This is a genomic window from Brachybacterium sillae (assembly GCF_025028335.1).
GTDB classification, from domain to species: Bacteria; Actinomycetota; Actinomycetes; order Actinomycetales; family Dermabacteraceae; genus Brachybacterium; species Brachybacterium sillae.
In genome coordinates this window covers 1,488,666-1,545,690 of record NZ_JAFEUW010000001.1, presented here as the reverse complement: position 1 = coordinate 1,545,690, position 57,025 = coordinate 1,488,666, and the positions used below count along the sequence as shown (strand labels likewise).

52 protein-coding genes and 2 pseudogenes (2 of these 54 only partly in view) are annotated in these 57,025 nt (G+C 71.5%); 29 read left to right on the top strand and 25 right to left on the bottom strand.

The window, feature by feature from the left end; all coding sequences use genetic code 11:
• From JSY14_RS07080 to JSY14_RS07065, 4 genes are all read left to right on the top strand, one after another.
• A protein-coding gene (locus JSY14_RS07080) for an Hsp20/alpha crystallin family protein (protein ID WP_259558066.1) crosses the window boundary here: on the top strand, positions 1–326 show its 3' portion. 178 nt of this gene lie to the left of the window's left edge; the window shows 326 of its 504 coding nt (coding positions 179–504); its start codon lies beyond the left edge, outside the window; its stop codon occupies positions 324–326.
• Between the two features lie 58 nt (positions 327–384).
• A complete protein-coding gene (locus JSY14_RS07075; protein ID WP_259558065.1) occupies positions 385–1,770 on the top strand; it encodes a 6-phospho-beta-glucosidase in 1,386 nt (461 codons plus the stop codon).
• 29 nt (positions 1,771–1,799) lie between these two features.
• The gene (locus JSY14_RS07070) at positions 1,800–2,537 is read left to right on the top strand and encodes a glutamine amidotransferase (protein WP_259558064.1); all 738 of its coding nucleotides are present in this window, start codon (positions 1,800–1,802) and stop codon (positions 2,535–2,537) included.
• A gap of 79 nt (positions 2,538–2,616) precedes the next feature.
• The gene (locus tag JSY14_RS07065) at positions 2,617–3,507 is read left to right on the top strand and encodes a GH25 family lysozyme (protein WP_259558063.1); all 891 of its coding nucleotides are present in this window, start codon (positions 2,617–2,619) and stop codon (positions 3,505–3,507) included.
• Here the strand turns inward: JSY14_RS07065 and JSY14_RS07060 are convergent.
• Positions 3,483–3,872: an SRPBCC family protein gene (locus JSY14_RS07060; RefSeq protein WP_259558062.1), complete on the bottom strand. Its 390-nt coding sequence runs from the start codon at positions 3,870–3,872 to the stop codon at positions 3,483–3,485. The two genes, JSY14_RS07065 and JSY14_RS07060, sit on opposite strands and share 25 nt — an antisense overlap.
• A 221-nt stretch (positions 3,873–4,093) precedes the next feature.
• On the opposite strand from JSY14_RS07060, the gene JSY14_RS07055 reads away from it, so the two are divergent.
• Positions 4,094–4,885: an SDR family NAD(P)-dependent oxidoreductase gene (locus JSY14_RS07055; RefSeq protein ID WP_259558061.1), complete on the top strand. Its 792-nt coding sequence runs from the start codon at positions 4,094–4,096 to the stop codon at positions 4,883–4,885.
• Here JSY14_RS07055 and JSY14_RS07050 read toward each other — a convergent pair.
• Positions 4,839–7,277, bottom strand: a complete 2,439-nt coding sequence (locus JSY14_RS07050; protein ID WP_259558060.1) for a heavy metal translocating P-type ATPase — start codon at positions 7,275–7,277, stop codon at positions 4,839–4,841. The genes JSY14_RS07055 and JSY14_RS07050 overlap by 47 nt on opposite strands.
• A 136-nt stretch (positions 7,278–7,413) precedes the next feature.
• Between JSY14_RS07050 and JSY14_RS07045 the strand changes: the two genes are divergently transcribed.
• Positions 7,414–7,830, top strand: coding sequence for a hypothetical protein (locus tag JSY14_RS07045; protein ID WP_259558059.1), 417 nt, complete (start codon positions 7,414–7,416; stop codon positions 7,828–7,830).
• Between the two features lie 142 nt (positions 7,831–7,972).
• Positions 7,973–9,769, top strand: a complete 1,797-nt coding sequence (hutU, locus tag JSY14_RS07040; RefSeq protein ID WP_259558058.1) for a urocanate hydratase — start codon at positions 7,973–7,975, stop codon at positions 9,767–9,769.
• An 85-nt stretch (positions 9,770–9,854) separates the two neighbouring features.
• Here hutU and JSY14_RS07035 read toward each other — a convergent pair whose 3' ends face one another.
• Together JSY14_RS07035 and JSY14_RS07030 are read right to left on the bottom strand one after the other, a co-directional pair.
• Complete coding sequence (locus JSY14_RS07035) at positions 9,855–10,259, bottom strand: hypothetical protein (protein WP_259558057.1); 405 nt, start codon at positions 10,257–10,259, stop codon at positions 9,855–9,857.
• 56 nt (positions 10,260–10,315) lie between these two features.
• Positions 10,316–10,885 (bottom strand): GNAT family N-acetyltransferase, encoded by a 570-nt coding sequence (locus JSY14_RS07030; RefSeq protein WP_259559606.1) that lies wholly within the window; start codon positions 10,883–10,885, stop codon positions 10,316–10,318.
• 327 nt (positions 10,886–11,212) lie between these two features.
• Here JSY14_RS07030 and JSY14_RS07025 point away from each other — a divergent pair, with 327 nt between their 5' ends.
• From JSY14_RS07025 to JSY14_RS06975, 11 genes and pseudogenes are all read left to right on the top strand, one after another.
• Positions 11,213–12,532, top strand: a complete 1,320-nt coding sequence (locus JSY14_RS07025; RefSeq protein ID WP_259559604.1) for a YjiH family protein — start codon at positions 11,213–11,215, stop codon at positions 12,530–12,532.
• A gap of 115 nt (positions 12,533–12,647) precedes the next feature.
• On the top strand, positions 12,648–13,991 hold the full coding sequence (locus JSY14_RS07020) for an AAA family ATPase (protein ID WP_259558056.1): 1,344 nt from the start codon (positions 12,648–12,650) through the stop codon (positions 13,989–13,991).
• Between the two features lie 5 nt (positions 13,992–13,996).
• Entirely contained in the window at positions 13,997–14,626 is a 630-nt protein-coding gene (locus JSY14_RS07015) for an RloB family protein (RefSeq protein ID WP_259558055.1), read from the top strand.
• Between the two features lie 36 nt (positions 14,627–14,662).
• Positions 14,663–15,036 (top strand): annotated as a pseudogene (locus JSY14_RS07010) (transposase); the annotation flags it as partial.
• Between the two features lie 187 nt (positions 15,037–15,223).
• The gene (locus JSY14_RS07005) at positions 15,224–16,636 is read left to right on the top strand and encodes an IS1380 family transposase (protein ID WP_432803617.1); all 1,413 of its coding nucleotides are present in this window, start codon (positions 15,224–15,226) and stop codon (positions 16,634–16,636) included.
• Positions 16,637–17,086: 450 nt separating this feature from the next.
• Positions 17,087–17,515 carry a hypothetical protein gene (locus JSY14_RS07000; RefSeq protein WP_259558054.1) on the top strand — a complete coding sequence of 143 codons (429 nt, stop codon included), beginning with the start codon at positions 17,087–17,089 and terminating at the stop codon, positions 17,513–17,515.
• A 52-nt stretch (positions 17,516–17,567) separates the two neighbouring features.
• Positions 17,568–18,878: an imidazolonepropionase gene (gene hutI / locus JSY14_RS06995; protein ID WP_259558052.1), complete on the top strand. Its 1,311-nt coding sequence runs from the start codon at positions 17,568–17,570 to the stop codon at positions 18,876–18,878.
• 127 nt (positions 18,879–19,005) lie between these two features.
• Positions 19,006–20,565, top strand: a complete 1,560-nt coding sequence (gene hutH, locus JSY14_RS06990; RefSeq protein WP_259558051.1) for a histidine ammonia-lyase — start codon at positions 19,006–19,008, stop codon at positions 20,563–20,565.
• Between the two features lie 316 nt (positions 20,566–20,881).
• Positions 20,882–21,799, top strand: coding sequence for an NADP-dependent oxidoreductase (locus tag JSY14_RS06985; RefSeq protein WP_259558050.1), 918 nt, complete (start codon positions 20,882–20,884; stop codon positions 21,797–21,799).
• A 154-nt stretch (positions 21,800–21,953) separates the two neighbouring features.
• Complete coding sequence (locus JSY14_RS06980) at positions 21,954–23,459, top strand: MBL fold metallo-hydrolase (RefSeq protein ID WP_259558049.1); 1,506 nt, start codon at positions 21,954–21,956, stop codon at positions 23,457–23,459.
• A gap of 9 nt (positions 23,460–23,468) precedes the next feature.
• The gene (locus JSY14_RS06975) at positions 23,469–23,729 is read left to right on the top strand and encodes a metal-sensitive transcriptional regulator (protein ID WP_259558048.1); all 261 of its coding nucleotides are present in this window, start codon (positions 23,469–23,471) and stop codon (positions 23,727–23,729) included.
• Positions 23,730–23,757: 28 nt separating this feature from the next.
• On the opposite strand, the gene JSY14_RS06970 is transcribed toward JSY14_RS06975, so the two are convergent.
• The 7 genes from JSY14_RS06970 to sbnA all read right to left on the bottom strand — a co-directional run bounded on the left by JSY14_RS06970 (position 23,758) and on the right by sbnA (position 32,294).
• A complete protein-coding gene (locus JSY14_RS06970; RefSeq protein ID WP_259558047.1) occupies positions 23,758–25,194 on the bottom strand; it encodes an HNH endonuclease signature motif containing protein in 1,437 nt (478 codons plus the stop codon).
• 174 nt (positions 25,195–25,368) lie between these two features.
• Positions 25,369–26,292, bottom strand: coding sequence for a formate/nitrite transporter family protein (locus JSY14_RS06965; RefSeq protein WP_259558046.1), 924 nt, complete (start codon positions 26,290–26,292; stop codon positions 25,369–25,371).
• Positions 26,293–26,364: 72 nt separating this feature from the next.
• Positions 26,365–26,871 carry a DUF2231 domain-containing protein gene (locus tag JSY14_RS06960; protein WP_259558045.1) on the bottom strand — a complete coding sequence of 169 codons (507 nt, stop codon included), beginning with the start codon at positions 26,869–26,871 and terminating at the stop codon, positions 26,365–26,367.
• A gap of 129 nt (positions 26,872–27,000) precedes the next feature.
• Positions 27,001–27,753: a pyridoxamine 5'-phosphate oxidase gene (gene pdxH, locus JSY14_RS06955; RefSeq protein ID WP_259558044.1), complete on the bottom strand. Its 753-nt coding sequence runs from the start codon at positions 27,751–27,753 to the stop codon at positions 27,001–27,003.
• A gap of 76 nt (positions 27,754–27,829) precedes the next feature.
• The gene (locus JSY14_RS06950) at positions 27,830–29,350 is read right to left on the bottom strand and encodes an alanine racemase (protein ID WP_259558043.1); all 1,521 of its coding nucleotides are present in this window, start codon (positions 29,348–29,350) and stop codon (positions 27,830–27,832) included.
• Complete coding sequence (locus tag JSY14_RS06945) at positions 29,347–31,209, bottom strand: FAD/NAD(P)-binding protein (RefSeq protein WP_259558042.1); 1,863 nt, start codon at positions 31,207–31,209, stop codon at positions 29,347–29,349. The genes JSY14_RS06950 and JSY14_RS06945 overlap by 4 nt, the downstream gene beginning before the upstream one ends.
• Positions 31,206–32,294, bottom strand: a complete 1,089-nt coding sequence (gene sbnA, locus JSY14_RS06940) for a 2,3-diaminopropionate biosynthesis protein SbnA (protein ID WP_259558041.1) — start codon at positions 32,292–32,294, stop codon at positions 31,206–31,208. Before sbnA ends, JSY14_RS06945 begins: the two co-directional genes overlap by 4 nt.
• A gap of 270 nt (positions 32,295–32,564) precedes the next feature.
• On the opposite strand from sbnA, the gene JSY14_RS06935 reads away from it, so the two are divergent.
• From JSY14_RS06935 to JSY14_RS06925, 3 genes are all read left to right on the top strand, one after another.
• Positions 32,565–32,996 carry a hypothetical protein gene (locus tag JSY14_RS06935; RefSeq protein WP_259558040.1) on the top strand — a complete coding sequence of 144 codons (432 nt, stop codon included), beginning with the start codon at positions 32,565–32,567 and terminating at the stop codon, positions 32,994–32,996.
• A gap of 239 nt (positions 32,997–33,235) precedes the next feature.
• Positions 33,236–34,447, top strand: a complete 1,212-nt coding sequence (locus JSY14_RS06930; protein WP_259559599.1) for an acetyl-CoA C-acetyltransferase — start codon at positions 33,236–33,238, stop codon at positions 34,445–34,447.
• A complete protein-coding gene (locus JSY14_RS06925) occupies positions 34,447–35,715 on the top strand; it encodes an acyl-CoA dehydrogenase family protein (RefSeq protein ID WP_259558039.1) in 1,269 nt (422 codons plus the stop codon). The genes JSY14_RS06930 and JSY14_RS06925 overlap by 1 nt, the downstream gene beginning before the upstream one ends.
• A gap of 40 nt (positions 35,716–35,755) precedes the next feature.
• On the opposite strand, the gene JSY14_RS06920 is transcribed toward JSY14_RS06925, so the two are convergent.
• Positions 35,756–36,712 carry an ATP-grasp domain-containing protein gene (locus JSY14_RS06920; RefSeq protein ID WP_259558038.1) on the bottom strand — a complete coding sequence of 319 codons (957 nt, stop codon included), beginning with the start codon at positions 36,710–36,712 and terminating at the stop codon, positions 35,756–35,758.
• Positions 36,713–36,832: 120 nt separating this feature from the next.
• On the opposite strand from JSY14_RS06920, the gene JSY14_RS06915 reads away from it, so the two are divergent.
• The 3 genes from JSY14_RS06915 (at position 36,833) to JSY14_RS06905 (ending at position 41,489) form a co-directional block, all read left to right on the top strand.
• Complete coding sequence (locus JSY14_RS06915) at positions 36,833–38,170, top strand: multidrug effflux MFS transporter (protein WP_259558037.1); 1,338 nt, start codon at positions 36,833–36,835, stop codon at positions 38,168–38,170.
• Between the two features lie 135 nt (positions 38,171–38,305).
• The gene (locus JSY14_RS06910) at positions 38,306–40,420 is read left to right on the top strand and encodes a 3-hydroxyacyl-CoA dehydrogenase NAD-binding domain-containing protein (protein WP_259558035.1); all 2,115 of its coding nucleotides are present in this window, start codon (positions 38,306–38,308) and stop codon (positions 40,418–40,420) included.
• A gap of 334 nt (positions 40,421–40,754) precedes the next feature.
• Complete coding sequence (locus JSY14_RS06905) at positions 40,755–41,489, top strand: hypothetical protein (protein WP_259558034.1); 735 nt, start codon at positions 40,755–40,757, stop codon at positions 41,487–41,489.
• 74 nt (positions 41,490–41,563) lie between these two features.
• On the opposite strand, the gene JSY14_RS06900 is transcribed toward JSY14_RS06905, so the two are convergent.
• Positions 41,564–42,793: an aminotransferase class I/II-fold pyridoxal phosphate-dependent enzyme gene (locus JSY14_RS06900; RefSeq protein ID WP_259558033.1), complete on the bottom strand. Its 1,230-nt coding sequence runs from the start codon at positions 42,791–42,793 to the stop codon at positions 41,564–41,566.
• A 391-nt stretch (positions 42,794–43,184) separates the two neighbouring features.
• Between JSY14_RS06900 and JSY14_RS06895 the strand changes: the two genes are divergently transcribed.
• From JSY14_RS06895 to JSY14_RS06875, 5 genes and pseudogenes are all read left to right on the top strand, one after another.
• On the top strand, positions 43,185–44,210 hold the full coding sequence (locus JSY14_RS06895; protein WP_259559706.1) for a hypothetical protein: 1,026 nt from the start codon (positions 43,185–43,187) through the stop codon (positions 44,208–44,210).
• Positions 44,211–44,881: 671 nt separating this feature from the next.
• A complete protein-coding gene (locus JSY14_RS06890) occupies positions 44,882–46,252 on the top strand; it encodes an enolase C-terminal domain-like protein (RefSeq protein WP_259558032.1) in 1,371 nt (456 codons plus the stop codon).
• Positions 46,249–46,590: an L-rhamnose mutarotase gene (locus JSY14_RS06885; protein ID WP_259558031.1), complete on the top strand. Its 342-nt coding sequence runs from the start codon at positions 46,249–46,251 to the stop codon at positions 46,588–46,590. The genes JSY14_RS06890 and JSY14_RS06885 overlap by 4 nt, the downstream gene beginning before the upstream one ends.
• Positions 46,587–47,561 carry an aldo/keto reductase gene (locus tag JSY14_RS06880; RefSeq protein WP_259558030.1) on the top strand — a complete coding sequence of 325 codons (975 nt, stop codon included), beginning with the start codon at positions 46,587–46,589 and terminating at the stop codon, positions 47,559–47,561. Before JSY14_RS06885 ends, JSY14_RS06880 begins: the two co-directional genes overlap by 4 nt.
• Before the next feature lie 119 nt (positions 47,562–47,680).
• Positions 47,681–48,202: pseudogene (locus tag JSY14_RS06875) on the top strand (amidohydrolase family protein); the annotation flags it as partial.
• A gap of 51 nt (positions 48,203–48,253) precedes the next feature.
• On the opposite strand, the gene JSY14_RS06870 reads toward JSY14_RS06875, so the two are convergent.
• The 12 genes from JSY14_RS06870 to JSY14_RS06815 all read right to left on the bottom strand — a co-directional run.
• Positions 48,254–48,955 (bottom strand): FadR/GntR family transcriptional regulator, encoded by a 702-nt coding sequence (locus tag JSY14_RS06870; protein ID WP_259558029.1) that lies wholly within the window; start codon positions 48,953–48,955, stop codon positions 48,254–48,256.
• A gap of 17 nt (positions 48,956–48,972) precedes the next feature.
• Positions 48,973–49,734 (bottom strand): SDR family NAD(P)-dependent oxidoreductase, encoded by a 762-nt coding sequence (locus tag JSY14_RS06865; RefSeq protein ID WP_259558027.1) that lies wholly within the window; start codon positions 49,732–49,734, stop codon positions 48,973–48,975.
• Positions 49,735–49,780: 46 nt separating this feature from the next.
• Complete coding sequence (locus tag JSY14_RS06860) at positions 49,781–49,909, bottom strand: fumarylacetoacetate hydrolase family protein (RefSeq protein ID WP_349773620.1); 129 nt, start codon at positions 49,907–49,909, stop codon at positions 49,781–49,783.
• A gap of 36 nt (positions 49,910–49,945) precedes the next feature.
• A protein-coding gene (locus JSY14_RS06855) for an IS3 family transposase (protein ID WP_432803616.1) occupies positions 49,946–51,252 on the bottom strand; the annotation gives its coding sequence in 2 pieces (ribosomal slippage) (positions 49,946–50,958 and positions 50,958–51,252; 1,308 coding nt in all).
• Positions 51,253–51,300: 48 nt separating this feature from the next.
• Positions 51,301–52,032, bottom strand: coding sequence for a fumarylacetoacetate hydrolase family protein (locus JSY14_RS06850; protein ID WP_259558025.1), 732 nt, complete (start codon positions 52,030–52,032; stop codon positions 51,301–51,303).
• A 106-nt stretch (positions 52,033–52,138) separates the two neighbouring features.
• Complete coding sequence (locus JSY14_RS06845) at positions 52,139–52,678, bottom strand: MFS transporter (RefSeq protein ID WP_259558024.1); 540 nt, start codon at positions 52,676–52,678, stop codon at positions 52,139–52,141.
• Positions 52,679–52,704: 26 nt separating this feature from the next.
• Positions 52,705–52,851 carry a hypothetical protein gene (locus tag JSY14_RS06840; RefSeq protein ID WP_259558023.1) on the bottom strand — a complete coding sequence of 49 codons (147 nt, stop codon included), beginning with the start codon at positions 52,849–52,851 and terminating at the stop codon, positions 52,705–52,707.
• A gap of 193 nt (positions 52,852–53,044) precedes the next feature.
• Positions 53,045–54,055 (bottom strand): glutaminase A, encoded by a 1,011-nt coding sequence (gene glsA / locus JSY14_RS06835; protein WP_259558022.1) that lies wholly within the window; start codon positions 54,053–54,055, stop codon positions 53,045–53,047.
• Positions 54,056–54,081: 26 nt separating this feature from the next.
• Positions 54,082–54,480 (bottom strand): hypothetical protein, encoded by a 399-nt coding sequence (locus JSY14_RS06830; RefSeq protein ID WP_259558021.1) that lies wholly within the window; start codon positions 54,478–54,480, stop codon positions 54,082–54,084.
• 159 nt (positions 54,481–54,639) lie between these two features.
• Positions 54,640–55,125: a SufE family protein gene (locus JSY14_RS06825; protein ID WP_432803615.1), complete on the bottom strand. Its 486-nt coding sequence runs from the start codon at positions 55,123–55,125 to the stop codon at positions 54,640–54,642.
• Complete coding sequence (locus JSY14_RS06820) at positions 55,122–56,021, bottom strand: sulfurtransferase (protein WP_259558020.1); 900 nt, start codon at positions 56,019–56,021, stop codon at positions 55,122–55,124. The genes JSY14_RS06825 and JSY14_RS06820 overlap by 4 nt, the downstream gene beginning before the upstream one ends.
• 119 nt (positions 56,022–56,140) lie before the next feature.
• A protein-coding gene (locus JSY14_RS06815) for a bile acid:sodium symporter (RefSeq protein ID WP_259558019.1) crosses the window boundary here: on the bottom strand, positions 56,141–57,025 show its 3' portion. It continues 3 nt past the right edge of the window; only the last 885 of its 888 coding nucleotides appear in the window; the start codon falls outside the window, past its right edge; the stop codon is at positions 56,141–56,143.

Sequence of the window (57,025 nt, the reverse complement as noted above, 5' to 3'; positions counted from 1 at the left end):
CCCTGACGGTCCGCGCGGAGCGTCGTCCCTCCGCGTCGGAGGGTGAGCGTTCGTGGCTGACCCGTGAGCGCCCGGTCGGCACCTTCGCCCGGCAGCTCACCCTGGGCCGCCGCGTCGCCGTCGATGGCATCCACGCCGACTACAGCGACGGTGTGCTGCGCCTGCGCTTCCCGCTGGCCGACGAGGCCAAGCCGCGGAAGATCGCCGTGGCGCACACCTCCCGCACCCTCGAGAGCACCGCGGGTGGCGACAGCGCCTCTTCCGACCGCCGCGCGTCCGACGGCGACCACACCGACACCGACGGGGCTCCGGCCGACCAGCACTGATCGGCGGGGTTGTTCGAACGCCCCGAGAGGGGTCACCCGCCGCCGCTAGGGTGCTGGTATGAAGCTTGCTCTCCTGGGCGGCGGCGGGTTCCGCGTCCCGCTCGTCGTGCGCACCCTGCTGGCCGACACCTCCGAGGCCCGCGTGCGGGAACTGCGCCTGCATGACGTCGATGCCGATCGGCTGCGCGCCATGGCCGGGATCCTCGAGGTTCTCACCTCGGAGCATCCGGACCCCCCGAGGGTCGTGCTCAGTGACTCCCTCGAGGAGGCCGTCCGCGGCGCCGACGTGGTGTTCTCCGCGATCCGCGTCGGAGGCACCGAGGGCCGGGCGGCCGACGAGCGCATCGCCCGGTCCGTCGGCATCATCGGCCAGGAGACGACCGGTTTCGGCGGCATCTCCTACGCTCTGCGGGGCCTGCCGGTGGCTCGCGACATCGCCCGCACGGTGGCGGACCTCGCCCCCGACGCCTGGCTGATCAACTTCACCAACCCCGCCGGGATCATCACCGAGGCCAGCCGTGAGCACCTCGGCGACCGCGTGATTGGCATCTGCGACTCCCCGATCGGCCTGGCCCGCCGGGCCCTGTCCGTCCTGGAGCGCCGTGGCGATCTGCCCGCCGGCACCGCCCGGGACGTCGGCACCGGCGCCAGCCCCGTGCGGCTCGACTATGCGGGCCTGAACCACCTCGGCTGGCTGCAGGGTGTCGTCGTCGACGGCCGGGACGTGCTGCCGCGGTTGCTCGCCGACCCGGAGGCGATCGAGAGCTTCGAGGAGGGCCGCCTGTTCGGCGCCGAGTGGATCCGCACCCTCGGCTGCATCCCCAACGAGTACCTGCACTACTACTACTTCGCACGGGAGGTGCGGGAGGCCGACGCCGCCAGCGATGTCACCCGCGGCGTCTACCTGGCGCGTCAGCAGTCCGAGTTCTACTCCCGAGCGGCCGGGGCCGACGGCGCCGAGGTGCAGCAGCTGTGGGAACGCACCCGCCGTGACCGCGAGGCCACCTACATGGCCTCCAGCCGTGAGGCCGCCGGCGGTATCGAGCGCGAGGAGGAGGACCTCGAATCCGGTGGGTACGACCGGGTGGCGCTCGCGATCATGCACGCCGTCGCCGGTCAGGAGCCCGCGCAGCTCATCCTCAACGTCCGCAACGGTTCCACGCTGCCCCAGCTGCCCGCGGACGCGGTCGTGGAGGTGCCCTGCCGGGTCGACGCCCACGGGCCCGAACCGCTGGAGGTCTCCGGGCTGCCCGGGCACGCTCTCGGGCTGGTGCAGACGGTGAAGGAGGTGGAGCGCACCGTCATCCGGGCCTCCACCACCGGCTCCCGGGATCTCGCCGTCGAGGCCCTCGCCCTGCACCCGCTGGTGGACGGGTTCGGGGTGGCGCGTCGCGCGCTCGATGCCGCCCTCGACACCTTCCCGCAGTTGGCCTACCTGCGGTGAACACCGCCGGGCGCACTAGCATCGGCCGCATGAAACCCTTCCTGCTGCTGGCCACGCGCCCCGAGGACGCCCCGGCCGAGACCGAGTACCGCACCTACGTGGAGCTGCTGGGTGTGCAGCCGGAGGATCTGCGATGGATCCGCGTCAACGAGGGCCCGCTGCCGGAGCTGGACCTCGACGACTACTCCGGGGTCATCCTCGCCGGGTCCCCGTACAACGCCACCGACCCGGAGGGCCGCAAGAGCGCAGACCAGCGCCGCGCCGAAGCCGACATCTCCGGCCTGCTGGATCGCATCGTCGCCGATGACGTCCCCTTCCTGGGATGCTGTTACGGCGTCGGCACCCTCGGCAAGCACCAGGGGGCGGTGGTGGACCGTCAGTACGGCGAACCGGCGAGCGCCATCACCGTCACCCTCACCGATGCCGGGCGCAACGACCCGCTGGTGCAGGCCTCCGGGCTGCCCGACCGGTTCCTCGCGCTGGTGGGCCACAAGGAGGCCATCTCCCTGCTGCCGCCGAACGCGGTGAACCTCGGCTCCAGCACCGGCGCCCCCGTGCAGTTCTTCCGCACCCGCGGCCGCCAGTACGCCACCCAGTTCCACCCGGAGCTCGATGTGGAGCGGTTCCTGGAGCGGCTCGCCCAGTACCTCGATGAGGGGTACATCGACCCCGCCGACTACGACGACCTCGCCGTCGAGGTGCGGCAGCACGCCGTCGACCAGCCCGAACGACTGCTGCGCGGTTTCCGCGAGCTGTTCGCCCGCTGAGGCCGCGGTGCCGGGATCGACGCCCCGCCGCGGGACCACGCCTCGTGGTTCAGGCCGACCCCGGTACAGCCGGGCGCAGGTGGCCCGTCGTCGCCGCGTGGCCGGTCTCGCCTGCGGAGCTCTGGCGCTGCTGGTGCTGCTGTCGTGGCTGGTGCCGCTCGGCCGGCTGCTCGGGGACGAGAACCGGGTGCGGACCGTCGATGAACGCGCACTGCAGATCCCACCGACCCCGACGGACGCCCCGGCGCTCAGCCAGCTGCCCGAGGGGCTGACCCTCGAGGATGACGAGGTCCTCGGCGTGGATGTCTCCGCGCACCAGTCGGAGCTCGACTGGGAGGCCATGCGCGCCGACGGCATCTCCTTCGCCTACATCAAGGCCACCGAGGGCTCCGGGTTCACCGATTCCCGCTATGCCGAGCACAGCCGCGATGCTCGCGCGGCCGGCCTCACCATCGGTGCCTACCACTACTTCACCCTCTGCTCCCCGGGACGTGACCAGGCGCGGGACTTCCTGCGGGCCGCCCCGCCGGATGACGCCATGCTCCCGCCCGCCCTGGACCTGGAGTTCGACGGCGCCTGCGAGGAGCGGCCCGAGACGGAGCGGGTGCAGGCGGAGATCGACGCGTTCACCCTGGCGGTGGAGGCCGCCTGGGGGCGTCGCGTGGTGGTGTACTCCAGCTCCGACTGGCGCCGCCACTACGGTCTGCCGGTCTCCGACGGGCGACCCGACTGGCTGTACGACGACGACTCCCGCCCCGTGCAGGACGACTGGGCCGTGTGGCAGCTGCGGTTCGACGGCCGGGTCGCGGGCTCACCCCGGCCGCTGGACATGGATGTGCTGCGACCCGCGGTGCTGCGCGACCACGCCCGCCTCAGCCCCGAGCAGCGGCGCGACATGGAGGACGCCCTGGCGCGCGAGGAGCGGGCGGTGGGACGGGCGGGCCGTCAGATGCCCTCGGCCTCCCGCTGACGCAGGCGCTCCTGCTCCGCACCGAGGGCCTCGGTCAGTTCCCGCAGCCGCGACTCCCACCGCAGCAGCTGGTCCTGCCGCTCCGCCGGGCCCAGCAGACGATCCTGGTGCACCCGCACGGCGGTGCCGCCGGTCTCCGACTCCAGCGCCACGTCGATCTCCGTCTCGTGGTCGAGGGTCGGCGGGGTCCAGCGCAGCCGCAGTCGGCGCCCCACGTGACACCCGACGACCCGCCCGCGCACGCTGCCGCGACGATGCAGCGGCGCACCGACCATCTGCGGGATCGTGTCGGTGCCGAGCCACAGCGGCAGCCAGTCCGCCAGCAGCTGCTGCCACAGGTCGTCGGGCGTCGCCGGGACGGTCACCTCGGTGTCGAGCGCCCACCCGGCGCGGGTGGTGAGGCCCTCGGGGGGGGGAAGGTGGTCATGCGGCCACGGTAGGGGCAGGTCTCCCGCCCCGGGTACCCCTGGCACGCAGGTGCCGCCGAAGCGTCCCTGGACGTTCGCCGGGCTGTCATCTGTCGGCCCCGCCACACCGGTCATGGTCACCGGTGGCGCGGGGGTGGCATCGGCCTCATCCTGGGCGCATGGTCGAGCACATGCTTCCCGACGCCGCCGGTGGGCGGCGCCTCGGCGGTCGTCGCGCCCTCGTCGTCGGTGGCGGTCACGGCATCGGAGCCGCGACGGCGCACCGACTGGCGACGGAGGGCGCCCGCGTGGTCGTCGCCGATCTGTCCCTCGAGGAGGCGCAGAGGGTCGCCGAGGAGCTCCCCGGGTCCGGGCACGGGGCCGTCGCCCTGGACATCACCTCCGGTGAGAGCGTGACCGCGGCGGTCGCGCAGGCCGTGGCGCATCTGGGCGGTCTCGACGCCGTGGCGCACACCTCCGGCGGCACCGTCCCGGAGTCCACCCGCGAGCGCCCCGCCGAGGGGTTCCCCGTCGACGATGAGCAGTGGACACAGCTGCTGGACCTGAACCTCGTCGGCGCCGCGCGCGTGGCCCGGGAGACCCTGCCGGCGCTGCGGGAGTCCGCCGGGGCGCTGGTGGCGGTCAGCTCCGTGAACGCCGCGATGGCCTGGGGCGGCCTGGCGTACTCCTCCGCGAAGGCGGGTCTGGAGGCGCTGGTGCGGAACCTCGCCAGCGATCACGCCGCCGCCGGGGTGCGCATCAACGCCGTCGCCCCCGGGACCGTGCGCACCCGCGTGTGGCAGGGGCGGGTCGACATCTTGCGCCCCCTGTACCCGCTGGGGCGGGTGGGGGAGCCGGAGGACATCGCCGCCGCGATCACCTACCTGCTCTCGCCAGACGCCGCGTGGGTCACCGGGCAGGTGCTCACGGTCGACGGCGGGGTGAGTCTGCGCGGTCCGGGGCCGCGGTGAACCCCCGCAGCCGCAGGCTGTTGGTCACCACAAACACGCTGGAGAACGCCATGGCGGCGCCCGCCAGCATCGGGTTCAGCAGGCCCAGGGCGGCCAGCGGGATCGCCGCCACGTTGTAACCGAAGGCCCAGAACAGGTTCCCTCGGATGGTGCCGAGGGTGCGACGGGCCAGCCGGATCGCGTCGGCGGCGACCCGCAGGTCCCCGCGCACCAGGGTGATGTCCGCCGCGGCGATCGCGGCATCGGTGCCGGTGCCCATCGCCAGGCCCAGGTCGGCCGTGGCCAGCGCCGGGGCGTCGTTCACGCCGTCGCCGACCATCGCCACGGTGGCCCCGCTGCGCTGCAGCTCCTGGATGGTGGCGACCTTCTGCTCCGGCAGCACCTCCGCAAGCACCTCGTCGATGCCCAGCTGCGCAGCCACCGACTCCGCCACCGTGCGCTGATCACCGGTCAGCAGGACGGTGCGCAGCCCCAGCTCGCGGAACTGGGCGATGGCCTCGGCACTGGTCGGTTTGATCTCGTCGGCCACCACCAGCACGCCCCGGGCGGCACCGTCCCAGCCGGCCATCACGGTGGTGCGGCCCTCGGCGGCGGCATCGGCGGCCGCGCGCTGCAGGGCCTCCGGGATGGTGAGGTCGTGGGCGGTGAGGAAGGCGGCGCGGCCGACGAGCACGCGCTCGCCGTCGACCATCCCCTCGACGCCCCGGCCCGCGTGGTTGCGGAAGGCGGTGGGGGAGGGGAGCTGCTCGGGCCCCTCGAGACCGAGCTCCTCGGCAGCACCCGTGGCGATCGCCCGGGCGATGGGGTGCTCGGAGGCGTGCTCGACGGCGCCGACCCGCTTCAGCAGCTGCGTCCGGTCGGTGCCCTCGGCGGGCAGCACCTTGACCAGCGACATGGTGCCGGTGGTGACGGTGCCGGTCTTGTCGAGCACGATCGTGTCGATCCGCCGGGTGGACTCCAGCACCTCCGGCCCGCGGATGAGGATCCCCAGCTGGGCACCGCGACCGGTGCCGACCAGCAGCGCCGTGGGCGTGGCGAGCCCCAGCGCGCACGGGCAGGCGATGATCAGCACCGCCACCATAGCGGTGAGCCCGGCGGTCAGCGGCTGACCCAGCAGCAGCCACCCGCCGAGGGTCGCCAGCGCGATTAGCAGCACCACTGGCACGAACACGGACGCGACCCGGTCGGCGAGCCGCTGGATCTGTGCCTTGCCGGACTGCGCCTCCTCCACCATGCGCGCCATCTGCGCCAGCTGCGTGTCGGCACCGATGCGGGTGGCCCGCACCACCAGGCGGCCCCCGACGTTCACGGTGGCGCCGGTGACGGCATCACCGTCACCGACCTCGGCGGGTACGGATTCCCCGGTGAGCATGGAGGTGTCCACGGCGCTGGTGCCGGAGGTGATCACCCCGTCGGTGGCGATGGTCTCCCCGGGTCGCACCACGAACTCATCGCCGACGACCAGCTGCTCGATGGGGATCCGCATCTCACGACGGCCCGTGGTGGGGCCGGCGGCCGGGCCGGCCGGACGCAGGACCGTCACCTCCTTCGCGCCGAGTTCCATCAGCGCGCGTAGCGCGGCCCCGGCCTGGCGCTTGGAGCGCTTCTCCAGGTAGCGGCCCAGCAGCACGAAGGTCACCACCCCGGCGGCGACCTCGAGGTAGATGTTCGACAGGCCGTCGGTGCGCTGGATCGCGAGGGTGAATTCGTGGTGCATCCCCGGCATCCCCGCATGCCCGAACACCAGGGCGATCACCGACCACACGTACGCGGCGAGGGTGCCGATCGACACCAGGGTGTCCATGGTGGCGGCGCCGTGCCGGGCGTTGACCAGGGCGGCGCGGTGGAACGGCCAACCCGACCACAGCACCACGGGCGTGGCGAGCACCAGCATCACCCAGCCCCAGTAGTCGAACTGCAGCGCCGGAACCATCGACACCACGATCACCGGCACCGTCAGCACCGCTGCCAGGATCAGGCGACGCCGCAGCGCGGTGAGTTCCCGGTCGGCGCGGGTGGGGCCGGTGGGGGCCGACGCGTGCTGCGCGGCAGGGGCACCGGTGTCGCTCGCGTTGGCGTCGGTCGCAGTGATGGCGTGCGTTGCGGGGGCGTCGGCTGTGGTCGTCGTGCTGCCGGTCGCCCCGCGCGGGCGCAGCGGCTCGGCGGTGTATCCGGTGCGCTCGATGACGGCGACGACGTCGGCCGGGTCGGTGCCCTCGGGTGCCCGGACGTGGGCCTTCTCGGTGGCGTAGTTGACCGACGCCTCGTACCCCTCGACCCGGTTGAGCTTCTTCTCGATACGCATCGCGCAGGAGGCGCAGGTCATCCCGCCCACCTCGAAGTCGAGGTCCACGAGTGCCGGCGGGGGAGAGGTCGTGGTGGGGTCGGACATGCCTCCAGGGTATACCCCTGCGGGGTATGGCGGGAGGGGGAGGGCGGTCAGCTGGGGGCGAAGCGGGACCGCGTACGCTCCACCGGAGCAGTCCCTGCAGGAGCCAGCGGTATCGAGGTGAAGGAGAGGGGCGCCGATGGACTCGCAGGAGGCACGCATGCGACTCGAGGCGGCGATGTCGGCCACCGCGGCGGTGCGACGAACAGGCATCACCCGATCCGTCAGCGAGACCGAGATGGTCACCGATTGCCTGGACCTCGGTGAGAGGGTCGAGGCCCTGGTGTACTGCCGGTTGCAGAGGGACACCTACCCGCTGCTGGTCGCCACGAATCGCCGCGTGTTGCACACGCGACGCCGGACGTTCGGCCGCTGGAAGATCCTTGCCCAGATCCCCGGGGCGGAGGTCGCCGGAGCGGAGATCCGCACGGTGAAGCGCAGCCGCCGGCTCGTGGTGCGCAGTACCCGCGGGCCGCACCTGGAGATCACCCCCGAACCCGGGCAGGATCTGGACCAATTCGTCCACACACTCGAGCGCCTGCTCGGTCGGGCATGACGTCGAATTCTGCGCCCTGACCTGGGGATGACCGGGATTCCGGACGGCCCGTTCGTGGTGGTGGATGACGGCGCCCAGGTGCGCCCTGTTCACTGGTGCGCACCATTCGCCTACCTGTTCGCCCGCCCATCGAGGAGTCATCATGGCCCTGCCCGGCGCCCGCCCCGTCCGCGCTCCCCGCGGCACCGACCTCACCGCCAAGCACTGGCAGGCCGAGGCCCCGCTGCGGATGCTCATGAACAACCTCGACCCGGAGGTCGCCGAGCGCCCCGATGACCTCGTCGTCTACGGCGGCACCGGCCGCGCCGCCCGCTCCTGGGAGGCCTTCGACGCGATCGTCGCGACCCTGAAGGACCTGGAGAAGGACGAAACGCTGCTGGTGCAGTCCGGCAAGCCGGTCGGCGTGATCCGCACCAACGAGTGGGCGCCGCGCGTTCTCATCGCGAACTCGAACCTCGTCGGTGACTGGGCCACCTGGCCGGAGTTCCGCCGCCTCGAGGCCGAGGGCCTGACCATGTACGGGCAGATGACCGCCGGCTCCTGGATCTACATCGCCACCCAGGGCATCCTGCAGGGCACCTTCGAGACTTTCGCGGCCGTGGCGAAGAAGCGCTTCGGCGGCACCCTCGCCGGCACCATCACCCTCACCGGCGGCTGCGGCGGCATGGGTGGCGCCCAGCCCCTGGCCGTCACCCTCAATGACGGTGTCTGCCTGATCGCCGACGTCGACCGCACCCGCCTCGAGCGGCGCGTCGCCAAGCGCTACCTGCATGAGATCGCCGACGACCTCGACGACGCCATCGCCCGCGCCAACCGCGCCCGCGACGAGAAGCGCGGCCTGTCCATCGGCATCGTCGGCAACGCCGCGGACGTCTTCCCCGCGCTGCTGGAGCGCCATCGCGCCGGTGACATCCGCATCGATGTGGTGACCGACCAGACCTCCGCCCACGACCCGCTGTCGTACCTGCCGGTCGAGGTCGACGTCGACGAGTGGCAGCGCGAGGCCGACGCCGACGCCGAGGGCTTCACCAAGAAGTCCCGCGAGTCCATGGCCCGCCAGGTCCAAGCGATGGTCGAGTTCCAGGACGAGGGTGCCGAGGTGTTCGACTACGGCAACTCCATCCGCGACGAGGCCCGCACCGCCGGGTACGAGCGCGCCTTCGACTTCCCCGGTTTCGTCCCCGCGTACATCCGCCCGCTGTTCTGCGAGGGTCTCGGCCCGTTCCGCTGGGTGGCGCTGTCCGGTGACCCCGGGGACATCAAGGTCACCGACGAGGCCCTCAAGGAGCTGTTCCCCGAGAACGAGCACCTGCACCGCTGGCTCGACGCCGCCGGGGAGTTCGTCGAGTTCGAGGGCCTGCCCGCGCGCATCTGCTGGCTCGGGTACGGCGAGCGCCACCAGGCCGGCCTGCTGTTCAACCGCCTCGTCGCCGAGGGGAAGGTCAAGGCGCCGATCGTCATCGGCCGCGACCACCTGGACTCCGGGTCCGTCGCCTCCCCGTACCGTGAGACCGAGGCCATGCTCGACGGTTCCGACGCGATCGCCGACTGGCCGCTGCTCAACGCCCTCACCGCCACGTCCTCCGGCGCCACCTGGGTGTCGATCCACCACGGCGGCGGTGTCGGCATCGGCCGGTCCATCCACGCCGGTCAGGTGGGTGTGGCCGACGGCACCGAGCTGGCGGCCGCGAAGCTCACCGCCCTGCTGACGAACGACCCGGCCATGGGCGTGTTCCGGCATGTCGACGCCGGGTACGGCCGCGCGGTGGATGTCGCCGCCGAGCGCGGGGTGCGCGTGCCGATGCAGGCGCAGCTGCGCGACCGCGGTGACGACGCCGACGACGCCGGCGAGGAGGCCAAGCAGGCCGCCGCCGACGCCGCCCAGGCCGAGGCGCTGCGTCGGGCGAGCTCCCGGAAGGCCCCGAAGGCCGGAGCCTGAGCCAGGCCGGCGGAGCCGGACGCAGCGGAGCCGGACGCAGCGGAGCCGGCATCAGCCTTTACGACACGGCGGGGGCGTCGTGCGACTACTCGGAGACGGTGACCGTCAGCTCCGCGGGAGCGACCGGCGCCTCCTTCGTGCCCTTGCTCTGATCGCAACCCTCCGCGATCGCCGTGCGCGTGCAGTACAGGACGCGAACAGTGGTCGTGCCCGGGGCGTGGCCCTCGATGGCGACGGCGAAGGGGATCTCACCCCCGGGGGCGTCCGAACCGGCGCTCGTCGTCGCGACCCGGTCGCCGCGGACGACCTCCGCTGTGGCGACGGCATCATCGGAGATCGACACGTCACCCCAGTCATCACCGATGCCCTGGCTCCCCGTGCCCAGGGAGACCTGGACCGTCTCTCCGGGGGCGACGTCGACCGACGTGGTCCCTTCGGTCAGCAGCTCGACGGGGACGGCAGCGGACCTGCCGTCCTGGGCGGTCGACACGGTCGGTGAGGGACTCGGCGCGGGTCCACCGATCAGGCCGCAGCCGCTCAGGGCGATCACAGCCGCCGCGACGGCGCCTCCCGCGGCGAGTGGACGACGATGGAGGGGAGATCCCTGGCGCAGGCAGCTCCTTCGGTGTCGACGCTCTCGCGCTGTCGGCGTGGGCCGACCGGCGGCCACGAATGCGCTTCCTCAAACGGCCGCTCGTACACGTGGGCGATGCTGCCCGCCACGAACGGCTGGGACTCACCCGTCGGCGTGTACCCCAGGTGGTGCCAGAACGGGAGGGCGATGGTCTCGTTGCGGTCCACGATGGTCACGCGCAGCGTGGTGATGCCCTCCCAGGTGCGCGCCCGGTCGATTACGGCCTCGTGCAGTCGTGCGCCGAGGCCCTGTCGACGATGCCGTTCCGACACGAGCACCAGTCCGATGTGGGCGACCTCGGGGCGCGGCCAGCCGCGGATCACGTCAACCAGCCCCACGAGCTCCGGTGCGGGCGGGCCGTCGGGAGAATCCGCGACGTCTGCGACGAGGCCCAGGACGACCTTGTGCTCGGGGCCGTGACCCCACGGCCGGGCGGTGAGGATCTCGGCGGCGTCCTCCTGCGGCCACACCTCCCGCTGCATCACCGTGCGGGTGTAGGTCGGGGGGTGGCGTGGGCATGGTCTCTCCACGGTAGTCCGGCGGGGCGGTGGGCCGCGGAGACGTTCCCGCGGGAACGTCTCCGCGGCACCGTCGGGGGTGTGCACCCGCGCCGCCCCCGCACCACCGTCCGTGATCCCGAAATGTCCGCTCCGCCCGGCATCACAGCCGCCTCCGGGCTGCTACGATCCCCGCAACCGACGGAAGGACAGTCGATGGAGACTCCCCGCCCCGCCGCGGCGAACGTTGCCGGCGCCGCCCCCGATCCCGCAGTCCACGAGCCCGCCGCTGCGCGCATCGCCGACCACGAGATGCGGTCCGGCAGCCATCGCGCCGGCCGCCCCGTCACGGCCCGCTGGCGCTTCGCCGTCTACAGCCTCATCGGCATCGCCATGTTCTTCGTGACGGTGCGGATCGGGGAGAAGTCGACGATCCTCGTGGATCACGTGCTGACCTTCGTGCGCTGGATCCTCGGGCCCGTCGCCCCCTGGGTGGTGCTGGCCCTGGTGGTGCTGGGCACCGTCCGCCCGTTCGTCACCGGTCGGTGGCGCACCAGCCCGCTGCGCATGGTGTTCGCCTTCGCGAACATCGTCGGACTGGTGGTGGCGGCGCTCGCCGTCGTCGGGATCTACCCTGGGCCCCTCGCCGACGAGGCCATCGGGCCGTTCCTGTGGGAGAGGCTCGCGATCCCGGTGGGTCTGATCGTCCCCATCGGCGCGGTGTTCCTCGCGCTGCTGATCAGCTACGGCCTGATGGAGTTCATCGGCGTGTTCGTGCAGCCGATCATGCGTCCGCTGTGGCGGGTGCCGGGACGCGCGGCAGTGGACGCGGTCGCCTCCTTCGTCGGTTCGTACTCGCTGGCGCTGCTGATCACCGACCGGGTCTACCGCGAGGGCCGCTACACCTCGCGGGAGGCGGCGATCATCGCCACCGGCTTCTCCACCGTCTCGGCGACGTTCATGATCATCGTCGCCGCCACTCTGGGACTGATGGAGCACTGGAACCTGTACTTCTTCCTCACGCTGCTGATCACGTTCATCGTCACGGCCATCACTGTGCACATCCCGCCGCTGCGTTCCATCCCGGATGAGACCTTCGAGGGTGTGCCGCACAACCCGGAGCCGGTCGTCACCGGGAACCGTCTGCGGGCCGCCTGGGGCGAGGCGATGGATGCGCTGGCCGATGCTCCGAGCCTCGCCCGCGGCACCTGGGACACCTTCAAGGACGGCGTGCTGATGGCCGCCGCGATCGTCCCGTCGATCCTGTCGATCGGCCTGGCGGGTCTGCTGCTGGCCGAGTACACCCCGGTGTTCGACATCCTCGGCTGGCTGTTCTACCCGTTCGCGTGGGTCACCGGCCTGCCCGACCCGGCACTCGCGGGCAAGGCCTCCGCGGTGGGCATCGCGGAGATGTTCCTGCCGGCGCTGATGGTCAGCGAGCACAGCTCGATGGTGCTGCGCTTCACCATCGGCGTGGTGTGCGTGTCGCAGATCGTGTTCTTCTCGTCGTTGGTGCCGTCGATCCTCGCCACCTCGATCCCGGTCTCGGTGGGACGCCTGGTGGTGCTGTGGTTCGAGCGGGTGGCGCTGACCATCCTGATCACCGCCCCGATCGCGCACCTGTTGTTCTGAGGCGCGGGTTCTGAGGCGAGCCTTCTTGAGGGTCTAAGATCGGAATGAGCGTGCCGAGCTGGTCAATTTGCTCGAAAAACGTACCCAACCGAGTGCTCCGTGCTAGCATAGCTGCATGATCCTGCTGAGCTTCACCGTGCGCAACCACAAGAGCATCCGCGACGAGGTCGCGATCGATCTCACTCGCTCTGCGCTGAAGACCCTCCAGCCAAAGGATGGCAACTGGAGCGCGGTGAGCTATCCGCTCGCTGGGATCTTTGGAGGCAACGCAACCGGTAAGTCCGCGGTATTGGACGCTCTCCGCTATGCCTTCACTGCGATCCTGCACTCTGCCACGGTGTGGCAGGAGTCGAAGTCCATGCGGCGGGCACCGTTCAAGCTCGACGGGAACTCCCGGACTTCAACGAGTCTCTACGAACTTGACCTCGTCCACGATGGACGCCGCTACGTCTACGGCTTCGAGGTCGACCAAGACGGAATCAGACGAGAATGGCTGCGCGATGTCCCCAGTTCACGCTGGCGCACACTGCTGGAGCGAGATCGAGAAGAAGGTCTGCTTACGTTCCACCCGAGCCTTCGCACCAAGATCGAGGTAACACCCCGAGAACTCGTTCTCAGCCGCGCGCTCCTACTGAAGGAGTCATCGCTATACGCCTTCGCGGATGACCTGGTCGAGAGCTTCGACATCGTCTTGGTCAAGGACTCGCACCGCGCCGTTCGCTTGTCCAAACTCGCAGACTCCCTGGCAGACGGCGATGTGACGTTCCCCGATCTTGAAGCACTGCTTCAAGTCGCGGATATCGGCGTTTTGAACGTCAGTATTGAAGAAACCAACATCCCAGAACGGATCCGCCTGGCGTTCCGTCGACTTGAACGTGACCTGCGCGAGGAAGAGGACGAAGACGCCTCCGTTAAGAAGGGGGAGCCAGACGGAGAGGATGACCCAGAGGAACTTGAAGCTGATGAGCTCGAACAGGTCGCACGTCGTCTTCTCTTTACCCATCGTGGAACCGCTGACGACTGCCCACCTTTCTCTATCCACGAGGAGAGCGATGGAACCATCGCTTGGCTCGCGATCGCAGTGCCAGCACTTGAAGCACTGCGCGGTGGCGGGCTGCTCTTGGTCGATGAGATCGATGCAAGTCTTCACCCGCATCTGCTCGAAGTGCTCCTCGGCGCGTTCTCAGACCCGCTCGTCAACAGGCATCACGCACAGCTCATCTTCACCAGCCACGAGTCCTACGTCCTCTCACCACTGAGCGAGGTCCGTCTCGAGCCTGAACAGATCTGGCTGACCGACAAAACGAACGAGGGCGTGACCGAGCTGACCTGCCTGGCCGACTTCCCCAAGCACCCGGATGCCAACGTAGCGAAGCGATACCTCACTGGACGGTACGGCGGTACCCCGCGGCTTTCACCGAGCCTGTTTGCCGCGCTTGTCGACGCGGGGGAGGCGTAGGAATAGTGGCGGGCGGACAGCGTCGACGTCGCGGCAGGCCTCATCGGCAGCCTGCGCGGCGCATCCTTGTCGTCACCGAAGGCACCCGCACCGAACCTCAGTACGTTGAGGGCCTGAACCGCTACCTGCGAAGCAAGGGTGCGACGGCTATCGTCAAGCCTGTTTCGGTGGGTAAGGATCCGTTGAGAGTCGTCCAGAAGTGCATCGAGAAGCGTAACGAAGCGAAAGAGAACGACAGAAAGTACGACGACTGCGTGTGCCTGGTCGACGTTGATGAACACCAGACGTTGCCCGCGGCCATTAAACTTGCGGAACGAGAGAAGATACGGCTTCTGATCTCGAACCTCAAGTTCGAGGCATGGCTGCGATGGCACGCCGAAGACAAGCGCTCAGCATTGACCTCGGCGCAGCTCGACGAGCTTATGGACAAGCTGGGTCTCGTCAAGGGCAAGATTCTCTCGCAGTCGTTCCCGTTCCACCGGGTGCACGACGCATCTGGCATCGCCCAGGCCATCGATCCTGAAATGCGCCCGGGTCGCAAAGGACCGAACCCGTCGTCGGCGATGCCATTCCTCGTAGAACTTATGCAAGGGGCCGGGACTGCCGAAGGTTTGGGTGACTCCAAGACCGCATGATTCCTGAGAGGGCGTCGTGCTGAAAGGATGGCAACCATGCCGAAGATCACCTACACCGACGAGTTCAAGCGCGACGCGGTCGCGTTGGTCGAGTCGGGTATCCCGCAGAAGCAGGTCGTCAAGGACCTCGGAGTGGCGAAAACCACGCTGCAGGCGTGGATCCGTGACGCGAGGTTCAAGTCCCATGGGAAGACCCCGACCACCGATCCAGAGGCGCGCAAGGACATGTCGCAGGCGCTGCGCAGGATCCGGGAGTTGGAGATGGAAAACGAGGTGCTGCGGCGCGCGGCGGCGTATCTGTCGCAGGCTCACATCACGCCCCCAAAATGATCTATCCGCGCGTGAAGGAGATGGCCGGGGTCGGTGCCCGGGTGGGGGTGCCGGTGGCGGTCGCGTGCCGGATACTGGGCCCTGTCAGCGTGAAGAGCGGATCATCGGGATGCCCACCATTCTCGATGTCGTCATAACCGCCTTTGCCTCGAGATTTCACGGGGGTGTGGTCTCGACCGGCGGAATGAATGGCGAAAGGTGCTCCTGGCCTGGGATGATACGGGGTGTTGAGACGCGTACCCATCCGCTGGAAGGAGCACCTTTCAGGTGTCCCACCCTACCTTGTTCTTCTACCCCCGTCCGCGCGTGGACATCGCTGAGGTCCCGGCCCTCTCGCATGCGGGCGCGGTGCTGCTGACCGACACGATCCACGCCACCGGCCTCGCCTCTTCGCTGCGGGAAGCACTGGCTCCGTGGACGAAACCGCTGGCCGAGCACCACGCGGCGAAGGTCCTGCTGGACCTCGCACTCACTCTCGCAATCGGCGGGGAGCATGCTTCGGATACTGATCTGCTGCGTTGCGAGCCGGGCCTGTTCGGTGATGTCGCCTCGACCCCGACGATCTCCCGCACGCTCACCACCCTCGCCCAGGACGCGCCCACCGTGATCGAGGCGATCTCGAAAGCCCGCCGGGCCGCGCGTGAAAGAGCCTGGACCCTCGCCGGAGACCATTCCCCGACTGTGGGGGTCAGTGCGAAGAACCCGCTGGTCGTCGACCTCGACGCCACCCTGATCAACGTCCACAGCGAGAAGGAGCAGGCCGCACCGACGTTCAAACGCGGCTTCGGATACCACCCGTTGTGCGCGTTCCTGGACCACGGCAGCGAAGGGACCGGGGAACCACTGGCGATCCAGCTGCGCCCCGGCAACGCCGGCTCGAACACCGCCGCTGATCACATCACCGTCACCCGGCAGGCTCTCGCGCAGCTGCCTGCGGGCCTGCTGGCCCGGGGCGGGCGGGGGTCGAAGAAGATCCTGATCCGCACCGACGGAGCCGGCGGCACCAAGGACTTCCTGGCCTGGCTCCAGCGGCAGCGTCTGGCCTACTCAGTCGGGTTCACCCTCCCCGCAAACACCCCTGACCTGCTGAAACGTATCGATGAGGCGGAGGCGTGGACTCCCGCCTATGACACCGAGGACGAGGGGATCCGCGAGGGGGCGTGGGTGGCGGAGCTGACCGGGCTGCTGGACCTGTCCGGGTGGCCTGCCGGGATGCGGGTGATCGTGCGGAAGGAACGTCCTCATCCTGGGGCGCAGCTGCGGATCACCGATCACGAGGGGATGCGCATCACCGCGTTCGCGACCAACTCCCCGCGCGGCCAGCTCCCGGTCTTGGAGCTGCGGCACCGTCGCCGGGCGCGCTGCGAGGACCGGATCCGTAACGCCAAGGACATGGGCCTTGAGAAGTTGCCGTTGCAGGGTTTCGCGCAGAATCAGCTTTGGTGCCAGATCGTCCAGCTCGCTAGCGAGCTCGTCGCCTGGATGCAGACCATCGCGCTGACCGGCCATGATGCGCGGAAGTGGGAGCCCAAACGGCTCCGCGCGCGGTTGTTCGAGATCCCCGCGACCCTCGTGCGCCGCGCCCGGCACAACCTCCTCCACCTCGCCGAACATGCACCCGAAGCCGTGAGGGTCCTGACTGGCGTCAACCGGCTCCGCACCACCGTCGCACAGACCTAACCCGGCGAGACCACCCGCCCCACCGACCAGCATCAACCTCTCGGGAGTGGAACCCGACCGCCCGCAACGGACACTGCGACGATCTGTCATACCCGAATGCCACAATCAGCAGCTCAACACCGGCAACGACGCCGACCCACCCCGCTCACCAGCCCGATGAAACATCGAGGTTTGTATTGTGCATACGCGGCTTCGAATGGCGTGACAGAGCAGTTCATGGTGAACGGCGACGGCTGTCCATGGGGAGAAGTCCCCATCGTGCGAAGTGGCATCACCGCGGTGCCGCCCACCACACTGGAACCCGGCCCATGGCCGCGCCGATCCTACACGCACCGGCTGAGAGGGTGATCTCGAATGATCCCGAGACGGTCACTGCTGCCTCTTGCCGCTGTCGTGGGGGGAGGGCTGGTCGGCCTCCCGGGCTGCACGAGACGACCGGAAGGACCTCGCATGCAGGAGAGTGGACAGTCCACGCCGATGACAGTGTTCGACGGGGATGCCGCTGCTGCGCAGGAGGAGTTGCGCGCCCTCCTCGCCGATGCGGAGGCGGCCCTCAGCGAGGCGTTCACGGGCCTCGACTGGGCTGACACGGCGGCCCCGGAGTCGTCGGCCGTCCTCGGAGGCTGCACGGTTCGCGTGCCGGGACGACGCGCCTCCACCTATCTGGGGCGAGAGGCGTCCGACTGGAGCCGCATCGAGGAGGCACTGACCTCTGCCGCCCGGAAGCACGGCATGGCGGAGACGTCCGCGCTGACGGGTGGGACCGGTGGATGGCTCACCAGCACGGCCCAGGGGCGGGGCCTTCGCCTGGAGTTCCGCAGCAAGGGCCACTGTGAGCTCGCCGTCTCCGCGGTGGTCGCCGGAGACTGCGCCGACTGATCGGCCACCAGTCGGTTTCGGGAGCCACTCCGCCCCCCCGTACGCTCGTGCCATGACGACGACGCTGCTGACCGGCATCAGTGAACTGTGGACTTTCGACCCCGTCCGCGACGCCGAGCGCGGCACCCCGAACGCCGCCGCAGCCACCGATGAGCAGGTGCTGCGGGACGCCGCCGTGGTGATCGACGGTGAGCGCATCGCCTGGACAGGCCCCGCCGCCGACGCCCCCGACGCCGACGAGCGCGTCGACCTGGGCGGTCGCGCGGTGCTGCCGGGCTGGGTGGATTCGCATACCCACCTCGTCTTCGCCGGGGACCGCTCGGCGGAGTTCGAGGCCCGCATGGCCGGGGAGGCGTATGCGGCCGGGGGGATCCGGGTGACCATGGAGGCGACCCGCGCAGCGGGCGTCGCGCAGTTGGCCGAGCTGGTGCGGGGTCGGATCGCGGAGGCGGTGCGCGGCGGCACCACCTGTCTGGAGACGAAGACCGGATACGGCCTGACCGTCGCCGCCGAGGCGGAGGCCGCACAGATCGCCGCCATCCTGCACGCGGCGGGGGAGCTCGATGAGGTCACTTTCCTCGGCGCCCACCTGGTGCCGCCGGAGTACGACGGCACCGTCACCGTCCACGGCCGGGCGGCCGACGCCGACGCCTACGTCGACCTGGTCACCGGGGACATGCTGCAGGCGGTGCAGGCGCAGGGCGGGGACGCGCTGCGCTGGATCGACGTGTTCTGCGAGGAGGGCGCGTTCACCACTGAGCAGTCCCGCCGGGTGCTGCAGGCGGGCCGGGAGGCCGGGCTCGGGCTGCGGGTGCACGGCAACCAGATCGGCGAGTCCCAGGCGGGGGTGCAGCTCGCGGTGGAGCTCGGGGCGGCCAGTGTCGACCACCTGAACTTCCTCTCCGACGCCGATATCGACGCGCTCGCCTCCACCGCCGGGCACCCGGTGCGCGGGGAGGGGGAAGGGCGTCTCGCGGTCGACGCCGGGCCGACGGTCGCGACGATCCTGCCGGCCTGCGATCTCTCCACGCGGGCGCCGCTGGCCCCGGCCCGTCGCCTCGCCGATGCGGGGGCGCAGCTGGCGATCGCCTCGAACTGCAACCCCGGTACCAGCTACACCAGCGCCATGAGCTTCTGCGTCGGCACCGCGGTGCTGCAGCAGCACCTGTCCCTGGCGGAGGCGCTGCGCGCTGCGACCCGCGGCGGGGCCCTCGCGCTGCGGCGCTCCGACGTCGGCCACCTCGGTGTCGGCGCCCGAGCCGACCTGCATGTGCTGGATGCGCCCGCTGCGATCCACCTCGCGTACCGGCCGGGCATGCCCCTGACCCACCAGGTGTGGCGCCGCGGCACCCGCGTCGTCTGACGCCCCCTGCCTGCCGGCCTGCTCCCGGGCACCCGATCCGACATCCCGGACGGGTCCTGGTCAGCGGCTCGCCCGGCGGCCCGGAGCCCCTTGGTTCCGGGCCGCCGCGCCCCGCACACTGGCCCGCATGACGCAGCAGACCTCGCAGCAGACGATCACCCTCGGTTCCTCCGGTCTCACCCCGGCCGACGTCCTCGCCGTCGCCCGCCACGACGCCCGCGTGGAGCTCGACGCCGCCGCCCGCGAGCATGTCGCCTCGGTGCGTTCCCACATCGAGGCCCTGGCCGCCCCGGACCACGCCCCGGTGTACGGCGTCTCCACCGGCTTCGGTGCCCTCGCCGACACCTCCATCCCGGTGGACATGCGACGCGACCTGCAGCGCGCCCTCATCCGCTCCCACGCCTCCGGCGCCGGCCCCGAGGTCGAGCGCGAGGTGGTGCGCGCCCTGATGCTGCTGCGCGCGAAGACCCTCGCCTCCGGCCGCACCGGTGTGCGCCCCGTCGTGATCGAGACGATGCTGGCGCTGCTGAACGCGGGCATCACCCCGATCGTCCACGAGTACGGCTCCCTCGGATGCTCCGGCGACCTCGCCCCGCTCGCGCACTGCGCGATTGTGCTGCTGGGCGAGGGGCGGGCCCGCGACGCCCAGGGGCAGGAGCGCCCCGTGTCGGAGCTCCTCGCCGAGGCCGGCATCGAACCGATCACCCTGGAGGAGAAGGAGGGCCTGGCCCTCATCAACGGCACCGACGGCATGCTCGGCATGCTGCTCATGGCCCTGGCGGACCTCGAGGCGCTGGTGCGGGTGGCCGATGTGACCTGCGCCCTGTCCGTGCAGGGCCTGCGCGGCCGCGACGGTGTGTTCCGCCCCGAACTGCACCAGCCGCTGCGCCCCCATCCGGGTCAGGCCGACTCCGCCGCGAACATCCTGGCGGTGCTGGAGGGATCGCCGATCATCGCCGACGTCGCCGCGGAGGGCTCCCGCGTGCAGGACGCCTACTCGCTGCGCTGCGCCCCGCAGGTCGCCGGCGGGGTGCGTGACACCATCGCCCACGCCCGCACCGTCGCCGAGCGGGAGCTCGCCGCGGCGATCGACAACCCGGTGGTGCTGGAGGACGGCACCGTCACCTCGAACGGCAACTTCCACGGCGCGCCCGTCGCCTACGTGCTGGACTTCCTCGCCGTCGTCGCGGCGGACCTGGCCTCCATCGCCGAGCGGCGCACCGACCGCATGCTCGACAAGGCCCGCAGCCACGGCCTGCCGCCGTTCCTGGCCGACGACCCGGGCGTCGACTCCGGGTTCATGATCGCCCAGTACACCCAGGCCGCCCTGGTCAGCGACATGAAGCGGTTGGCGGTGCCGGCGAGCGTCGACTCCATCCCCTCCAGCGCCATGCAGGAGGACCACGTCTCGATGGGCTGGCACGCCGCCCGGAAACTGCGCACCGCCATCGCCAACCTGCGGCGGGTGCTCGCCATCGAGCTGCTCACCGCTGCCCGCGCGATCGACCTGCGCTCCCCGCTGGAGCCGTCGCAGGCCTCCGCCGCCGCCATCGCGGTGCTGCGCCGCACCGTCGAGGGCCCCGGCCCGGACCGTTTCCTCGCCCCCGACATCGCCGAGGCCGAGGCGCGCCTGCTCGACGGCAGCGTCCTCACCGCGGTCGAGGAGGTCACCGGCCGCCTGCGCTGACCGGATCCGATCCACCGACCGGGCTGCCGGCGGCGCGGAAGGACCCCCACCGCGCCGCCGGCATGCTCGCGGCGATCACCGCTCCCGCCCCCAGGTGCGGCGCTCCCGCGGCGAGCCACAGCGCCGGCCCCGGGTGCCGGCCCTGGCCCCGGGAATATTCCCCACCGCCGAGGCGTCACACCCAGCGATGGTTGAAAGTTCATCGACGTTTCCGCGGGAACGTCTCCGGGCGTTCCCCCTGGGGGCGTCCCCCCTCGGAGAGTGTCGAGGGAAACGGTGACGCGGTGACGGTGACACGGCGACAGGAGGAGCAGTCATGGCGAAGCGACTGATGCAGCAGCAGGCCGGGGACATCCACGACATCGAGCTGGTGGAGGTCGAGGAGGAGCATGCGGGGGAGGGTGAGGTCCGCGTGGCCTTCCGGGCCGGCGCGGTCAACCCGCTCGACTGGAAGCTGGCCACCGGGGTCGCCCCCGCCGAGGCCTTCCACAAGTCCTTCCCGATGCCCTTCGGCACGGATTTCGCGGGGGTGATCGATGAGGTCGGCGAGGGCGTGGACGGGTTCGCCGTGGGTGATCGGGTCTTCGGCTCACGCCTGGCGGCGGGGTTCGGCGACACCATCACCGGCACCCCGAAGAAGCTGGCGCTGCACCACATCCCCGAGGGGGTGTCCGACGAGGTCGCCGGGTCTCTGGTGACGACCGGGAGGACCGCCGTCGCGATCATCGATGACCTGGGGGACATCTCCGGTCGGACCATCCTCATCGGCGGGGGCAACGGCGGTGTCGGAAGCCTCGCCGTGCAGTACGCGGTGAGCAAGGGTGCCCGGGTGCTGGCCACCGGGTCGGCCCGCAGCGCCGAGGCGATCCGCACTCTGGGGGCCGAGCCGATCGAGTACGGCGAGGGCATGGTCGACCGGATCCGCGAGGCCGCCCCAGAGGGCCTGGTGGCCGCCGCCGACACTCACGGCGACGAGGCGATCTCGGCCGCCCTGGAGCTGGGTGTCCCGGCCGAGCGGATCACCGCGATCGCCGCGAGCGACGTGCCCGACGGCGTGGTGAGCACCGGCGCCGCCAGCGCCCGGGCCGACGCCCTGGACGATGTGCTGCGGGCGGTGGAGGCCGGCACCGTGACCGTCGCGATCGACAGCACCACTCCGATCGACCGTGCCGTCGAGGCCATCAAGCGCTCCCGGGGTGGACATGCCTCAGGCCGCGTGATCATCACGGCCTGACCCCTCGGAGGGGGGGCGGGGTAACGTCGTGCCTATCGCGGCGGTCATGCTCCGAGTCTTGCGAAGATACCCCGGGGGGTATATGCTGGGGTTGTTCACCCCCCGCCCGGGAGACCGGAGCAACCGCCCCGCTGGGGCCCCGAAGGAGACATCCATGCTTCTCGAGCGCATCTTCGATGAGGACCTCGCCCAGGCCGGTTACGTCATCGGCTGCCAGGCCAAGAGCGAGATGATGGTCATCGACGCCCGGCGCGACATCCAGGAGTACCTGGACCTCGCCGCCAAGCACGGCATGACCATCACTCATGTCACCGAGACCCACATCCATGCCGACTACCTCTCCGGAACCCGCGAGCTGGCGGCCGCGACCGGTGCGACGATCCACGTCTCCGTTGAGGGCGGTCAGGACTGGCAGTACGGTTTCGAGGCCGAGCGCCTTCACGACGGCGACGAGATCCGCCTGGGCAACATCACCGTCCGCGCGGTCCACACCCCGGGTCACACCCCCGAGCACCTGATGTTCCTGGTCACGGACGGTGCCTTCGCCGATGAACCGGGGTATGCCATCACCGGCGACTTCGTGTTCTCCGGCGACCTCGGCCGCCCCGACCTGCTGGACGAGGCCGCCGGGGGTGTCAACACCCGGTTCGTCGGCGCCGAGCAGCTGTTCGAGAGCCTGAAGCGCTCCTTCCTCACGCTGCCCGACCATGTGCAGGTCCTGCCCGGCCACGGTGCCGGCTCGGCCTGCGGCAAGGCCCTCGGCTCCCTGCCCGGCACCACCGTCGGCTATGAGCGCCGGTACGCCTGGTGGGCCAAGCACCTGGAGAACGACGACAAGCAGGGCTTCATCGACGAGCTCCTCGACGGTCAGCCCGACGCCCACGCCTACTTCGCGCGGATGAAGCGCCAGAACAAGCTCGGCCCCGAGGTGATGGGGGAGGCCGGCCCGTCGGCCCAGCGCGCCGGCGAGAAACCCGCGAGCGAGCTGCACGAGTTCACGGCACCGGAGCTCACCGAGCAGGTCGAGAAGGGCGAGGTGACCGTCGTCGACACCCGCATGCCGGCGGAGGTCCACACCGGGACTGTCCCGGGCGCGCTGAACATCCCCGTGGCCACCGGCAAGATCGCCAACTACGGCGCCTGGGTGGTCGACCCCGAGCGCGAGTACGCCCCCCTGGTGGTGCTCGCCGACGATGAGGCCGCCGCCCGTGACATCTGGAGCCACCTCGTGCGTGTCGGCATCGACAAGGTCACCGGGTTCATCCCGAACTTCGAGGGGATGGCCCTGAAGAATCCTGAGACCGTGCCGGTCGACGGGCTCGACGACTACGACCGTGCGGTGCTGCTGGACGTGCGCCAGGTGAGTGAGCACAAGGCCGGGGCCATCCCGGGGGCGCGCCAGCTCTCCGGTGGCAAGGTGCTGTGGAACCTCGAGGAGCTTCCGCGCGACGGCCGTATCGTCCTGCACTGCCAGAGCGGCATGCGCGCCTCGGTGGTCGCCAGTGCCCTGCGGCATGAGGGCTTCGACGTCACCGAACTCGAGGGCAGCTACAACGCCTGGGTCGGTGCCGGGCGCGAGACCGTGACCCCCTCGGCCGACCTCGGCAAGGGTGATTCGATGACCGACTCCCCGCTGTCCGACCCCGCGACCGAGAACTGAGGGGGCGACGTGGAGCTCGATCTCGACCCCGAGGAGCTGCGTGCGGTGCGCAACCGTCTCAGCCGCGCCAACGGACAGCTCACCGCCATCATCCGCATGCTGGATGAAGGGTCGGAATGTCAGGACGTCGTCACCCAGTTGGCGGCCGTGTCGAAGGCGCTGGATCGGGCGGGTTTCGCCCTGATCTCCACCCAGTTGCAGCACTGCATCGCGGCCGGCACCGAGCCGGATCGGAAGCAGTTGGAGAAGCTCTTCCTCTCGCTGGCCTGACATGATCGACGCCCTCCGGGTGCGCGGCTCACGCCGCCGCCAGGAGGGCGTCGACGCATGCCCGGAGGGAGAACCCTCCGCCCCCGGTGCGGGGGAAGATCCGCTCGGGGTCGGGCTCGGGGTCGGGGTCGGGGTCACCGGGGCGTCGCGTGTCACAGTCACCGGCGTCCCCGGACTCCCGGACCGGGCGGGGGGTGGGCCAGTCGTCGTCGACCCGTCGGCCGTCGGGGTGCCTCACCACCAGCACGCGTCGCATCGACGGGGTGCCCGGCCGTGTCACCTCCCAGCTCAGCCGCAGACCCCCCTCATGCACGGTGACGTGGTGACGACGGCACAGCAGCACCAGGTTCTCGATATCGGTGGGGCCGCCCTCCGACCAGGGGACCACGTGGTGGCTGTCGAGGTGGCGCGTCTGGTGGCAGCCGGGGAACTGGCAGGTCGTATCGCGGATCGCGAGAGCCCGACGCTGCGCTCGGCTCACCAGCCGCTTCGCCCGCCCCAGGTGGAGGATCTCCCCCTCGTGACCCGCGATCGCCAGCGCGATCCGGTCCGTGCAGCTCCAGCGTGCAGCGGTCTCCGCCTCCACGGACCCCGCACCGCGCACCCAGGCCCGGTCGGCTCCGGTCCCCGATGTCCCCTCGCCGGGGTGCTCCAAGGCGGCCAGGTCCACCTGCATGACCACCAGATGCCGGTCTTCGCCACTGCGATCCACCGAGGCGCGCGCGAGATGGGACCTGGCCAGCTCCACCACCGCGTCGGCCCGGCGGTGCGCCAACGGTGGAGCGTCTGCGGTGAGCTTGTCATCGCCCGGTGGCGGGTCGTCCTCGGCGACGGGCCGCGCGTCGGCTTCCTCGGTGAGCCGTTCGAGGGCGGTGACGACCTCAGCCCCCGTCTCGGCCGGCAGCGTCGCGCTCAGGTGCACCATGCCCTGCTCGTCGGTCCACCAGCGTGCCTCCCGCAACGAGGACTGCTCCACGTGTGTGCCCTGAGCGGCCCGCAGGGCGCTCACGGTGCGTTCCAGCTGTGACGCGGTGAGGTCCTGCGCGAGCTCCACCATGGTCTCCTCGTCGACCCGACCGACGGCCCGCGTGAGGGCACGGACCTTCGAGAACGAGAGCCTGCCGCCGCGGAAGGCCTCCACGGTGAGCGGCATCTGCGCGAGCGCCCGCGCCACCCGCACGTGCTCACGTGCCGTGCCCGGTGCCATGGAGCAGGCCCATGACAGCCAGTGCGCCAGGCTCTTGAGCCCGACGTACCAGCGCAGCCCGTCGCGGCGGTCGAACTCGGCCAGCAGCAGCAGGAATTCGCAGGTGAGCTCGGCGATCCGGGCGGCGTGGTCCTGGATCCGCAGGCCCAGCGCCTCCGCGTCGGACTGGGTGAGCAGATCCGCGTGGTCATCGCCGTCCGGGCCCTCGGCGTCCGGGTCGTCGGCGGGTGTCGTCCACGCCCAGGTGTCCGCAGGCATGCTCATATTTCTCCCCCTTCTGTCGAACAGGTGTACGAACAGTGCACCAGGGGGCCCCGACAGACGAAGCACCCCTCGGCCGATGTGGACGAGGGGTACGTGGGGAGGAAACCCGCCGCAGGCGTTCCCGCGGGAACGTTTCCGCGGGAGCGCCTCCGGCACGGGGTCGCCGGATCAGGCGGCCGCGGCCTTCCGCCGGGCGCGGCGCATGAGCTCCCAGGTCCGGATGAGCCGGGGGAGTGTGAGGATGACGAGGCCACCGGCCATGTTCAGCGGGATCACCCAGGCGAACCACCGCAGCCACGTCAAGTACGGGATGTCGGCGCCGACGTGCATCGCCCCGAAGATCACCACCGAATTCAGCGCGCCGTGGAGCATTCCCAGGCCCACCACCAGGAAACCGGAGATCAGCGAGTTGACCAGGGCGATGATGCCCTCGCTCGAACCCTGGCTCATGCGGGTGACCAATGTGATCGTGAATCCACCGAGGAGTGCGAGAGCCGCCGTCTCCGCCGTGAAGCCGTCCTCGAGGTACCCGGTCGCGGCCCTGGTGAGGGTGTCGTGGTAACGGGGGAACGCCGCCACGATCAGCCAGGTGAACAGCCACCCGCCCACCAGGTTCGTCACCAGTGTCACGATCCACAGCCGCAGCAGCTGCATCCAGGTGCCCCGGCCCGCGACGACGGCGTTGATCGGCAGCAGGAAGTCCTCGGTGAACAGTTCGGAGTGGGCCATGCGCAGAGCGAACAGGCCGATGCCGAAGGCCGCACCCGCCAGCAGTTTCGAACCGGTCGCATCCATCACGGCGAGCATCGCCATGATGCCGAGGGCCACGTCGATCCCGCCGAACAGGCCGGTGATCACCAGCGCCCGCCACGTGCGATGCAGGCGCTCGGCACCCTCGGAGACGGTGTTCTCGAACTCCTCGACGAGTTCCTCCTCGAGCGCCTCCTTCGGGTCGGCGACGTCCAGGCCGTCCGCGCCGCCCGTGCCCTTCGAGTCCGTGCCGTCGGCGTCGGTGCCGTCGGTGTGGGTGTCACCGGTGGTCCGGTCGGAGCGGGTGTCCTCCGCGGGGCGCGCGGTGTCGTCCGTGGGCATGGGGCCTCCTGGGGTCGGGATGCCACATCGTCGCACGTCCGGCGCACACCCCGGAGCCGCCCGGCGGAGGGGTCAGTCGCCGTCGGAGGGTGTGGGGGATCCGGTGGCAGGCGCCAGACGATCGGTCCACGCCGCCGACGCACCGGTGTGCCCGACAGCGACGACGTCCACCGCCGCGGCCAGCGCGAACAGCACCGCCAGGGTGGCGAGGACCCGCTGCAGGGTGCGGCCGCGGGAACCGACGGCCACCGAGCCGTCGTGGTCGGCCCCCGCGCGGGTGTCAGCGCGAGTATCGCCCCGGCCCAGCCACCACAGGGCCGTGGTCAACAGGAACAGGGGGACCGCCAGCCACGGCAGCGTCTCGGCCAGGTCCGCATGCAGCTCGGGGACGCCGACGCGCTCCCCCAACGCCTCACCGCTCTCCAGCGCCAACGGCAGGACCAGCACACTGACGAGCGACAGCAGGGCGAGCAGCCCACCGAACTGCCGACGCCACCGCGGCACCAGGGCCACCGCGAGGGTGCCGAGCGCCACCAGCGGCACCAGGACGACGACGGCGTGCACCACGAGCACGTGCACGGGGATGCCGGTCAGCAGGTCGAGCCTGGGGGTTCCTCCAGTCGGGTCGGGCTCGGGACGCCCGACAGCGGGGCCCAGTGTGGACCGGTCCGTCTGCGAACCGGCTGACGGTCCGCTGGGTGGGCGCGCTCAGGGCTGCAGGCGCTCGTGGGTCCACGAGCCCGATCCCTCGGAGGTGTAGACGATGCGGTCGTGCATGCGGCCCGAGCGGCCCTGCCAGAACTCGATCCGGTCGGGCACCAGACGGAAGCCGCCCCAGTGCTCGGGCCGCGGCACCTCCCGCCCCTCGAACTCCCTCTCCACCTGCGCGTACTGCGCATCCAGGGCCTCCCGGGAGGCGATCGGCCGCGACTGGTGAGAGGCCCGCGCGCCCAGCTGCGAGCCGCGCGGACGGGAGGCGAAGTACTCGTCGGCCTCAGCATCGTCCACCCGCTGCACGAACCCCTCCACGCGCACCTGCCGCTGCAGCGCGTACCAGGGGAACAGCATGGCCGCCCACGGCGTGCCGGACATCTCCTGGCCCTTGGCGGAATCGCCGTTGGTGTAGATCACGAAGCCACGCTCGTCGTGTTCCTTCAGCAGCACCGTGCGGGATCGCGGCCGGGCGGAGGGGTGGCCGCCGTCGGCGGATGCGTCGCCGGTGGGCAGCTCGATGGTGGACAGCACGACGGCGGTCGGCTCCGGCAGGTCGCCCTCGGAGTCCCGACGGTCGAAGGCCTCGGACAGCCACCGGCCGAACAGTTCCAGCGGGTCGGCGGGGACGTCGTCACCGAGGGTGCCGGCGCGGTAGTCCATGCGCTCGGAGGCGAGGCGGGTGTGGGCGTCACCGGCCCGGGGATGGGCGGCCGGGGAAGGCGGCGTCTGATCAGAGGTGGGCGTCATCGCGGGTCTCCTGGCGGACGGGTGGATCGCTGGGCTCACCGTACGCCGTGGAACCGACAGATCCGCGGGGCGTGCCTCAGCGCAGCGGGGAGACCTCGTCGATGCCGTCGCGACGGACGCTGCCGTCGGAGCTGCGCACCACGTTCGCCGCCAGCGGGATCTGGTGCGAGGCGCTCTCGAGGATGTGCATCAGGTACCCGCCGGTGTTCGGCAGGGCGATCATGTCCCCGGGGGCCACACCCCCGGGGAAGGTGAGGCGCCGGCGCAGGATCAGATCGGCCTCGATGCAGTACGCCCCGAGCAGGAAACCCGTGCGGGGCTCCGCGCTTCCAGGGGTACCGGGGGTGTCCGTGGGGGCCGCGTCCGGGTCGGGCACCAGGATCGGGTCGACCAGGAAGTCCTCCGAGGTGGAGCGGCACTGGGTGCGGTTCATCGCCAGGCCGATGATGCCGACGTCGTCGCTGGTGGTGGTGACCTGCGCGACCCGCGCCAGGGTGAGGCCGCAGCCGTCGAGCACCGACCGGCCCGGCTCGCAGCGCAGCTCCAGACCCCGCTCGCGCAACGCGTCGGCGGCCCGGACACCGGGGGCCACCTCCGTGGTGAGGACCTGCGTCAGCCACGGGCCGCGGATCAGCTCCTGCCAGTACGGGTACAGCGCCGGTTCGCCGACGACCCGCACGGACCCCTCGCCCTCAGCATCCGTCGTGGGCACCGCGCGCAGTCCCAGGCCGTCGCCGCGCCAGGTCAGCGGCTCGCGTTCCCCCCGCAGAGCCCGTTCGTGCTCGCGCCAGAACGCCTCCCAGTCGGCGCCGTCCTCGAGATATGACATGGGCACGCCTCCGCCGATGTCGATGAAGGCGACGGGCTGGCCGGCGGCGCGCAGGGAGTCGACCAGCTGCAGCGCCTGGCCGAGCGCGCGGGTGCGGGCCGGGGCGCTGTACCCGTGGAGATGGAAGTGCACGCCGTCGATCCGCAACCGGGTGCCGACGCTCGCGGAGCTGCCGGCCCAGGACTCCCAGGTGGCGCGGCGCTCGCCGAAGCGGGTGGGGCCGATGAGGTCGTCGACCTCGGGGGCCAGTCGCAGTGCCACGGCGGCGGTGCGACCGGCGACCGCGGCCTCCTCGGCGGTGGCCTCGGCCTCGGCGACGGAATCCAGGGCGATGGTCACGCCCGCCTCGACCGCACCGCGCAGCAGCTCCCGGGGCTTCATCGCGGCGGTCAGCACGATCCGCTCCGGCTCCACGCCCTCGCGCAGCACCTGCTCCAGCTCCCGTTCGCTGGAGACGTCGATGCCGCAGTCCAGACGCGCCGCGGCCCGCACCACCGCGAGGGTCTTGTTCGACTTGCGGGCGACGAACACCCGCAGCGGCACCTGCTGCTCGCGGGCGGCATCGCTGAGCTCCCCGACGTTGCGGGCGAGCGGACCCATGTCGTGCACGTTCACGGGGCTGCCGTAGCGGTCCAGCAGGTCGGCGCAGGCGCGGGAGTCGGCCAGCAGCTCCCGCATCCACGGTTCCAGGCGTGCGGGGAGGGCCGGTTCGCCGTGGCAGCGGGACCGCAGCTGCGCGTCGTTCGGCGGGGTCGGATCGGGGGTCATCGGCGGATCCTTCCGTCGGGGCTGTCGGATGTGCCGGTGCCTCGCAGGCGGGTGGCGACGCGCTGCGCCCAGGCCCGGCTCTCGGGGTGCAGGTGGCGGTTCAGGCTGTCCTGGCCGAGGGACCAGTCCTCCGTGGGGCGGCCGAGGACCGCGAGGCCCACCGCCTCGGTGTCGTCGCTGGTCAGGGCGGTGCCCGCGCGCGTCGTGCGCACGCCGCGACGCCCGGGAGCACGGGACAGCACCCCGCGGTCGAGCAGATCCAGCAGAAGCGGGTCGCCACCGCGAGGCACCCCCGGCGGAGGCAGGACCGCGTCGATGACGACGTCGGGGACGACGGCACCGGTCGGCAGCCCGTGCAGGCCCTCGGCGTCGATCCGCACCTTGGCGTCCATCCATGAGGTGTCGACGGCCCCGGCGTCGATGAGATCGAGCAGGATCCGTGCGTTCGACGGCGGCGGCCCGAAGGCGAAGCGCTCCAGCACCGCTGCGGACCGGTGGAACGCGGCCCACGCCTCCTCCGGTTCCTCGGAGCGGCTCACCGCCCGCACCACCAGCGAATACAGAGCCGACCAGGCGCGGCCGAGCGCCCACGCCGGCCCGGGGGTGCGGCGGCCCTCCGCGACCTCGACGCTGCGGCGCAGCGCCTCCCGGGCGCGACCGGCACCGGTGGGCAGGTCGGGTTCGCAGCCCTGCAGCAGGGTGGTCGCGATCTGCGCCGACACCGACCCGCCCGACACGACCCGTCCCGAGACGGCACTGCTCCGTTCGTCGGCGCGCAGCTGGTACACCGCGAGGACCGCGGCGGCGGTGCGGGCCACGTGCGAGAGCAGCTCGGACAGGGCGAGCCGCCTGTCAGTTCCGCCGCGCGCGTCGTCGGCGTCCAGTCGGTCCTCCAACTGGCGGCGGCCCGTGGCCAGCGCCGCGGCCACCGGTTCGATCAGCGGCACATCGGCCGGGGGCTTCGCGTCGAGGAACAGGCCGTCGCGGGTGATCGGGATGAGCACCGTCGGTGCCTCGTGCAGGGGGCGCGCGCGGAACAGCACCAGGGCGGCGTCGATGAAGGTCAGGGCGCCGCCGCGCACGGCGACCCGGCTGCCCGGGGGCACGGCCTCGGTGGTGAGGAAGCGGGTGGCGGGCAGCACGGCGGGCACCAGCGGCAGCGGCCGACCATCCGGGGCGGTCGCCTGCCAGGTGTGGTGCAGGGCTCCGGCGTGATCGGGGGCGTGGCCGGTGGCGATCACCAGTTCGTCGGCACACAGCTCAGTGCCTGACAGGTCCTCCGACCCCGCGAGCCGCACGGTCCACCGCGGGGTCTCGGTGGTGCTGCCGGCGGACCGCACCTCGCTCGCTCGGCCCTGCACGTGCTCGATCGGCAGGGCGGTGCGCAGGCGCTCCCACCGCTGCTCGAGGTACCGGCCGACGATCGCGCGCGGCGGGAAGGACTCCCCGGCGTGCTCGGGCGCATGCTCGGTCAGCCACGTGGGCAGATCGGGCAGATCGGCGACACCCGGTAGCGGCGGCGGGGCGTCGAGGATCGGGGCGGCCACGTTCAACCGCAGCACCTCCGGTTGCTCCGGGTCATACGCGGCACCGGGGCCGAGGGTGCGGCCCGGGTCGACCACCGTGACCCGCACCGACGCCGACACGCTCTCCGCCCCCGACACCGCCACCGTCTCCGCCGCGGTTCCGCTGTCCGGGGTCTCGGACCTCGACGTTTCCGCGGGAACGTCTCGCCCGTCGGCGGCGTGGGGAGGCCGGTGGAGTGCGGAGGCGAGATCCTCCAGCGCGAACAGGGCCTTCGGCCCGCCGCCGACGACGACCAGGTGCAGGGGCCGGGGGGAATGCGGGGGCTGGTTCACGCCGCGCCTCCCGGTGCCTCCGCCCCGCGCGAAGCCGCCAGGAGGTCCTGCCGGGCGCGGTCCAGGGCGTCGGCGTCGGCCCCCAGCTGCTGCCCCACCCACTCGTCGTCGTAGACGGTCGACAGGTACGGGGAACCGCCGTCGTGCACGATCATCGCGACGCGGGAGCCGTCGGGCAGCGACGGCAGGGTGCGGGCCAGTGCGGCCACGATCCCACCGGTCGAGGCCCCCGCGAGGATGCCCTCGCGGCGGGCCAGCAGGCGGGCGCCGGCGGTGCAGGCCAGTTCATCCACCCGCACCACCTCATCGGGCTGCACCTGCCGCGACAGGTCAGTGACGAATCCGGCGCCCATCCCGGGCAGGCGGCGCGTGCCCGCGGTGCCGCCGAAGAGCACGCTGCCCTCGGCGTCGACCGCGACCAGGCGGGTCGTCATGTCGTGGTCCCGCACGTACGCCGCGCAGCCGCCGATGGTGCCGGTGGTGGAGACCGCCGCGTAGAGCGCGTCGACGCGGTGGTCGAGGGCCTCGGCGATCTCGCGCATGGTGCCGTCGCGGTGGGCGGCGGGGTTGGCGGGGTTGCCGTACTGGTGGAGGTTCACCGCGCCGGGGATCTCCTCCAGCAGCTGCTGCACGCGCTTGACGCGCGCGGTGAGCAGATCGCCGGTCTCCGGGTCGGGCTGGGTGACCTGCTCGAGCTCGCCGCCGAGCGCGCGGATGGTCGCCGCGGTCGGGGCGTTGATGCGGGAGTCGACGACGCAGAGGAAACGGACCCCGTGGGCCGCACATGCGCGGGCGAGCGCCATGCCCAGATTGCCGGAGCTGGATTCCACGACGGTGCCGCCGGGGGCGAGTCGCCCACTGGCCAGGGCGTCCTCCAGCATGGCCAGGGCCGGGCGATCCTTGGTCGACCCGCCGGGGTTCAACTGCTCCAGCTTCGCGTAGAGCTCGAGGCGCGGGGAGTCGCCGTCCAGGTCGGGGAACAGACGGCGCAGACGCACCAGCGGCGTACCTCCGACGGCCTCGGCGAGGTCATCCAGCGGAGAGGGCCCGCGTGCGCCGGACCGGGAGGGGGAGGAGGGGGACATGACCTCAACGTATGCCCCGCTGCCTGGATGTGCGCCGTCGATGGTCCTTTCCGACCGCCCGGCCCGGCGATCAGCCGATCATGGCGCCGAGCATCCCCGTCACGTACGGGATCAGCCAGATCGCCCACACCCCGCGGTGTAGAGGACGAGGGCCAGGGTGATGAGGACGATGGCGGCAGGAAGCATGGGAGGAGATTCGCGCCGCCGCGGCCCGCGCGGATCAACCGAAGGTTCGATCCTCCCGGCGGGACCGCCGATAGAGTCGAGACCATGACACACACCCCTGAGACGACCCCCCGCGACACCACCCGCACCACCACGGCCGACGCTCGTACCGCCCGCGGGTTCGCCCTGGCCCTGCCGCCGATCGCCTACGCCGCTGCGGCCCTCGCAATCCTCCAGACCGTCCTCGGCATCGTCCTCGTGGGCGGCGGCTGGGGCGTCATCACCGTCCACACCGTGGTGGCCGTGCTGCTGCTGCTCAGCCTGATCGTCGCCACCATCGCCGCCGGGGTGCTCGGCGCCCAGGTGAAGAACTGGGGCGTGTTCGCCCACGCCCTCACCATGGCGGTGCTGGCTCTGGTCCAGTACGCCCTCGGCGAGATGGGGGCGCGCTGGGTCCACGTGGTTCTCGGCGTGGTGCTGCTGCTGGGGATCGTCTCCCTGGCCACCCTGGCCCGCAAGCGCGTGCGCGCCGCCTGATCCGCGCACGCCGCCTGATCCACAAGCCGCCGCTCCCGCACCGACGCCCCCTTCCCCGACGCCCCCGGTCCACCCGGCCGGGGGCGTCGCGCTGTCCGGGGGCTGGACGCGCAGCGTCACATGCGTCACACTGGGGAAAAGTAACTAGGACGGCAAGTATCACCAAAACGCTCATGGGTGAGCGCGGTGGTGGGTCGGCCGTCCGTCACCTGCCGCTCGGCATCAGCCAGGAGGATCGCGTGCCCGAGGCCGTCATCGTCGCCGCCGCCCGCTCACCCATCGGCCGCGCCCGGAAGGGCTCCCTCGCCAGCCTGCGGCCCGATGAACTCGCCGCCCAGACCATCCGCGCCGCCCTCGACCAGCTGCCGCAGCTCGAGGGGATCGACGACCTCCAACTCGGGTGCGCCCTGCCGGAGGGACACCAGGGCGGGAACCTCGCCCGCACCGTCGCGGTCCGCCTCGGGCTGGACGAGGTGCCCGGCGCCACCGTCACCCGCTTCTGCGCCTCCAGCATCGAGACCACCCGCAGCGCCTTCCATGCCATCCGTGCCGGTGAGGCCCACACGATCATCTCCGCGGGCGTCGAATCGCTGTCCTTCTCCACCGGGCAGCTGCAGGCGCCCGACACCCGCAACCCGGTCTTCGAGAGCGCCTGGGAGCGCACCGAGGCCCGCGCCACCGGTCGTCTGCGGGAGCCGTGGCACGATCCGCGTGAGGATGGAGACCTGCCCGACCCGTACATCGTCATGGGGCAGACCGCTGAGAACGTCGCCGACCTGTGCGGCGTCGACCGTCTGGCCCAGGACGAGTACGCCGTGCGCTCCCAGCACCGCGCCGAGGCCGCCATCGCCTCCGGGTTCTTCGCCCGTGAGATCAGCCCGGTGACGCTGCCCGACGGCACCGTCGTCGACCGTGACGACTCTCCACGCCCCGGTGTCACCCTCGAGGCGGTGCAGGCCCTGCAGCCCGCGTTCCGCGAGAACGGCACCGTCACCGCCGGCAACTGCTGCCCGCTGTCCGACGGCGCCGCCGCCCTGGTGGTCATGTCCGATGAACGCGCCGAGCAGCTCGGCATCACACCGCTGGCGCGGATCGTCTCCACCGGGGTGTCGGCCCTCAGCCCCGAGATCATGGGGCTCGGCCCCGTCGAGGCCACCCGCCGGGCCCTCGCCCTGGCCAGCCTCACCATCGAGGACATCGATCTGGTCGAGCTCAACGAGGCCTTCGCCGCGCAGGTGATCCCCTCCGCCCAGCAGCTCGGCATCGACCCCGAGCGGCTGAACGTCCACGGCGGTGCCATCGCCCTGGGACACCCGTGGGGCTCCACCGGCGCCCGCATGACCACCACCCTGATCAACGGCCTGCGCGCACGCGACGGCCGCTATGGCCTGGCCACCCTCTGCGTCGGTGGGGGGCAGGGCATGGCCCTCGTGCTGGAGAGGATGCAGTGATGATGAACGCCCCGTCGACGAGCGTGCGCACCGATCGCAGCGTGGTGTCGGCCCCCGACCCGTCCGCCGCCACCCCCGCCGACCTGCTGCCCCCGGTGATCGACCATTACGCCGTGCTGCAGGACGTCACCGGGGAGGACCTCGAGGCCTGGCGCACCGTGCGCTCCCTCTCCGGGGAGATCCTGGAACGGATCGACGACGCCTGGGACCGCGCGGAGTACCCGTTGGAGATCGTGCACCGCCTGGGCGAGCTCGACCTGTTCGTCGACGGACTCGACGTGCCCGGTCACCGGCGGATGTCGCCGCTGGCCGCGGGCCTGGTGACGATGGAGGCCAGTCGGCTCGACGGCAGCGTCGGCACCATGATCGGCGTGCAGGGCGGACTGGCGCTGCGGTCGATCGTCATGCACGGTTCCGAGGCGCAGAAGGAGCGCTGGGTGGAGCCGGTCGCGCGCGGCGAGCAGTACGCCGCCTTCGCGCTGACCGAGCCGGAGCATGGCTCCGATTCCGTCTCCCTGGAGACCACTGCCCGCCGCGACGGCGAGGAGTGGGTGCTCAGCGGTCAGAAGCGGTGGATCGGCAACGGCGCGGGCGGCCACCTCACCGTGGTGTGGGCGCGGGTGGACGACCCCGCCGACCCGGAGCTGCACGGGCAGGTGTCCGGGTTCCTGGTGGAGCAGGACCGGCCCGGGTACGAGGCCGAGGTGATCCGCGGCAAGGTGTCGCTGCGGGCGATCCACCAGGCGCACATCACCCTGCGGGACGTGCGGATCCCTCTCGACGCGCGCCTGCCCGGGGCCCGCAGCTTCAAGGACACCTCCGCGGTGCTGTTCGCCACCCGCGCCGGGGTGTCCTGGGCGGCGCTGGGCCACGCCATCGCCTGCTACGAGAGCGCCCTCGAGCACGCCACGCGGCGCGTCCAGTTCGGGCGGCCGCTCGCCAAGGCGCAGCACGTGCAGGTGCGCCTGGCCGGGATGCTGCAGACGCTGACCTCGATGATGCTGCACTGCCGCCGCCTGGCCGACCTCGAGGCCGCCGGGGCGTTGCGTCCCGAACAGGCCTCCCTCGCGAAGGTGCACAACACCCGAGGGGCCCGCGCCATCGCCGCCGACGCCCGCGACCTGCTCGGTGGCAGCGGCATCCTGCTGGAGAACCGGGTGATCCGGCACATGGCCGATGTCGAGGCCCTGCACACCTATGAGGGCACCGACACCATGCAGTCGCTGATCGTCGGCCGGCGCCTCACGGGGATGAGCGCTTTCGTGTGACCGGACGGCGGGGGTCCGTCCCCCGGGGGTTGGTGCCGTCTCAGACCGCGTGCCGCAGCACCGCCGCGGCCAGCACTCCCGCCACCTCCGGCGCGAGGTGCAGGTTGAGGGAGGGTTCGATCATCTCCGCCTCCAGCACCAGCAGGCCGTACCGGGCGGAGTCGACCAGGTCGATCCGCGCGTACAGCGGGGCCGGCTGACCGGTGAGGTCCGAGACCGTGGCCAGGGTGCGGCGCGCGAGCTCCTCCTCGGCGGGGGTGACGGGCACCCGCTGTGCGTGCTCCTGGTAGACGCCTCCGATCAGGCCGCCACCGCGCCGCAGCAACGCTCCCTTGGCGATCGCATGGGTGAGGGTGCCGTCGATGAGGTACAGTGCCTTCTCCGCCCCCGCGGAGAGCTCGGGGATCTCCGGCTGCACCATCACCTCGGCGCCGGCGGTGAGGATCTCCCGGCCCAGGGTGCGGGCCGCCGGATCCTCGCGCGCGAACAGTCCGGTGAGGGAGGACCCGGCCCCGTGCGAGGGCTTGACCACCCACCCCGGGGCGTCCGCGAACGCAGGGGAGCCGTGCGTGTCGGTGGCGAGCGCCGTCTCCAGGTCGTCGACGGTGGCGGCCCATCGCGTCGGCACCGTGGGGATCCCGGCCCGGTCCAGCTGCGCCAGGTAGCGCTTGTCGAGGTTCCACTCCACCAGTGCGCCTGGGTTGAGCAGGCGCGTGCGGGCCGAGACATCCCGCACCCAGGTGCGGAAACCCGGCAGATCCTCCAGGTAGTCCCAGGTGCTGCGGATCAGCACCAGGTCGAACCCCGCCCAGTCGACCTCAGCGCCACGCCAGGGCACGGCCTGTGCCACCGCGCCGCGCTCCCGCAGCGCCGCCAGCAACGGGGCGGTGTCCCGGTCGGGGTCCTGGGGGTGGAAGAAGGTGGGGGAGGCCGTGACCACCCCGATCCGGGGACCCGACGAGGAGGACGCGGACGAGGAGGGTGGCGTGTGGGGCATGGGGCCAGAATGCCAGGGGCCGTTCCGTGCTGCGCCCGGGGTAGAGCGGCCTCGTTCCGCGCGTCACGCGGAGGGGCCACTGTCTCGACACCCGAATGATTGAACGATAAACTTCTGTGAGTGAGCCTTCCCGTGACGCGTGACGTGACCCCCGCCGCCGACTCCTCCTCGACCCCTCCGACCTCGACCCCTCCCGCGTCGACTCCTCCGGCCTCGACCCCTCGGACGCGGGCGGGCCTGCTGCTCACCGTCACCCTGGCGCTGCTGGCCATGATCGGGCCGTTCAGCATCGACTCCTTCTATCCCGCGTACACGGGCATCGGCGAGGAGTTCGGCGTCACGGCGCTGGAGCTGCAGCAGCTGGTGTCGGTGTACATGGCGGCCTTCGCGGTCATGTCGCTGGTGCACGGGCCGGTGTCCGACGCGGTCGGCCGCAAGCCGGTGATGCTGGTGGGCCTCGCGGTGTACATCGCGGCAATGCTCGCGGTGATGGTGGCGCCGAGCTTCGGGACCCTGCTGGCCCTGCGTGCCGTCCAGGGGGCCAGCGCCGGCGCGGCGACGATCATCTCCCGCGTGGTCGTGCGCGACATGTTCGAGGGCGCCGAGGCGCAGAAGCTCATGAGCCGCATCATGATGATCTTCTCCCTCGCCCCGGCCATCGCCCCGGTCGCCGGGGGCTGGCTGCTGCTGCTCGGCCCCTGGCGGATCATCTTCGCGGCGGTTGCGGCCTTCGCGGCACTCGGCGCGGTGCTGATGCTGTTGGTGGTGCCGGAGACCCTGCCGCCGCAGGACCGCCGGCCCGTGCGGGTGGGCTCCATGCTCGCCGGGATCTGGCGGGTGGGCCACGACCCGGCACTGCTGCGCCTGGCGACCGGCAGCGCCTTCGGCTTCGCCGCCCAGTTCCTCTACATCGCCGGGGCGCCGATCTTCGTCGAGCGGTTGCTGGGCCTCGGCGCCCAGGACTACTGGGTGCTGTTCGTCCCGCTGATCCTCGGCATGATGGCCGGCGCCCAGGCCGTCGCCATGCTGTCGGATCGGATGAGCCGCGCCCGCATGATCACCCTCGGCTACCTGGGCACCATCGCGGCCGCCCTGGTGAACCTGGGGCTGGTGGCGATCGCCGGCCCCTTCGACGGGCTCGAGCCGCGGGTGATCGCAGCGGTGGTCGGGCCGATGCTGCTGGCCTTCACCGTGCAGCTGTTCTTCGGCCCGATGCAGATCGAGGTGATGGATGTGTTCCCGCACGACCGCGGCACCGCCGGATCGATGGCCACGTTCTTCTCGCTGGCGATGAATGCCCTGCTGGCCGGGGCGGTCGCACCGCTGGTGATGCGCAGTGCGGTGTCGCTGGCCGAGGCGGTGCTCGTGTCCGTGCTGGTGGGCTTCGCCCTGTGGGTGTGGCATCTGCGCAGCGATCGCCGGGCCGCCGTGGTGGAGGACGCCCCGGTCCGCGCCTGAGACCGGCGCCCGGGGTGAACCGCGCCCGGTTGCCCTCGGCCGTCCGGTGCGGCACCATGAACCTGATACTCCCGGTATCACCAACGGTCGCGCGCGGTTGCGCCGACCGCCCCGCACCGTGAGGAGCAGCGTCGCATGACCGGTTACACCGAGCACGTCACCCGTGTGATCCCCGAGGATGTCCAGCACCCGCAGCTCGGCACCGTCGCCGTGCTGCGCATCGCCCCGCCGGAGGGGGAGGAGCGGCGGCCCGCCACTCTCGGGCCCGCCTCCGTCGACGCCCTCGAGACCGCTCTGCGGGAGGCCCTGCGTCGCGCCGAGGACGGTCAGATCCAGGCCCTCACGCTCACCGGCACCGACCGCGTGTTCCTCGCCGGTGCTGACCTGTCGATGTTCGCCGACCCGGCCGTCATCGAGCAGATCCGCCCGCTCACCCGCCGGATGCACGCCCTGCAGCGGGACCTGCGCAGCTGCCCCGTACCGGTGCTCGCCCACCTCAATGGCGCCGCCCTGGGCGGCGGCCTCGAGGTGGCGCTGATGGCCGATGTCCGCACCGCCGCCCCGGGTGTGCGCGGCATCGGGGTGCCCGAGACGAGCCTGGGCATCCTGCCCGGCTGGGGCGGCACCACGCTGCTCCCGGGCGTCGTCGGCGGAGAGACCGCAGTGCGACTGATCCTCGAGGATCCGGCCCGCGACCGTCAGCTCTCCTCCTCACAGGCGCTGGAGCTGGGACTCGTCGACGCCGTCGTCGACTCCCTCGAGGCCGCCCTCGACCACCTCGCGCAGCGCGCCATCGACCCCTCCGCCCGCCCGAACGCCGTGCCCGCCGCCGATTCCGAGCAGGCGCAGCAGCTGCGCGCCGCCCTCGATGCCCCGCACGGCGCCGAGACCCGCCGCGCCTGGGCCGAGCGCCTGGCTGCCGCGGGGGCGCCCGCCGTCGAACGCGCCCTGCACCTGCTGGAGCAGCTGCCCGGCTCCGACCTGGAGGCGGCCCTGTCCCGCGAGGAGGACGCCCTCGTCGAGCTCGCCCAGACGCCGGCCGCGGCGGCCTCCCTCTACGCGGCGGAACTGCTGCGCCGCGGCAAGCCCGGTCGCACCCCCGTCGTGGGTGCCCGCGAGCTGCGGCGGATCGGCGTGGCCGGGGCGGGCCTGATGGCCTCGCAGATCGCCGCGACCCTCGCCCTCGGTCTGCAGGTGCCGGTGGTGCTGCGCGACCTCGACCAGGAGATCGCCGACCGGGGCCTCGCCCACGCCCGGGACGTCATCGCCCAGGCCGCTGCCCGCGGCGCACTGCGCGAGGACCAGGCGCAGCAGGTCGCCGGGCTGCTCAGCGCCACCGCGCGGGTCGAGGACCTCGCCGACTGCGACCTGGTGCTCGAGGCGGTGCCGGAGATCCTCGGGGTCAAGCAGAAGGTCTTCGCCGAGCTGGAACAGCACGTCGCCGCGGACGCCCTGCTGGTCACCAACACCAGCTCCCTGTCGGTCACCGCCATGGGCGAGGGGCTGCAGCATCCGGAGCGCCTGATCGGCCTGCACTTCTTCAACCCGGTCGCGAAGATGCCCCTGGTGGAGGTGATCCACACCGACACCACCGATGAGACCACCCTCGCCACCGGACTCGAGGTCGTGCGCGCGTGCCGGAAGTTCGTGGTGCAGTGCGCCGATGCCCCGGGGTTCGTCGTGAACCGGTTGCTGTTCCGGGTGCTCGGGGAGGTGCTGCGGTCCCTCGACGCGGGTGCCGACCCGGCCGCCGTCGACGCCTCCCTCGACGAACTGGGCCTGCCGATGCGTCCCTTCACTCTGCTGGATCTGGTGGGCCTGGGCGTCGCCGACCATGTGGGGCGGGTGCTCGGCGAGGAACTCGGTGAGCGCTTCTGGGTCAGCCCCGGCCTGGCGGCCATGACCGAGCAGGGGGAGCGGTTCTCCCAGCCGACCCGCGACGCGGTGCACGCCCCGGTGAACCCGCGGGTGGCGGAGGTCTTCGCCGCCGCGCAGGAGAGTGGGGCGCCGACGAGGGGGGTGGCGGTCGGTTCCGATCTCCTGCAGAGGGTGCAGGACGGCCTGGCCGAGGAGATCCGGATGCTGCTCGAGGAGCACGTGGTCGAGGACCCCGGCCAGGTGGACCTGGCCATGATCCTGGGTGCCGGATACCCGCGGCACCGCGGCGGCATCACCCCGTACCTCGACCAGGTGGGGGCCTCGCAGCGCGCCACCGGGCGGACCTTCCACGGGGAGCGGTTCACCGGGTGAGGCCGGGGGCCGGCCGGGAGAGGAATGCTCTGTGCTGAGTCTCACAACCACCACGTAGGATCGCCTGGAGCCACCCCCTGCGCGAGAGGAGCAGGACGCCCCGCGTCCGCCTGCCATGAGCCAGTCCCCGTTCCCGTCCGACCCGCACCGTCCGTCGTCTGATCCGTCGTCCCCGGAGGGTGAGGGACGCGTCGGCGAGCCGACCTTCGGGTCCTCGGACTCCTCGCCGTACGGGTCGAGTTCGCCCTAAGGCTCCAGCGCGCCCTACGGGCAGTCCGCCGCGTACGGGCAGAGCTCGGCCGACCCCGCCCCCGCGGCCGGAATGCCCGGCCCGGTGCCCTCGGCGGGGGCCCCGGGGTCCAGCCCGGTCGGCACGCCGCCCACGAAGAAGAAGGGCTGGATCTGGGCGCTCGTCGGCTGCGGTGTGTGCGGCCTGCTGTCGCTGATCGCTCTGGTGCTGTTGCTCGTCGGCCTGGGAGCGTTCACCAGCGACGGCGGGGAGGAGCGGGCGACGTCCGCGCCGGAGACCTCGGAGCCGGCGTCGTCGTCACCGGAGGAGGAGTCCTCGTCGGCGCCCGCGTCCTCGGATCCGGCATCGTCCAGCAGCGCCCCGGCGGCTGCCCCGGCCGGGGAGGTGCTGCCCGCGGGGTCCGAGGTGACCGTCGAGGACATGCAGGGCGAGAAGACGACTGTCCAGTTCGGGACGGTGAACTGGGATGCCACCGACGAGGTGATGAACGCCCCCGGCAACAACCCGGAGCCGCCGGCGGGGACGGTCTATGTGGTGGTCCCCGCGACTGTCACCTACCAGGGTGGCTCACAGGACACTGCCATCGCGGCGCTGAGGGTGAGCGCCAGCCTGCAGACCGCCGACGGGTCGAGTGCCTCGGCCACGGACGTCGAGGCGTTCGTCGAGCATTCGGCGTTCAGCGAACCGATTCCGGCGGGCACGCCGACCGAGGTGAACTGGGTGTTCGCGGTGCCGTCGGACCAGGCCGGGAAGGGGACCATGGAGGTCCAGAGCCTGACGAACTTCAACGCCGAGCCGGTGACGGTCGCCCTGCGGTGACCCGGGGTGCAGTGACCCGGGGTGCAGTGACCCGTAGGCTGCTGAGCGTCTGAGGCGGCCCCTGCTCGCGCTGGTCACGCCCTCGAACGCCAGGCCCCCAGGCGGCGCAGACCCTCACGGATCGTGGCCTCGTCCTTGCAGAAGGCCACGCGCACCCAGCTGCGATGCTCGCCGGCGCCACCGGGTGGATGGAAGGCGCTGACGGGGATCATCGCGACCCCCGCCTCCTGAGGGAGCCGCTCGCAGAGGGCCTCGGCATCGGCCTCACCCCAGGCTGCGGCGTCGGCCAGGACGAAATAACCGCCCGCGGGAACGGTCACCGGCAGCCCCAGGTCCCGCAGACCCTCCACCAGCAGGTCGCGGCAGCGGCGCAGCTCGCGGGCCGGAGAGGTGAGGGCGTGCTCGTCCTGGGCGAGGCCCACGGCGACGGCGTCCTGGAACGGGGCGCCGGAGGTGTAGGTGAGCCACTGCTTCACCCCGGTCACTGCGGTGATCAGCGCGGGCCGGGCCGTCACCCATCCGATCTTCCAGCCGGTCACGCGGAACGACTTCCCCGCCGATCCGATGGTGAGCGTGCGGTCCTGCGCACCCGGCAGGGTCGCCGGTGGCAGATGGCGGGCGTCGTCGTCGAGGATCAGGTGCTCGTACACCTCGTCGCACACGATCAGGGCGTCGTGGGCGATGGCCCCCTCCACGGCGGCCGCCAGCACGTCCCGGTCCAGAACCAGGCCGGTCGGATTGTGCGGGGTGTTCAGCAGGATCAGGCGGGTGCGGTCGGTGATGGCCTCCCGCAGCCGGGCCGGATCGACGTCCAGCTCCAGGGTGCCGTCGGCGCGGCGGCGATGCTCGATCCGCACGGTTCGGTGGATGCCACCGGCCAGGGCGATCATCGCCGCGTAGGCGTCGTAGTACGGCTCGAGGGTGAGGACCTCCTGCCCGGGAGAGACCAGGGCCAGCAGGGTCGCGGCGAGGGCCTCGGTGGCACCGGTGGTCACCAGCACCTCGCGCTCCGGGTCCCACTGCAGGCCGTAGCGGTGGCGCTGGTGGTCGGCGATGGCGCGGCGCAGGGTCGGTGTGCCGGGACCCGGCGGGTACTGGTTCACCCCCGCGCGGATGGCGGAGACGGCGGCATCGGCGACGATCGTCGGCGGCTGGCCGTCGGGGAACCCCTGCCCGAGGTTCACGGCGGAGGCGTCGGCGGCGAGAGCCGACATCCGCGCGAAGATCGTCGGGGCGACCTCCCCGGAATCGGCGAGGAGTCCAGTGACGGCCGCAGCCCGCCGCCAGGGTCCGTGGGTGTCCATCTGTGCCCGTCCCTCCCGGTGCCATCGCGCCGTTGCATTCTGTGGAGACTCGCAATGAAAAAGTTAATGCTGGCTGCGGGCAGGCGGGACGTCCGATTCGCCAGGATCCGAGATGCGAGACATCACGGCCTCACGTAACGTGAGTCACGTGACCGACCCCGTCGGTCCGCGGCGCCCCGGGTGGGGGTCCGGGGCGCCCCCAACCCTGATCGGATCGCCCGCTCTCCGCGCGGAGGGCGGGCGATCCCGTTCCTCCATTGTGGCCCGCCCGCGGCGGTGGCCGGCGGTGGTGGTCGTCCGAGTGGTCGAGGTCATTCAGGTGCCCGCTCCTACGCTGAGAAGGCCCGAGGGCATCCCGCCGGATGCCGCCCCGTGGACCGAAGGAGCCGACATGCCCCGCGTCGACCGCCTGCGTCGCACCCTGTCCTCACTGCCGCTGCCCACCCGGGCGGGGCAGGGGCGTCCGCACGCCACCGCCGCCCCCGTCGACCGCCGGGTGCGCGATGAGGAACTGCGCTCCGCCTTCCCCGACCTGCCGCGACACCCCTCGGCCGACGACCTGCTCGCCCGGGCGCGCCGACTCGTGCGGGAGGCCGCCCAGGCGGAGTTCGCCCGCGAGGGCGTCGGACTGGTCGACCTCCCCGAGGGCTGGGGCCGGGCCGAGCTGCAGGAGGCCGGCCTGCCCAGCGACCCCAGATTCCATGCCCTGGTGGAGAGCACCCTCGCGGTGCTGACGTTCCCGCAGGAGGCCCTGCGCCCGGAGGACGCCCGCGAGCTGCTGCACGGTCCCGGGGCCCGTGATGGACACGGCCTCTCGCTCGAGAGTGCGAGCGACCTGGGTGGATACCTGCTGCTCGCCGCTCGGGAACGCCGGGTCACGCAGGAGGGTGAGGCCGGGACGGCGGTCGGGGCCGACGACCCGACGGGGGATGCCCAGCAGCTGCGTGACGCCGCTCGGGCCGCCCTGGTGCGCTGTGTGACGGCGCCGTTGGAGATGCGCCGCGCACTCGCGGTGCACGAGGCGGCGGAGAACGACCCCACCGCTGCACCGGGAGAGGCGGCGACGGGGACGGTCGGCACCTCCGGGGCGACGGGGCCGACGGGGTCCTCGGGAACGACCGGGGAAGGCGCCACAGGGGCGGGCCCCCGCCCCTCCGTCGGCAGGCAGGTGCCGCTCACGGAGCGGGTGCGGGCCGTCAGCGACCAGGCTGCAGCCCTCAATGACTTCGTGCGGTCGGAAGCCGGCCAGGCGGCGGTGTCCGTGCTCGGGATGGGTGCGGCCAAGGCGTGGCAGCTCTACGAGAAACAGCGTGCGGCGCAGGAGCGCCGGGAGGGAGGCGGCCCCGGCGCCGCGGGTAGCGCGGGTCGGCCGTGGGCATCCGGCTCCGCGAAGGGTGACGGCGACCGCGGCGTCTGACCGTCCCGCGCGCGTGCCGCGACGTCCGGCCGCGTCGGATGGATCGGGACCAGAGTCCCTTGCATTCCCCACGGTGGCGTGGAAGCCGGCCGGGATGTGACTAGTCGTGCGTCTCCCGACCCGGACATTCGGGATTTGACGCGTTGTCAGATGGGAGAAGTGCCGTTACCCTTGCGTCACTGCGCAGTGCTCGTGAGGGAACGCAACGGCTCGACCTGCGTCCGCACCGGTCGCGCAGGGTGTCGCGTCGCGGCACCGCCCGCGTTTGCACTGTCGCTGAGCGGCTGGTCAGGTGCGACGCATCGTCACTGGGGCTCGGGACGGCCCGCCGACGATGCGGTGTGTGGGGCTCGTCCGGGGGGTTGAGCACCACGCGACAGATCGGGGTCGGCATCCGGGGGGATCCGGCCCCGATCGTCGTCGCCGGGGAATGCAGCCGCCGCGCTGCGCCCCCGCCCTCGACGGGATCGGTGTCCCGGTCTCCTGGGCCCTCCTCGCCGCCTCGCGTATTCCTCGGATGTCTGCGGCGATCCGGTGCACGAAATCCGTGGAGAACGACGCCGCCCGACCTAAACATCGGATCATTTCTTGCGACGGGCCCGTCGGATGGCGCAGACTGGCATGACCCGCGCCGCGACGAGGCGGCCGCACCGTCCCAGAGATGAGGTCCCGTGGCTACGTTCCTCGAGCTGGACGTCGTCGACGTCCGTTTCCCCACCAGTCGGCACCTCGACGGCTCCGACGCCATGAACCCCGACCCCGACTACTCCGCGGTGTACGTCACCCTGCGCACCGACGCCGGTGAGCAGGGGAACAGCCTCGTCTTCACCACCGGCCGCGGCAACGACGTGCAGGCCGCCGCCGTGCGCACCCTGGCCAGGCACATCGTCGGCCGTGAGGTCGAGGAGGTGCTGGCAGCGCCCGGCCGTTTTGCCGCCGACCTCATCGGTGACTCCCAGCTGCGCTGGCTCGGCCCGGAGAAGGGCGTCATGCACATGGCGATCGGCGCGGTGATCAACGCCGTGTGGGATCTGCGCTGCCGCCGCGAGAACCTGCCGCTGTGGTTGCTGCTGGCTCGTCTCGACCCCGAGGAGCTGGTGGACCTCGTCGACTTCCGGTACCTCTCCGACGCCCTCACCCGCGAGGAGGCCCTGGCGATCCTGCGACGGCAGCTGCCCGGCAAGGAGGAGCGCATCGCGCGGCTTCGAGCGGAGGGCCTGCCAGCCTACACCACCACCCCCGGCTGGCTCGGTTACAGCGACGAGAAGATGCTGCGACTGCTGCGGGAGGCCCGTGAGGAGGGCTTCCGCATGGTGAAGCTGAAGGTCGGCGCCGACCCGGCCGAGGATCAGCGGCGGCTGCGACTGGCCCGCGAGGAGATGGGCCCGGGGTTCCCCATCGCGATCGACGCGAATCAGCGCTGGGACGTGCAGCCGGCCATCGAGTGGCTCGCTCCACTGCTGCCGTACGAACCGTACTGGATCGAGGAACCCACCAGCCCCGATGACGTGCTCGCCCACGCCGCCATCCGTCGCGGCGTCCCGGGGTTGCGGGTCGCCACCGGGGAGCAGATGCAGAGCCGCATCCTCGCCAAGCAGTTCCTGCAGGCTGAGGCCCTCGATGTGCTGCAGATCGACGCCACGCGCGTCGGCGGGGTGCATGAGATCGTGGCGATGCTGCTGCTGGCCGCGAAGTTCGACGTGCCCGTGTGCCCGCACGCCGGCGGCGTGGGGCTGTGCGAGATGGTGCAGCACTACGCGATGCTCGACGCCGTCGCGATCGGTGGGGACCGGCACGACCGGTGGTGCGAGTACGTCGACCACCTGCACGAGCACTTCGTGGTCCCCACCGATGTGCACGACGGCGCCTACTGGCCGCCGGAGGAGCCCGGCATCGGCGCCCGCATGCATGACGCCTCCATCGACGAGCATCGCTTCCCCGACGGCCCCGTCTGGCGGGAGGAGACCTCGGTGGGCGATCCCACGGCCGCCCCCGGTGCTGACCGTTCAGGCCGTCTCGTCACCGCGGAGGTCGACAGATGAGCGGCCCGCGGCAGGTGATCGCCCTGCACACCCGTGCCGCCGCCGGCCGGGAGGGCGACTACGACCGCGAGCACGCCCGCATCCCCGACGACCTCGACGCCGCCCTGCGTCGGGCCGGGGTGCACAGCTGGCGGATCTGGCGCGACGGCCAGGACCTGTTCCACCTGGTGGAGGTCGACGACTACGCCGCCATGCGGGAGCAGCTGCGCACCGACCCCGCCAACGTCGCCTGGCAGCAGCACATCAACCAGTTCCTCGAGGTGGTCGACAGCTACGACGGCGACGACACCGGCCTGGACCTGGTGTGGCAGCTGCCGACGCGGGGGAGCGACGCATGAGCGCCGCGATCGTCGAACGCCTCAACGGTCTCGGTTTCGGTGCGGCGCAGCTGGGGAACCTGTACCGGGAGACCTCCGAACGCGACGCCCACGAGGCCGTCGGGGCGGCCTGGGAGGGTGGGATCCGGTACTTCGATACGGCCCCGCACTACGGGCTGGGGCTGTCGGAGAGGCGCCTGGGCCGCGTGCTGCAGCACCTGCCGCGGGAGGAGATCGTGGTCTCCAGCAAGGTCGGGAGGCTCCTGCGTCCCGGGCCCGGCACCGGCGACGACCTCGCGAACGGTTTCGCGGTGCCCGATGACCTGCAGCGCGTGTGGGACGTCAGCGAGGTCGGCATCCGCCGCAGCCTGGAGGAGTCCCTGGAGCGCCTGGGCCTGGATCGTCTGGACATCCTCTACCTCCACGACCCCGAGGAGGGCCCCGAGGAGCAGGCCCTCGCCGAGGGCCTGCCCGCACTCGCCCGAATGCGGGAGGAGGGCCTGGTCGGCGCGATCGGTGTCGGCTCCAAGGACCAGCGGGTGCTGACGCGCGCCGTGCGCACCGGGCTGCTGGATCTGGTGATGGTCTCCGGTCGGTACAGCCTGCTGGAACAACCCGCCGAGGCCGACCTGCTGCCCGCCTGTCGGGAGCACGGCGTCGGCGTCGTCGCCGTGAGCGTGTTCAACTCCGGTCTGCTCGCGCGGCAGGAGGTACCCGACGACGCCCACTATGAGTACGGCCCCGCGCCGCAACCGGTGCTGCAGCGGGCCTGGGAGCTGGCCGCGATCGCCCGCGACCACGGGGTGACGCTGCCGGACCTGGCCGTGCAGTACCCGCTGCGCCGCCCGGAGATCCGTGCGGTTGCTCTGGGCATGCGCAACGCCTCGCAGGTCCGCACCAACCTGCAGCGGTTGCAGGCCCCCGTGCCGCAGGCCGCCTGGGATGCTGTCGACGCATTGCCGCCGCTGGACCTCCCCGGGGCGCGGGCGTGACCGAGGCCCCCGGGGCTGCCGTTACCGATATTCCCGTCACGGGCATCCCCGACGCGGATATCCCCGTCACCGACGCCCACGTGCACCTGTGGGATCTCGGCTGCAGCCCCTACTCCTGGATGGAGCGGGCGCCACAGGAGCTGCGCCGCACGGTGTCCTGGCAGGAGCTGGCACCGGCGCAGGCGGCTGCCGGGGTGACGCGGGTGGTGTTGGTGCAGGCCGACGACACCCTCGCCGACACCGCCCATCTGCTGCGCACCGCCGCCGCGATCGAGGCCGATCCCGGGCCTGTGCGTCACGCCGACGTGGTGGGCTGGCTGCCGCTGCGCACCCCGGAGCTCACCGAACGGCTGCTCGCCGCGAAGGCTCTGCCGGAGGGCACCTCCACGGCGGCCCTCGTCGGTGTCCGCCACCTGGTGCACGACGATCCCGAGGCGGACATGCTCGACCGGCCGGATGTCGGCCGGTCGCTGCAGCTGCTTGCGGCGGCGGGCCTTGTCCTGGACGTCCCGGATGCCTGGCCGCGGCATCTGGCGCAGGTGCAGCGAGTGGCGCACGCGTATCCCGAGCTGTCCGTGGTGCTCGACCACCTGGGCAAACCCCCGCTCGGGGACGGCGAGGCGATGGCGGCGTGGGAACGGGGCCTGCGGGAGCTCGCGGTCTGCCCCGCGGTGGTGGCGAACGTGTCGGGCTCAGGCGCCGCAGGACGCCTGCGCGAACCAGCTCTCCACCCCGGCCACATGCGCCGCGGCGTACACCCGCGCCAGGTCGGGCCGTCCCGCCCGGAGGGCGTCGAGGATCTGCCGGTGTTCGCGCAGGGTGGTGCTCACGGAACTCTCCTGCGTGAGGCCCCGCCAGATGCGGGCGCGGGTGGTGACGCTCGCGAAGCTGTCCAGCAGCGAGGTCAGGTAGTCGTTGCCGCAGCAGGAGTTGATCAGGTGGTGGAAGCGGATGTCGGCCTGCACCAGATCATCCACCGGGGTGTCCTCGCGGAGGGTCTGCATGATCTCCTCGAGGTGCGCGAACCGCTCCTCGCTGATGTTCCCGCAGGCCAGTGCCACGGCCTCCGGTTCCAGCAGGCGCCGCACGGCGGTGGCCTGAGCGGCCTGCGACCCACTCGGCAGCTCCAGCAGGAACCCGAGGGTCTGCATCAGCAGATCCGGGGTGAGGGCGGTGACGTAGGTGCCGTCGCCGCGGCGCACATCCAGCACCCGCAGCACCGACAGTGCCTTGACGGCCTCGCGCAGTGAGTTGCGGGAGACGCCGATCTGCTCCGACAGCTCCTTCTCCGGCGGCAGACGGTCTCCGGGGGTGAGAGAGCCGTCGGTGATCATGCGGGTGATCGCCTGGATGGTGCGGTCGGTCGCCGCCATCGGTGTGGTGTCGGGCTCCATACCCCGATCTTCGCGCATCAACGTGGGCGCGCGCGCAGTCCGCTTATGCCACCGTCCACCGGGAGGGACACCCCGGTGGTCGAGCCGTTCAGCGGTGAGGCCAGGAACACCACCGACTCGGCGACCTCCTCGGGGGTGACCATGCGACCCGTGGCCTGCCGGGCATCCAACGCTGCGCGCTCAGCCACTGGGTCGGGGAAACCCTGGAGCATGCGGTCGACGAACTCCGTGGCCACGGTGCCGGGGTTCACGCAGTTCACCCGGATGCCCTCGGCGACGTGATCGGTCGCCATCGCGAGGGTCATGGCCTGCACGGCCCCTTTCGTGGCGGAGTACAGGACTCGCTCCTGCAGACCGGCGGTGGCGGCGATCGACGACATGTTGAGGATCACCGGGTGCTCGCTGCGGCGCAGATGGGGGAGGGCGGCGGCGCTGACGCGGGCGATGGAGGTGACGTTCACCGACAGCACCCGCGCCCACTCCTCGTCGTCGTTGGCGGTGACGTCCCCGACGGCGCTGATGCCGGCGTTGTTCACCACCACGTTGAGACCCCCGAGCCGGTCGGCGGCCTCCTCCACCGCGGCGGTGGTGGCGGCGCGATCGGTGAGGTCGACGGTCACGACCTCCGCACTCTCGGGTGCCCCGTCGGCGGTCAGGTCGAGCACGGCCATGCGGGCACCGAGCTGCAGGAAACGCCGGGCCGTGGCGCGGCCGATACCGGAGGACCCTCCGGTCACCAGCACACGCAGCCCGCGGTACGGGTCGAGGACATCGGTCATGACGGGCCTCCGATCAGGTCGTGGTGTCGTGCGGGTGGATGGGGTGTTAGGCGCGGCCGAGGCGCTGCCGCTGCTCGCCCAGGTGGGTGATGGACAGTTCCATGACGTCGCCCTCCTGCAGGAACGGGGCGTCGGGGTGGCCGAGGGCGACGCCGGCGGGGGTGCCGGTGTTGATGATGTCTGAATCGCCGCGGGTTTGGTGGAGGCTCGGTTAGTTGGTTCCGGCCTCGATGAGGGCGCGGTTGTCAGGGTAGTGGGTGGCCCAGTAGGTGGCCTCGTACTCGGCGGGCGGGACGTGGCCGAGCTCGCCGTGCAGGCACCGGTGGTTGTACCAGTCGACGTACTCAGCGACGGCGATCTCGACGTCGCTGATGGACTTCCAGCCGCCCTGACGCATGACCGGGTTGCGCACGCACTCGGCCTTGAACAGCGAGTTCAGCGCCTCCGCCATCGCGTTGTCATACGAATCGCCGCGGGACCCCACCGAGGCGACAGCCTCGGCCTCGGCGAGCCGCTCGGTGTAGCGAACCGCGCGGTATTGCACGCCCCTGTCGGAGTGGTGGACCAGACCGGTGACGTCCTGCCCGGCGCGGCGCCTGGCCCACAGACCCATGTCCAGGGCGTCCAGGGCCAGGTCGGTGCGCAGCGAGGTCGAGACTTGCCAGCCGACGATCATCCGGGAGAAGACGTCCAGGACGAACGCGGCGTAGACCCACCCGGAGTAGGTGCGGATGTAGGTCAGATCCGCCACCCACAGCTGGTTCGGTGCCTCGGCGACGAACCGCCGCTCGACCAAGTCGGCCGGCCGTGGCGTCTCGGCGCCCTCGCTCAGGGTGGTGCGGCGGGTCTTCTCCCGCGCGATCCCGCGCAACCCGTGAGCGCGCATGAGCCGCTCAACGGTGCACCGGGCCACGGCGATGCCCTTGCGGACCAGCTCGGCGTGGACCTTCCGAGCCCCGTAGACGCCCAGGTTGTCGGTGTGCACGGTCTTGATCTCCTCGATCAGCTCAGCGTCCCGCACGGCGCGCGCCGACGGGAGACGGTTCTTCGCGGCGTAGTAGGTGCTCGGGGCGATCTGCACGCCGGCGTCCTTGAGCACGGCGCAGATCGGCTCGACCCCGAGCCGGCGACCCTCAACGACCCGATCGCGGTGGGTGTCGATGTACTCGACCACCACCTCGGTCGGCACTTCGCGGGCTACTTGATCTTGCGGTCGAGCTCCGCGGCCGCGAAAAAAGCCGCGGACGTCTTCAGGATCTCGTTCGCCCGCCGCAGCTCGCGGACCTCGCGCTCGAGCTGGGCGATCCGCGTCGCGTCATCCGTCGTCGTGCCGGGCCGGACCCCACCATCGATCTCGGCCTGGCGGACCCAGGTCCGCAACGCCTCGGGATGAATCCCAAGCTGATCGGCGATCCGCTTGATCGCTCCCGTGGCCGTCGCAGGGTCCTTCCGCGCGTCCATCGCCATCCGCGTCGCGCGGTCCCTCAACTCCTCGCTGTACTTCCGCGGTGCTGCCATGACTCTCATCCTTCCGTGGAATGAGAGCCTCCATCAGACCCAGGCGATTCAGTCGCCGGGGTAGAGGGTCATGAACTGACTGAGGTAGCGGACCACCTCACCGACCGGGAAGATCTGGTCGGCAGTGGTGCCGTCCTGCCGGGTGGTGCCGTTGACGGCGAGGGTGAGACGCAGGTCCTGCACGTCGGGGACCTCGTCGGCGGTGACCAGGTAGGGCCCCAGCGGGTTGAAGGTCTCACAGTTCTTGCCCTTGTCCCAGGTGCCGCCGCGCTCCAGCTGGAAGTCCCGCTCGGAGACGTCATTGCTGATCGCGTACCCGGCCACGGCCTGCAGCGCCTCCTCGGCGGAGGCCGCGTAGCGCAGGGTCGAGCCGATGACGACCGCGAGCTCGACCTCCCAGTCCGTGCGCTGTGAGCCACGGGGGATGAGCACCTCGTCGTCGGGACCGACGACGGTGTCCGGGGCCTTCATGAAGACGATCGGCTCCGTGGGGATCCCGGCGTCGGTCTCCCGGGCGTGGTCGCGGTAGTTCAGGCCGATGCACAGGATCTTGCCCGGTGCCACGGCCGCTCCGCGGCGCACCCCGTCGATCTGCTCGACGGGCAGCGGCGGCAGCGTGTTCTGCGCGAGGGCGGTGCGCACCCGGTCGAGGCCACCCTGCTCCAGGAAGGAGCGGTCCACCGCGGGGGCGGAGGTCAGGGAGTCGAGGGCGTAGGCGGTGTCCTGGTGCAGCACGGCCAGGCGCTCGGCGCCGCGGGGTCCGTAGGCGAACAGCTTCATGCGGGGGTCCTTTCCGGCGGAGCGATGAGGTAGGGAGGGAAGCGATGTCCCGGACAGCCTACCGCTCAGAGGTCCGATGTTTGCGGGAGGGGTGAGCCTGCGTCGGTCAGGCGTTGACGGCAGAAGCGAGCTGCTCGTCAGCGTGACGGAGCGAGTACACCGCGTAGGCGACGATCGCCGCGAAGCACACCGCCACCACCAGGTAGGAGATCTTCGCGCTGGTGAGGTCGAGGAGGCGGCCCTGGGCCAGCGGCACGACGGCCCCGCCGATGATCGCGGCGATCAGGGACAGCACCACGCCGGCGACGGTCATCACCGTCAGCAGCACGCGCGGGTCGATCCGACCCATCAGCGCCACCATCAGGAAGCGGAAGACGAGGAAGAGCAGCACCGACGCCTGCAGCCAGTACCCGGCCTCAGTGTTGGTCGCGCCGATCTGCTCGGAGGCGTAGTGCAGAGTGAAGGTCCAAAAGCACGTCTGCGCGGCCACATTGAAGAACTGGGCGACCACGCCGAAGGAGTACAGGGGGCGGCCGAGCAGACGACCGACGGCGGTGCCGTGAAGGTGTGCGGCGCTCTCGGCGATCTCGTGGTGGCGGGTGACGGTCCGGGGGTTCGGGGGCACCTGCACCGCCGCGATGGCCACGGCGTTCAGCCCTCAGAGAGGGGAGCTCAGCGGGTTGAGGGCCGGCGCCACGTCCAGACGGCCGGCAGCACCAGGGCGAAGTACGCCCCGTAGTAGGCGAACTGCACCAGGGAGGACTGGAAGGCGCTCGTCGAGAACACGGAGCCGAAGACGCGCACCAGCGGATCGGTCATGTTCCCCGCGAGTCCCTACGGGACGAAGTGGGAGGCGCGACACCCGGGGGTGAAGCGCTGTGGACACACCGTAGCGAATCATCCGACGTGTGGGGAGGTCCGCGGGGAAGTTTCTGGGGGAAAGCTCCGCTGGACCCGTCGAACATCGGAACTCTCGCCGGGGGCGTGCCGGCACACCGCCCCGTCGCTCGCCTCACCCCTCGCTCGACGGACCCTCCGAGAGATCAGTCGGCCCCCCGGCGGCCAGCAGTTCCTCCGCCCGCTCCCTCACATCCCGCGGCAGTTCCCCGCTGAGGAGATGCAGCGAGTAGTCCCGGGACATGCGGCGGAACGCCATGGTGCCGCGCACCGAGTTGCCGTGGCGATCCAGGGCCGGGGCGTAGGCGGCGAGCCCGCAGATCGCCGGCAGCACCGCGAGGATGCCGCCCGCCACCCCCGACTTCGCGGGCAGGCCGACGCGGCTCATCCACTCCCCGGCGTCGTCGTACATCCCGCAGGTGAGCATCACGCTGAGCACTTGCTGCGAGGCCTCCGGGGACAGGACGCGCCGGCCGGTGCACGGGTTCACCCCGCCGGAGGCGAGGGTCGCACCCATCGTCGCGAGGTCCTCCACGGTGACCAGCACCGCGCACCCGCGCAGATACCCGTCGACCACGTCCACCGGTTCGTCCTCCATGGACCCGGCGGCGCGCAGCATGTGCGCGAGGGCCAGGTTGCGGTGGGCGCTCGCCCGCTCGGTCGCGAACGTCTCCTCATGGACGGGGAGTTCCCGTCCGGCAGCGCCGTCGAGGACCTCACGCAGCAGGGCGGCACGGCTGCGGGCATCCGCCCCGAGCATCGCGTGGGTGCGCAGGGCACCGACGTTCACCAGGGGGTTCTTCGGGCGGCCGGTGTGTTCGTCGATGCTGATGGCGCTGAACTCCTCACCCGTCGGTTCCTGGTCCACGGCGTCGAGGACATAGTCCAGGCCGTGGCGGTCGATGGCGGCGCCGTAGGCGAAGGCCTTGGAGATCGACTGGATGGGGAAGGCGTGGCGCGTTCCCGCGGAGACGACGCGGCCCTGCCGGTCGCACACCGCCAGGGCGAGATGGTCGGCCCGCGCCCCGGACAGACGGGACAGCGGCTCGATCTCGCCATCATCGGTGGACACGTCCAGCAGAGCCGTGCGCAACTGGAGCAGATACTCGTGCAGAGGGTTCGTCACCCTCCGGACGCTACCGGCTCAGGGGATCACTCGTCGCGGGCGCCCCCGGGGCGCAGGTCCACCCCGCCGGCGTTCTGCGCCTCGACCCAGTTGTCGTGCGCGACATGCAGGTGGGTCTGCGGGGGGACGTCGACGGTGCGGCCGTCGGCGAAGGACACGGTCACCTGACCGTCGGCAGCGGGGCGGATGTCCTCCAGGGGACCCCACACACCCGCGCCGGGCAGCCGCACCTGCACGCCGCGCAGTTCACCCAGCAGTGACCCGGAGGCCTCCTCCAGGGGGATCTGCAGGTCGGGAAGGGCTCCGGTGTGGCGGCCGCCCTCCGTGGTCAGCTCCAGGCGCTCCGCCTCCTCGGCGAACAGGCGCTCCACGAGGGAGCCGCCGTGCGGGCGATCGGCGGTGCTGCGGCGGATGTCGTCGGTCATCACGTCCCCTTCTCTCGGGTGGGCCCGGGCACTCGGGTGCGCCCGGGGCCGGGCTGGGCCCCATCCGAGCACATCCACCCGGGGATCTCATGGGCGCAGCACCGGATCATGCGGGTGGGCAGGGCCGATGGGCGTCGGACCCGGAGTCGGACCGGCAGGTCAGGCCCCGGACTTCTCCCGCAGCTGTCGCTTGATCCGGCCGAGCATCCCCGCCATGCCGCGCAGGCGCAGCGGGCTGACGACCTCCGCCAGGCCCATCCGCTCGGTCACGTCCCCGGGCACATCCAGCACCTCCCCGACGGTGAGGCCATCGAGACCCTCCGCCAGGATCCCGGCGAACCCGCGGGTGGTGGGGGCCTCCGGCGGGGCGGAGAAGAACAGGTGCGCGGTGGCGTCGCGTCCCGTGCCCTCGACCTCCGTGATCAGGAAGATCGGGGACTGGCACTCCGGGACCGGTTCCAGCAGCTCGGGGTGGTCGGCATAGCGTTCAGGCAGCTCCGGCAGCCCGTCCGAGAACTCCAGCAGCAGCTGCAGACGCTCCTTCGGCGGCAGGGCCGTGAAGTCGTCGGCGATCTCCTGCAGCGCCGCCGGCACCGCGCCCTGTCCCATCGGGGGGTTGGTCGAGGGGTTCGTCGGGGCGGTCATCGGGCCGGCGCCTCCCCGGGCTCCTCGCCGACGGCGATCGGCAGCCGCACGGCGTTGCCCCATTCGGTCCACGAGCCGTCGTAGTTGCGGACGTTCTCGAAACCCAGCAGGTGGGTGAGCACGAACCAGGTGTGGCTGGAGCGCTCGCCGATGCGGCAGTAGGCGATGGTCGGAGCTGACGGGTCGAACCCGAGTTCCTCGCGGTAGATCGCCTCCAGCTCGGCGCGGGGCTTGAAACGACCGTCCTCCTGGGCGGCGCGGGCCCACGGCACGGAGCGCGCGGTGGGGATGTGGCCGCCGCGGAGAGTGCCCTCCTGCGGGTACTCCGGCATGTGCGTGCGCTCGCCGGTGTACTCCTGCGGGGAGCGCACATCGATCAGCTGCCCGCCGAGGAAACCGAGCACGTCCTCGCGGTAGGCGCGGATCGGGGCGTCGTTGCGCTCCCGCACGGGGTAGTCGGCGGGCTGGGGCGTCGGGGTCTCGCGGGTCATCTCCCGGCCCTCGGCCTCCCAGGCGGCGCGGCCGCCGTTGAGCAGGCGCACGTCGCGATGGCCGAACAGCTCGAACACCCACAGGGCGTAGGCGGCCCACCAGTTCGACTTGTCGCCGTACACCACGACGGTGGTGTCCTCCGAGATGCCGGAGCGGCGCATGAGCTCGGCGAACCCCTCCCCGTCGACGTAGTCGCGGGTCACCGGGTCGTTGAGGTCCAGATGCCAGTCGATCTTCACGGCGCCGGGGATGTGCCCTGTCTCGTAGAGGAGCACGTCCTCGTCGGACTCCACCACCACCAGGCCGTCCTCAGCGAGGTGCTCGGCGAGCCACGCGGTGGTCACCAGCTTCTCGGGGTGGGCGTAGTCCTGCAGTTCGGGGCTCGGGTCCAGGGCAACGGTCACGATGCGCACCTCGTCTCATGGGTCGGTCGGATGGTCCCAGTGTGTCACCCGACCCCTGAATTTCGGGACGGGGATGTTGCAGAACACAGGCGCTGGGGTGGGCCGTGCGCTGCGCACACTCACCTGCGCTCGGCGTCGGCCTGCTCCTTCGACCAGCCCAGAGGCAGGAAGTCGTTGTCCGGGTCCATCGCCTTCGCGGCCGCCACCAACAGCACCATGTTCAACGCGTTCAGCACGTTGATGAACACGAACACCCGTTCATCGGAGAAGTTCTGGGAAGCGACGATGATCGCCGCGGCGGTGCCGAGCTGGGCAGTGGCGAGACCGCCGACGTCCTTCAGGTGGGATTCGTCGTCACCCATCATGTAGCCGATCAGGAACGCCAGCAGCAGGGCGCCGACGCCGATCGCCGCAGCCTTCCACAGCTGCAGGTCGGTGAGGGCGTCGAGGTTCGTGAGGATCGTCAGCGCCAGCAGCACGTACAGTGCGATGTTCGCCAGGCGGGCGATCCAGGGCCGGGCCTTCTGGGCGGTCTCCCCGAGCAGTTTCTGCAGCACCATGTCGATGAGGATCGGCACCACCAGCTGCAGGGTGAGGCTGCGGGCGATCTCGAGCCCGTCCACCTCCAGGCCCGCCACCAGCCGCGGCAGCACCAGCGGCACCTCGATCACGGTGCCCGCCACCAGCACCAGCATCACCGAGGCCGCGAGAGCGAGGTCCTCGGCGGCGGTGTCGGCCAGTTTGATGAGGAACGGGGCGCCGGCGCACAGACCCAGCAGCAGGAGCGCCGCGGCGTACTCCTCGGTGGGCTGGAACAGCATGATCAGGTACGTCATGATCCCCGGCACGGCCACCAGGTTGATCATCAGCATGCGGGTGAGGAAGCGACGTTTGCGCAGGTGATGCGCGATCTGGGAGGGCTTCTGTCCCAGGCCCACGTTGAGCATGCTGCCCAGCACGAACACCTGCAGGGCGATGCGCAGGACCACATCGAGGATCTCGCT

What these genes read in the sequence shown, in the direction of transcription:
- JSY14_RS07075 (WP_259558065.1), top strand. Translation starts at nt 385, where the DNA reads ATGAAGCTTGCTCTCCTGGGCGGCGGCGGGTTCCGCGTCCCGCTCGTC.
- JSY14_RS07070 (WP_259558064.1), top strand. Translation starts at nt 1,800, where the DNA reads ATGAAACCCTTCCTGCTGCTGGCCACGCGCCCCGAGGACGCCCCGGCC.
- JSY14_RS07055 (WP_259558061.1), top strand. Translation starts at nt 4,094, where the DNA reads ATGGTCGAGCACATGCTTCCCGACGCCGCCGGTGGGCGGCGCCTCGGC.
- JSY14_RS07050 (WP_259558060.1), bottom strand. Translation starts at nt 7,277, where the DNA reads ATGTCCGACCCCACCACGACCTCTCCCCCGCCGGCACTCGTGGACCTC.
- JSY14_RS07045 (WP_259558059.1), top strand. Translation starts at nt 7,414, where the DNA reads ATGGACTCGCAGGAGGCACGCATGCGACTCGAGGCGGCGATGTCGGCC.
- hutU (WP_259558058.1), top strand. Translation starts at nt 7,973, where the DNA reads ATGGCCCTGCCCGGCGCCCGCCCCGTCCGCGCTCCCCGCGGCACCGAC.
- JSY14_RS07030 (WP_259559606.1), bottom strand. Translation starts at nt 10,885, where the DNA reads ATGCAGCGGGAGGTGTGGCCGCAGGAGGACGCCGCCGAGATCCTCACC.
- JSY14_RS07025 (WP_259559604.1), top strand. Translation starts at nt 11,213, where the DNA reads ATGCGGTCCGGCAGCCATCGCGCCGGCCGCCCCGTCACGGCCCGCTGG.
- JSY14_RS07020 (WP_259558056.1), top strand. Translation starts at nt 12,648, where the DNA reads ATGATCCTGCTGAGCTTCACCGTGCGCAACCACAAGAGCATCCGCGAC.
- JSY14_RS07000 (WP_259558054.1), top strand. Translation starts at nt 17,087, where the DNA reads ATGCAGGAGAGTGGACAGTCCACGCCGATGACAGTGTTCGACGGGGAT.
- hutI (WP_259558052.1), top strand. Translation starts at nt 17,568, where the DNA reads ATGACGACGACGCTGCTGACCGGCATCAGTGAACTGTGGACTTTCGAC.
- hutH (WP_259558051.1), top strand. Translation starts at nt 19,006, where the DNA reads ATGACGCAGCAGACCTCGCAGCAGACGATCACCCTCGGTTCCTCCGGT.
- JSY14_RS06985 (WP_259558050.1), top strand. Translation starts at nt 20,882, where the DNA reads ATGGCGAAGCGACTGATGCAGCAGCAGGCCGGGGACATCCACGACATC.
- JSY14_RS06980 (WP_259558049.1), top strand. Translation starts at nt 21,954, where the DNA reads ATGCTTCTCGAGCGCATCTTCGATGAGGACCTCGCCCAGGCCGGTTAC.
- JSY14_RS06970 (WP_259558047.1), bottom strand. Translation starts at nt 25,194, where the DNA reads ATGCCTGCGGACACCTGGGCGTGGACGACACCCGCCGACGACCCGGAC.
- JSY14_RS06965 (WP_259558046.1), bottom strand. Translation starts at nt 26,292, where the DNA reads ATGCCCACGGACGACACCGCGCGCCCCGCGGAGGACACCCGCTCCGAC.
- pdxH (WP_259558044.1), bottom strand. Translation starts at nt 27,753, where the DNA reads ATGACGCCCACCTCTGATCAGACGCCGCCTTCCCCGGCCGCCCATCCC.
- JSY14_RS06950 (WP_259558043.1), bottom strand. Translation starts at nt 29,350, where the DNA reads ATGACCCCCGATCCGACCCCGCCGAACGACGCGCAGCTGCGGTCCCGC.
- sbnA (WP_259558041.1), bottom strand. Translation starts at nt 32,294, where the DNA reads ATGTCCCCCTCCTCCCCCTCCCGGTCCGGCGCACGCGGGCCCTCTCCG.
- JSY14_RS06935 (WP_259558040.1), top strand. Translation starts at nt 32,565, where the DNA reads ATGACACACACCCCTGAGACGACCCCCCGCGACACCACCCGCACCACC.
- JSY14_RS06925 (WP_259558039.1), top strand. Translation starts at nt 34,447, where the DNA reads ATGATGAACGCCCCGTCGACGAGCGTGCGCACCGATCGCAGCGTGGTG.
- JSY14_RS06920 (WP_259558038.1), bottom strand. Translation starts at nt 36,712, where the DNA reads ATGCCCCACACGCCACCCTCCTCGTCCGCGTCCTCCTCGTCGGGTCCC.
- JSY14_RS06910 (WP_259558035.1), top strand. Translation starts at nt 38,306, where the DNA reads ATGACCGGTTACACCGAGCACGTCACCCGTGTGATCCCCGAGGATGTC.
- JSY14_RS06900 (WP_259558033.1), bottom strand. Translation starts at nt 42,793, where the DNA reads ATGGACACCCACGGACCCTGGCGGCGGGCTGCGGCCGTCACTGGACTC.
- JSY14_RS06895 (WP_259559706.1), top strand. Translation starts at nt 43,185, where the DNA reads ATGCCCCGCGTCGACCGCCTGCGTCGCACCCTGTCCTCACTGCCGCTG.
- JSY14_RS06885 (WP_259558031.1), top strand. Translation starts at nt 46,249, where the DNA reads ATGAGCGGCCCGCGGCAGGTGATCGCCCTGCACACCCGTGCCGCCGCC.
- JSY14_RS06880 (WP_259558030.1), top strand. Translation starts at nt 46,587, where the DNA reads ATGAGCGCCGCGATCGTCGAACGCCTCAACGGTCTCGGTTTCGGTGCG.
- JSY14_RS06870 (WP_259558029.1), bottom strand. Translation starts at nt 48,955, where the DNA reads ATGGAGCCCGACACCACACCGATGGCGGCGACCGACCGCACCATCCAG.
- JSY14_RS06865 (WP_259558027.1), bottom strand. Translation starts at nt 49,734, where the DNA reads ATGACCGATGTCCTCGACCCGTACCGCGGGCTGCGTGTGCTGGTGACC.
- JSY14_RS06850 (WP_259558025.1), bottom strand. Translation starts at nt 52,032, where the DNA reads ATGAAGCTGTTCGCCTACGGACCCCGCGGCGCCGAGCGCCTGGCCGTG.
- JSY14_RS06840 (WP_259558023.1), bottom strand. Translation starts at nt 52,851, where the DNA reads ATGACCGATCCGCTGGTGCGCGTCTTCGGCTCCGTGTTCTCGACGAGC.
- JSY14_RS06830 (WP_259558021.1), bottom strand. Translation starts at nt 54,480, where the DNA reads ATGACCGACGACATCCGCCGCAGCACCGCCGATCGCCCGCACGGCGGC.
- JSY14_RS06825 (WP_432803615.1), bottom strand. Translation starts at nt 55,125, where the DNA reads ATGACCGCCCCGACGAACCCCTCGACCAACCCCCCGATGGGACAGGGC.